This is a genomic window from Staphylococcus petrasii (assembly GCF_002902565.1).
In the GTDB taxonomy this organism is placed as follows: Bacteria; Bacillota; Bacilli; order Staphylococcales; family Staphylococcaceae; genus Staphylococcus; species Staphylococcus petrasii.
In genome coordinates this window covers 1-57,671 of the sequence record NZ_PPRC01000006.1, presented here as the reverse complement: position 1 = coordinate 57,671, position 57,671 = coordinate 1, and the positions used below count along the sequence as shown (strand labels likewise).

Sequence of the window (57,671 nt, the reverse complement as noted above, 5' to 3'; positions counted from 1 at the left end):
GAAGGCCCTAGAATCGCTACAGGATTAACCGTCGTAAATTCAATATCATGAGATGTATCTTTGACGAAACGCCACGCTGCTTTTTCCGCAAGTAATTTTGATTTTTCATATACAGACAAACCTTTTTCATCAGGATCTGTCCAATATTCTTCAGTAGTTACGCTTGATTTATCTTTGTTACTGAAACCAACCGCGCCAAAGTTCGCAGTCATCACGACGCGCTTTACGTCAGACTTTTCAGCTGCTCTTAAAATACGTTGAATACCTTCAATCGCTTGCTTATTAATAGATTCCTCATCTTTAGCACTGACGCTGCCCATAATCACTGGAGAAGCCACACTCATTACATACGTACAATCTTCCATTGCATTTTCCCAATTATCTTCTCTTGATAAGTCCGCTACCACAAACGATAAATGTTCAGTATCCACGCCTTGTGCTTTAATTGTTTCTATTACGCTCGGCTTCTTATCTAAAGAACGCACCGTCGTACGCACTTTATACCCTTGCCTTAATAATTCCGACACAATACGTGAGCCTAAGAACCCTGAACCGCCTGTCACTAGAACCTTCTCTTTCATGAAACTTCCTCCCCAATTCTCTCTTAATAAATTTAGATTATAGCAGGTTTTAAATTTTTGTCCTTTTATAAGTTCCGAGGTTAATAAATTTCATGCTAAGGTTGTAGATTTTATTTTTTGAAAAGGCACTTCCAAATAGCTGACGATTCCAAAATACTAATAAATTGTATGCATATAAGACGTCTTACCCTCTTAATTCGACAACGCAATTTTAATATGTTCTAAATGATGTCTTTCATGCCAAGATAACTTCGCCAATAACTCAGCTACTGACACATCACTACCATCAGATAATGTAATTTTGCGTGATAAGTCTTCTTCTGTGACCTGATTTCCCATTTCAACAATACGTTTATTTAAACCTTCTAAAATATGAAGAGAGATATCAATAGGTAAGAATGAATCAGGTAATTCAACCCATTTATTTTGATTAAACATGAAGGCTGTAACACCTTGTTCAGTTAAAGCCATTTTCAAACGTTCATATAAATTAATTTGTGAATCTGCAATATGATGGACAAGTTGTCTTACCGTCCAACTGCCTTCACGATACTGTTTCTTTAATTGTTCATCGCTTAAATGATCGACTGTTTCTTTTAAATGATTAATATAAACCTCAATTTCACTCATCCATTGTTTCACATCTACTAAAGTTGGATCTTTAGGCGCTTCAAATTGACCAATAGGAAATCTCACATCCATACTTTAACCCCCTTAAATTTAATACTTACATTTACCCTTTTCACCTTAATTTAAAAGTGGCTCACACCGTTGAGGATGTAAGCCACTTCGTAAAAATATATGTTATTGTCCTATGCTAAAAGTAATGGGCTTGAAAAAATAACAAAAAAAACAATTGTTAAAATCAAAGTTGCCCCATTTAATAGTCTGTTGCCACTCATCATACCTACGATACTAGAAATTACTGATAACAGTAATACGAAGAATCCCGGTAAATACCAAAACATACTCGTAAACATAATTGAGATGGCTAAAAGGAATGATAATATACATAAAATAATAGAAACTAAATTAATACTGTTTAACCTCATCCACTTTTTCCCTTTCTGTTTCATAAGTTTAAACAATATTATATACTATTTTGTTTTAAATTGTACTTAATTCTAGAAATTATTTAACGTTAAGTACAAGCTAGGTTTGTCGCCTGGTTTTAGTGGAATCTCATACCACCATCAACGATAATTGTTTGACCAGTAATGTAGTCAGAATCGCTACCTGCTAAGAAGCTTACTACATTCGCAACGTCTTCTGGTTTAGATAAACGTTTTAATGTAATTTGATCAGTGAACTGTTTCCAGCCCCACTCTTCAGGTTGGTTATTTTCTTTAGCTAATTTAATCGCAATACCTTCCATCATTGGAGTTTCAACGATACCTGGCGCATAGGCGTTAACTGTAATACCTTTTTCTGCTAAGTCACGTGCAGCTACTTGAGTTAAACCACGCACAGCGAATTTAGTACTACTGTATAAAGATAAACCTTTGTTACCTTCAACCCCTGCTTGAGAAGTAGCGTTAATGATTTTACCGCCATGACCTAATTTTTCAAATTGTTCTAAAGCAGCTTGGATACCCCAGAAGACACCACCAATGTTAACGCCAATAACTTGGCTAAATTGTTCAGGTGTTACTGTGTCGATAGGTGTCATTGGTCCTAAACCAGCATTATTAACTAATACATTAAACTCACCGAAATGTTCTACAACGCCACGTAATACATTAAAGACATTTTCACGGTCTGAAACATCTGCTTTAAATGCTACCGCTTCTTGTCCTTCTGCTTTTAATGAAGCTGCTGCTTTTTTAGCGCCTTCTTCATTAAAGTCTACAAGTGCAACGCTAAAGCCATCTTTAAATAAGCGTTCAGCAATTTTAAATCCGATACCTTGGGCTGCGCCTGTAACTACTGCAACTTTTTTCGCATTACTCATAAAAAACACCTCTTAAAATATTATTCATTTATTATATTATCACTTTTATATATTAATAATTTGAACGCTTTATGAATAATAGTTGGTGCTTTTATAAGGTTGATTTGATTAAGATTTTAAATAATTAATAAATTCTAAAACAGTAGGTTCATTGTTTCTTTCCTTATTAATCATAGCTGCAAAATAAATAGAATAATCGAAAGGTTGTCCTAAAGGTAACGCCTCTATTAACTCATTATTTAAGAATGGATCATTTTCAAGCATTAAACTAGAAACAATACCAATGCCTAAACCTTCAGCAATCATGCGCATCATTACAATAGGATTATTTGTACGGAACACGACCTTTAATTCTCCATTTTCTTTTTCAAATTCTTTTAAATGATGATGATAAAAACTTCGATCATATAATACGAATGGATAATGTTTAATATCTTCCAATTTAATTGTTTCTTTAAATGTCAGTTTGGATTTAGCAGGAACAATTAATTTAAAATTGGAAGTAAGATTAAGAGGATGTTCCACAATATGATGATACGTTTCGCCAAATTCTTTTTTTCCTATTAAACCAATATCAATTTCATTATCTTCAACCATTTTTAAGATATCTTCTCTATCCGCTTCTAAAACTTCCACTTCAACGTTAGGATGATGTTGTTTAAAACGAGATAGAACTTTAGGCAACCGTTTATGAAAAAGAGTAGGAATAGTAGCAATTTTGATTTTACCTTCAATATTTGTATTTAAACTCTTTATTTCTGACCATAGATTATCTTTCGCTTCTTCTATTTCAAGTATCTTAGGAATTAATCGTTTCCCCACTTCTGTAGGTACTGTCCCTTTTCTAGAACGATAAAATAACTTATAACCTAATTCTTTCTCTAAATTTGCGATAGACTGGCTCATCGCAGACTGACTTATATGCATCAGTTCACTAGCTCGAATAATGGATTCTTCTTCATAAACTGTTTTTACATAACTTAATTGTTCAAAGTTCATCTCATACCTCTTTATATCAGTTTTACTTATAGTTAATTCAATAATTCTAATTATACATTAGTATTAGTTATTACTATAATAGAGTTTGTATATTTAGTGAACAATTTTAAAATGTATCAGCTATTTTTCAAAAAATATCAATATTAAGGAGGGAAACAATGGGTCAACGTCTATGGACTAAAGACTTTATATTCGTAACGATAGTTAATTTATTCATGTATTTAATACACTACATGTTAATTGTTACAATTACAGAATTTACAATTGATCAATATAACGCTTCAGAAAGTGTTGGCGGCTTAGCTGCAGGTGTATTTATTATAGGTATGTTAGGCGGAAGACTTGGATCGGGTCGTATTATAGATAACCTACAACCTAAAAATGTTTTACTCGGAGGCGTCATCGCATCAGTTATCGCGATTGCTTTATATTTCGCTATTACTAACATTTGGGTTCTAATGTTAGTTCGTTTAATCCATGGTATCGCGTTTGGATTCTCTTCAACTGCGACAGGTACCATTTCATCTCGTATTATTCCAGAGGAACGTAAAGGTGAAGGTATTGGTTACTACGGTTTAAGTGTAACGCTTGCTTCAGCTTTTGGACCATTCCTTGGTTTAGTATTAAATAACAATTTAGGTTTCTCATCAATCTTTGCGATTGGTTTAGTAAGTATTATTATTTCTTTAATCTTTTCTCTATTCATTAAAAAATTACCAATGAATGCTGTTTCTGAAGAAGAAGAAACAGTTAAACCTAAAGGTATTAACGCATTCTTACAAAAAGAAGCATTACCAATTTCAATGGTTGTTGTGTTAGTTGGTGTTGCGTACGCCAGTGTACTTTCATTCTTATCTATTTATGCAGACTTACTTCACTTAGTCACTGCATCAAGTTTCTTCTTTGTTGTATTCGCGATTGCAACATTCGTTACTCGACCATTTACAGGTAAGATTTATGATAATTTTGGGGAAAATAAGGTAATGTACCCAGTATTAGTAAGTTTCGCTATTGGACTAGTTATCTTAGGTATGACTCATACACCATTTGCATTATTAGTTTCAGCAGCATTTATCGGCTTTGGTTACGGAACAATTATTCCGACAGCACAAGCTATCGCTATTCAACAATCACCAGCAAGCAAAATGGGCTTAGCTACTTCAACATTCTATATCTTTGTTGACTTTGGTGCTGGTATGGGACCATTCATTCTTGGATTATTCATTCCATATATTGGTTACCGCAACTTATATTTATCAATGGCAGCATTACTTGTTATCGCAATTATTGTTTACTTCTTTGTACACGGTAAAAATCATAAACAACCATTTAAAAAAGCTGCAAAAGAAGTTAAATAAATTAATATTAAGCAAAGAGCAAGACCGTATCTTTAAAGAATGCGGTCTTGCTCTTTTTATTGATATATCAACGTTTATTAGACACCCTTCCCACTAACTTCAGACAAACGTCAGTCTTACCTTTTAATCTTTTTTAATAACCAATTACTAATGCAATTGACATTGCAACGGCACAAATAATCACCCATAAAAGGATCAATTTCCAAACAAATTTAATCCATTCTGTGTATGAAATACGACCTACAGCTAATGCTCCCATAAGAATAGCTGAGGTTGGAAATAGTATATTACTAATCGAATCACCATACTGAAATGCAAGGACTGTAAGCTGTCGATTAATATGCAATAAATCAGATATAGGAACCATCAATGGCATAGTTGTTAACGCTTGGCCAGAGCCAGATGGTATAAAAAAGTTTAGTAAAAATTGTAAGATGAACATAGCAATAATGACTAAAGAAGCTGGTACGTTTGATAATAATGTTGTCATACCATGAACGATTGTATCGATAATTTTTCCATTTTCCAAAATAACTACAATACCTTTAGCAAAGCCTACAATCATTGCTCCAAATAATATATTCTGCATACCTTCAATTAGAGCATCAAATGTTCCATTCAAACCTAAACCACTTACCAAGCCAGCAATAATACCAGAAAGCAAGAAGTTAGCGCTCATCTGATTAAAAGTCCAATCAAACATAAAGATACCAAATACATTGAATAAAATAGTCGCTACAATAATTAATAAACTAAAGGCTTGGCGTTTACTAAAATGTTGATATTCAACTTTTTGGTTTGTATGACCTTCTTCTTTTTCTAGATGATAAACAATACTTTTCGTTTTATCTTTTTTAACTTTACGTGCGTATAACATTACTGTTGAAATAGCTGCTGTCAAAATAAACAAGTAAATAATAGTACGCAGTCCCCAACCCGAGAACATTGGCAATTCTGCTACAGTTTGTGCTACCCCAACAGTAAATGGATTTAACATACCCCCACTAAAACCACTTGCCGCACCTAAAATTACCATTGCAGCCCCCGTCAACGCATCATATCCTAATGTACGTGCAATAATAATACCGATAGGCACAAATATAATCGTTTCTTCAGCTAAACCTATAGTAAATCCTAAAATTGAAAATACTGTCATTGTTAAAGGTATCATTAAAAAATTAGCTTTACCTAGCGTTCGCATTGCCTTATTAACGCCATTTTCAAACGCGCCTGTTTTATGAATAATACCGAACGCCCCACCTACTAAAAAGATATAAAATACAATTTCTCCACCACTGATTAAGCCTTCAGGAATGGATCTGAATATTTCTAAAAAGTTCAAATGCGGAGAATCAACAGTATGATATGTTCCAGAAACGACTAAAGTCTGTCCACCTTTCTTTTCTCTTGTATATTCACCTGCTGGAATAATATACGTTAATAACCATGCGAGACCTACCACAAACATCAATAACGCATAAGTATGAGGTGTTTTAAATCTAAATTTGATTGATTTCCTTTCTCCCATCCTTATCAGCACCTTTATTTTAAAATTGATTGAATTTTACAAAAATTATTATTTTTATCATACCCTATTTAGAATTAATAATTAAGATTTTATTTAAAAGAAACCATTTATTTTTACATGATAAAACAAAAAGCGATAACACTTCATCTTGATAGTGTTACCGCCTTTATCTTTAGAACTATTATTTTGAGTAAACCTTAATTATGTTGTTTTAAATAAGTCGTAAGAAGTTCTGTGTAATAATCGATAAATTTAAGATATTTTTCTTTATCTACGTGTTCGTTTACTTGATGAGGCACATTACCTGGGCCAAACATTAAGAATGGGAAGTTTTCATCTTTATCACGTAATAAATTAGAAGCATCAGTAACGCCAACTGTTGGTGATGCCACAATATCTTCGCCAAAGATATTTTTAGCAACTTGTTGACCGACTTTAATTAAATCATTATCGCCTGTTGTTAGTACAGGATTTAAGTCTAAATACATATCTTCTTCAAGTTGTCCGCCCTGTTTATTAATTTCTTCAATATATTTTTTAAATAGCTCTTTTACTTTATTATTGTCATATTCTGGTACAGTTCTGATATTGAAATCTGCCGTAGCAACGTCTGGAACTGAATTAACTTGGTTACCACCGTGAAAGATTGTATTACTAATCACTAAACCTGAGATCACGCGTTTTACTTCTTCTTCATCAAGTTCATCGTTATTTTGAAGTTGCGTTTGAAGGCGATCTATTAGATGAGAGAAATCTAATTTTTCATATTTTAATTCTTTCGAAATACGTTCATATTCTTCGTCTATATTTTGAATAAATTGAATTAAAGGTTTAATCGCATTTTGTCCAATTACTGGCACTGAACTATGCGCAGCTCTACCTTTGGACGTAATTTTGAAATCCATTGAACCTTTGTGCGCATAAACGATATTTTGTTCAGAAGGTTCTGCAATAATTAAAGCATCTACGTCATCCATATAGCCTTTTTCATATAATTGAGCTGAACCTAATTGTTCCATTTCTTCGCCCGCAGTTGCCATGAATTTGATTGTGCCTTTAGGTAAAGCGCCACTTTCTTTAATTTCTATCATCGCAATCGCTAAGCCTATTAAACCTGCTTTCATATCTGATGTGCCACGTCCATACAATAAGCCATCTTTTTCTGTCATCTCAAACGGAGGATAATCCCAATCATTATGGTCTCCTTCAGACACCACATCCATGTGTCCTGAAACGCCTACTACTGGACTGCCTTCTCCGATAGAAGCGACTAAGTTTACGCGTTTGTCTTCTATTTCATCAATTTCTGCATTAATGCCATGATCTTCGAATAATTTCTTCAAGTAACGTGCAACTTCAATTTCATTGTCATTTACTGTATTTATTTCGACGATATCGGCTAACATTTGAATTTTTTCTTTTTCTGAAAATGTGCTCATGATTTCATTACTCCTTTTAAAATAAATACAATTTTAATTATAAATAAACTGTATCATGTAAAATGAGCTAAAGAAAATTATCTAATTTAAAAGAGAATTAATGTAATGTATAAACCTAATAAAGTCATAAATAGAACAGGAATGGTAATAACGATACCTGTTTTAAAATAAATTCCCCAGGAAATTTTAACGTCTTTTTGAGCTAGTACATGAAGCCATAGAAGCGTTGCTAAAGAACCAATTGGCGTTATTTTAGGTCCTAAATCTGAACCAATCACATTCGCATACACCATACCTTCTTTGAGTAAGCCTGCAACTTGAGATTGATGAATAGCAATCGCATCTATTAAAACGGTTGGTAGGTTATTCATAATCGATGACAAGATTGCAGAAATAAAACCTACGCCCATAATACTTGTGAATAATCCATGTTCTGCTATATTTGAAAAAATCTGTCCTAATACCGTCGTAATTCCTACATTTTTCAAACCGAAGACGACCAAATACATACCTAATGAAAAAATTACGATATTCCATGGCGCGCCCTTGATAACTTTTCCAATAGAAACGGCATGAGACTTACGTGCCAAGATTAAGAAAATAATCGCGATACCTCCAGCAATGAATGACACAGGGATGTGAAGAAATTCGCTACTTAAATAACCTACTAGAAGTATTGCTAAGACGACCCATGAGATTCTAAAAAGCTTTTGGTCTTTAATTGCCGTGTTTGGACTTTGAATAGACTGCGTATCCACCCGCTTCGGAATAGATGTTCTAAAATAAAGCCACAACACAACGATACTTGCGACTAAAGAAAATAAGTTTGGAATAATCATTCGACTGAAATATTTAATAAATTCAATATTGAAATAATCTGCAGATACAATGTTCACTAAGTTACTTACTGTAAAAGGTAAAGACGTCGTATCAGCGATAAATCCACTGGCAATAATAAATGGAAAAATAACTTTCTTATTGAAACCAAGATGACGCACCATCGCGAGTACAATTGGCGTTAAAATCAATGCCGCCCCATCATTCGCAAAGAAAGCCGCAACAACGGCGCCAAGTAGCATAATATATACAAACATCCTAACGCCATTTCCTTTAGATGCTCGCACCATATGTAAAGCAGCCCATTCGAAGAAGCCGATTTCATCGAGTATCAGCGAAATTAAAATAATTGCTACGAACGTTAACGTGGCGTTCCATACAATGCCAGTCACTTCTACAATATCTGACCAACCTACAACACCAGTAATAAGTGCCAATATTGCCCCTATAACAGCAGTAATGGCAATATCTAAACCCTTTGGCTGCCAAATTACAAAAATTAACGTGATGACAAAAATCGCAATAGCTAGAAATGTCATCATAAGCATGCACCTAGCAACAGGGCATTTTTATAATTAATTAAATTGAATGTTGATGATAATTGTTTATCTGTCATATCCATCAAGTCCTCCTATATCACAACTAAGCATATCATGAGCAAGAGTTTTAAATCTATCAGGCTTTGTGCTCTTAGACTTCAATAATCAAAAAAAAGACCTCCAACATATACAATGTTCGAAGTCTTATTATCGAAACTTTTACAAATTACTTACCAAATGACTTAATGACCTTTTTTCTTTTGCTTTGTTTTTTGCACTTTAAGCTGTCGTTTATGAGCTTTCGTCTTTTCTTTCTGTAATTTGTTTTTCTTTTTGCTCTCTAATTTTTTAATTTCTTGCTCTTTTTTAATTGCTTGTTGCGCATAAGTAGAAGACTTAGTTTGCTTTTGTTCCTTAGCCACTTGTCTCTGTAACCGTTTAGGATTAACTTTTTTCGGTTTCTTTTTAATAACCGATACTTTAGTTTGATTCATCAGTTCATCTAAGCAATTATGAATAAAATTAAAAATATCCTTACTATTCGGTTCAGTTCCAAAGGTGAATTTTACAAATTTAACTTTATCTTCTTCCCTATATTCAACCAAGCCTATAAAAAATTGACCATCATGAAATATTGATAATTCCAATGAGTGTCCCTCCTCTTAATGTATAACTTGAAATGAGGGACGACCTGAGGAGGAAGGTTACTGACAAATTTTTACATTTGCATTGGGACTACCAACCCAATTGTGTTTTTACATTTCTCTTTAAGCATAACTAATTCATTCAATGAAACCAATGTCTCATTTTAATTTATATATTTTTTGTTAATTACATCTTATTATGAAATAATTATATAAGTGAATTAAATAATTAAGGAGTTAATTATGAATATTTATCAGACTTATGCGCTTTTAGTATTAGGCATCATCATTTTAGGAATAATTGTTAACATTGTGATTTCAATTTCTGAGAAAAGAAAGCTAATCTCCAAAATTCAATATTTGTGGCAGAATAAACGTCCTTTAGAAACATTTGTGCGTCCAAATTCTCGCTTTGATTATCAATTTAAACTCAGACGCGATACATATCCTGAACGTACTTTCATAGATGATAAAACGTGGTCAGACTTAAATCTTGAAGAAATATTTCATCGTAGTAACTTTAACTTCACCGCAATTGGCGAAATGAAGTGGTACGCCACTTTACGCCACATGTTCCAAACAAATAATAAACAACTATTAGATCAATTCAATAATGATACGCAGTTTCGTAATAGCGTCTCATATCGCTTAGCTCTAATTGGTAAAGTCGTCTATCCAATCTTCCCAGATCAACTTAAGCCGATTAAACGCAATAATTTATTTATGATATGCCCATTCCTACCTATTTTAGGATTATTAATAATGTTATTTTCTCCATCAACCGGCGTCCTAATAACAATCTTTGCAGTTTTACTCAATATAGTGCTTTCAGGCACCTTAAAACGAACTTATGACCAAGACCTAAAGTCCTTATTCTATACAGCTAACGTGCTTAAACAAGGATATTATCTTGACCAAATAGAAGGCACACCTGAAGTTAAAACCAACTTCAATCACTTTAAAGGCGCTCGTTTATTTAGTGGCCTACTCGGCACAGTTGGTGACCAAGACATCGGTGGCGCTTTCGTCATGATGCTGAAGCTGGCATTCATGGTGGATTACTTCCTCTTCCATATCATCCAACACACTTATTTTAGATATCAAGACGAAGTGCTAGCCTGCTATGACTACGTAAGCACCCTAGACAATCATTATTCGCTAGCCATGTACCGACGCACCCTAGACACCTACTGTGAGCCGGCTGCCTTTTCAGAAAAAAAGAAGATAGAATTTACCAATTTAGTTCATCCTTTATTGGAAAATGCAGTCCCAAACGATCTCAACATCGACCACAATATTCTATTAACTGGTTCAAACGCATCAGGGAAATCAACATTTATGAAATCTGTAGCAATTAACCTTATACTCGCCCAATCTATCGAAACTGCAACAGCTGACAAGTTTAGCTATCAACCCGGTTTAGTCTATACTTCCATGGCAAATGCCGATGACGTGCTATCAGGCGACAGCTACTTTATGGCCGAGCTTAAATCAATTCGACGCTTATTTGATATTGAAACGGATATGCCGGTTTATTGCTTTATCGACGAAATCTTTAAAGGCACAAATACAACGGAACGTATTGCAGCCTCAGAATCTGTACTTAGCTATTTGGATAAAGAACTCGATTATAGAGTCATCGCAGCGACTCATGATATTGAGCTATCAGAGTTATTACAACCTGACTATCATAATTATCATTTCAATGAATCTATTGAAAATAATGAAATCTACTTTGACTATAAGATTAAAGAAGGTAAAGCTAATACGCGTAATGCGATTGAATTATTACGTATCACGCATTTTCCAAATAAGATATATAAAAACGCGAAACAACAAGTTGAAAAACTGTAGTTTCACGTCTCAAATTTCAAATTGTTTCATGTAAAACATTTTCTAGGAATTAAGTAGATATATTATAAAAGTTTATAACAATGCCCCTATAAGCTAATTTTCACAAATAACTTATAGGGGCACTTTTTAAATGCTTAAACTTCTTCGTGGTGAGGTTTTAAGTTTTTAAATTTAGGGCTTTCACCGTATTTATTTTTCTCAAATTTACTATTGAAACAAGTAATTACAAGTTGATAAATACCTAAAATAAATGAAATTAAACTAAATACTAATACAAAACCTAAACCCCAACCGTTGTCAAGATCAGGATCGATAATATCAATAAATAATTGAATTATAAATCCTATAATATTTAAAACTAAAAGGAGCACTGGTATAAACATAGTACGATTCGTATCATGAAAGCGTCTCGCTGTTAAAGCAAGTTGTGGAGTAACAATAACTAAAGAATAAATAAGTAAGTAAAATCCTGCACAAAGTAACAAAATTACCCCAATAATCATGAACTCTTTTATACTTGTTATAAATGCTAGTATAAAGGAAACAAGACCTACATAATAAACAATTAAAGCAGGAATATAAAAAATTAAGTGCCATAATTGCATAAACCAATACTCACTGCGTCTTGAACGGCCTTTAAAATTAAAGTAATTCTTCCAAAATAGCTTAAAGGCTTGACCGAACGTCACTTTAGGATTCATTTTATCTCTCCTTTAATCCTTTTCCTTCATCATATCATATGCAGAATTCATTAAAAGTAATAGTAAAAAATAAAAAATTATATATTATTTTGACATTCATTTTATAAGTTTTTAAAGAAAAACATGAAGATAAAATAATGGCTCAGAAAGACAATTAATCTTGTTTCTGAGCCTCAATATCTATTATTTTATTTTTCCTGTTTTATCACTTTGCCATTAGGATCAAGTTTAGATATCTTTCCTTTTTTCATAACGTAAGTACCTAAGATTTCGCCATCTTTATTGCGATAATTGACTTTCCAATCACCTTTATTGCCTATTGGTTTAACATCATCCCATATGTAATTCGTTTTACTTACGGGAATATCTTCAAAATCAGAAATAAGTTGATACGCTTGAGTACGGAAATGCGTATTTACCACCCCAGATTTTTCTAAGTTTTTGTCAGAAAGTGGATTGCCGTTATCTTCTTCATCCTTTGGTGGAGTATTTGAGATATTCATTTTACTTATTAACTCAGGCAAAGCTTTATTTCCTTTATTTTTAAGATAAACATCTTTTAAATCTACCTCTTCACCTTTAGCTAGCAACTCATTATAATCTTCCACATCTTTTTTCATGCGTCCTATAAAGATTTTATCTTTGTTAACCCCAATTAACGCTTTAAAATTCCCCTTATCTGGATAGACCGTATAGAAATGCATATCTTCAGGTGCATTGTTGATTGGATCTTTAACTTTAACCAACGTAAAATCAACTAATTTAAGAATCTTTTTACCTGTTGATAATCGATATTCATAAATACCAGTTAAAATTTCATTTTTAGTTAGTGTATATTGCTCAGCATCCTCAACACAAAATGCTAAAGCTAATTTTGCCTTTTCAGACAATTTAGCTGTATTAATCGTAGTTGTTTTGGCGTCACTTTTTTTAGATTGAGTATCCTTTTGTTCTGCATGAGATTTATCTTTATCTTCTTTAAAAGAATCACTTGTACTACAAGCCGTTAATAATACTAAAAGCGCACCACTTAAAAATAAAAATTTCTTCATCCATTACTCCTTTAATGTTCACATTATTGAATAAACATATTATACTTTATTTATACAATAATTTTAACTTAAGTTAAATATAAATTTTGCTTTACCTACGCTTATTTGTATTAATAACGTCAGTATCTTTTATAAAAATAACTAGAAAGGGATGTTAAAGTGAAAAAGTTTTTCACAGCATTAGTATCTAGCGCGTTAATATTAACGGCTTGTTCTAATCATTCAAATAGCAAAGCTATGTCGGAAAATGACACTAAACAACAAAGCGATAAATCTAACGGGAATCAAAATGGACAAAAAAATCATAAAAGAGTTACAAAAAATGGATGTACATACATTGATAATATCTTAATTGTTAATAAAGAAATCAGTCTTCCTTCTAGTTTTAATCCAGGAGAAAAACCAGAATCTCAACAAGCATTACAAAAAATGTTTAACCAAGCACGTAAGGAAGGAATCAATTTATATAAAATTAGCGGTTTTAGAAATTACCAAACTCAAGTACAACTTTATAATCAATATGTTGCACGAGATGGTAAAAAAGCGGCTGATAAATATAGCGCACGCCCAGGTCATTCTGAACACCAAACTGGTTTAACATACGATGTCGGCGCTGTAGGTTCAAATAAAAATTTATACGAAAGCTTTGGAAATACTAAAGAAGGTAAATGGATAGCGAAAAACGCTCATAAATTCGGTTTTATTGTAAGATATCCTAAAGGAAAAGAAAAAATTACAGGTTATCAATATGAACCTTGGCATTTACGTTATTTAGGTAAAGACACAGCTACTAAAGTGTATAAATCAGGTAAATCTTTAGAAGAATATTTAGGGTTAAAATAGAAAATTATTTGTTGAATATAAAATGGCGCGTTATCACTATAATTGAAATAATTATAGTGGTAACGCGCTTTTACGTATCTACGTTTATTTACAACAACATTCATAACTTATATATTGATTTTATTGATTGATATTTTTTTCGATATAGTCCCAAACTCTCTTGCTTACTTTATTATATTGTTCAATTGAGACAGGTTGATCACTATATTCATAAACTGGGTCCCCTTGACGATAAACATAATTATTATAGTATTTAACCAATAAGTTATAAGTTTCACTATCGATTTTTCCATTTTCTGGACGTAAAGGACCATCTGGCGCTGGAGGACCCCCATCTTGTTCAATGACCCCACCTGTATATCTGTTAAGTACCACATGACTTTTTACAGAACCATTAATGCCATATAATGGAGTTTCTATAAATATTTGATTGTCATCACTTTTATCTTCCCTGTATTTAAGATCACTCTTTTTAAAAAATGAACCGTCTCCATTTTCCAACGTTTCGTAAGCAATTTGTTTAGCTTCTTCAATTGAAATAGGGTTTGATGTCTGATTATTATTTTGAGACGCTTCATTTTGAGAGCCATTATTTGTCTGTTGTTGAGTATTTTTATGATCATTACCATTACTCTTTTTCTTATCAAAATTAATATTAATATCACATGCTCCTAAAAATAATGACAATGATAACGGTACGACTAAAAACTTTTTAAAACGCAAAATAACCATCCTTAAAACATAAAATTCCAAATACAAATAGTTGTCTAAAACCTTTATATTTATTATTTCACTTTTTATATTAAGAATAAAGGCATTTTAAAACATTAAAAAAATTCGAAGGAAAGTCCCTTATGCTTCCCCTCGAATTTCAAACACTTATTTTTAAGACTGCCGTCTCACTTATTTATTTAATAATTGTGCCTTCTTTTTCATGAATCATTTGAATAATTTCGTTCTTTTCATTCATAACAGCTACTTTTGGCGCATGATCAATTAATTCACGTTCATCTAATTGAACGTATGTCATGATGATTACAACATCATCTACTTCGACCAATCGAGAAGCTGCACCATTCAAACAAATCTTACCACTACCTCGTTCGCCTGCAATTACATACGTTTCAAAACGTGCACCATTGTTGTTGTTAACGATAGCTACCTTTTCATTAGGCAAAATATCAACCGCATCTAAAATATCTGCATCAATTGTAATACTCCCAACATAATTTAAATTAGATTCTGTGACACGTGCTCTGTGTATCTTACTGTTCATCATTGTTCTAATCATAACTTACTTTCCACTTCCTAAAATTATATTATCTATTAAACGTGCTTTCGAAAATTTAACAGCTAAAGAAATAAAGATTTGTCCTTCAATGTCAGTGACAACTTCTAATTCTGGATAACTATAAATCGCAACTTCGTCAATATGACCGTTTGTATTTTCAGTTAAATACGTTTTAATGGCACCAACAATTTTATTACTGCGACGTTCGCCTTCTTCATATAAAGACTTAGCCAATTTTAAACTTTTGCTTAAATGAACAGCTTCTTGACGTTCACTTTCTGTTAAATACACATTTCGTGAACTTCGTGCTAAGCCATCGTCTTCACGTACAATATCGATTCCAATGATTTCAATTGGATGATTAAAATCTTCTACCATTTTTTCAATAATAGCGAGTTGTTGCGCATCTTTTTTTCCAAAATAAGCTTTATCCGGACTTACAATATTAAATAATTTGTTTACAACCGTCACTACACCATCGAAATGACCCGGACGTTGTGCGCCTTCTAAGACTTCCGCTAGACGTCCCACCTTCAACGTCACACTTAATTCGTTTGGATACATTTCTTCAACTTCTGGATGGAAAACGTAATCAACATTAATTTCTTTAACTAACGCCACATCTTGCTCAATTTGACGTGGATACGCATCGAAATCTTCATTAGGACCAAATTGTAACGGATTCACAAATACGCTAATGACAGTAACATCATTTTCTTCTACAGAACGACGCATCATGCTTAAATGTCCTTCATGCAACGCGCCCATCGTTGGTATAAATCCAATTGATTTGCCAGAGCGTTTCAAGTCTCGCGTGATTTGTTGCATCTCTTTCACAGTCTTAATTACTTGTGTCATCACTATTTACCTCATCCAATATTTTCTTCTTATACGTATGTTCTTCTGCTGGGAAAAGGCCAGCTTTTACTTCTTCGTCATATTGCTTAATACCTTCAACACCTACTGAAAAATCAGCAAACTGTTTCACAAATTTAGCATAACGATCAACACCATAATTTAACATATCGTGATACACCAATACTTGACCATCTGTGTCTTTACCAGCACCAATGCCAATAACTGGAATGTCTAACTGTTGACTAATAAGCCCAGCTAAATCACTAGGAATCGCTTCAAGTACTAATGCTACAGCGCCAGCTTCTTGAACCGCTTGTGCTTCTTGGATCAATTGTTCCGCAGCGTCTTTCGTTCCACCTTGTAAACGATAACCCATTACGCCAACACTTTGAGGCATTAATCCTAAATGTGCCACGATAGGAATACCGATTTGAGTTGATTTTTTAATGAAACTTACTAAATGAGCACCTTCAGCTTTTAACGCATTCGCATTTGTTTCTTGATATAACGTAATCGCATTTTTCAAATCATGCTCATCACTTACGCCCACCGCTCCAATCGGTAAATCCACGACTACAAACGTATCGTCTGCGCCACGTCGTACTGCTTTACCATGGTGAATCATATCGTTTAATGTGACTTGAGTTGTGGTTTCATACCCTAGCACCGTCATGCCAAGTGAGTCTCCAACTAATATCATATCTACACATGCTTCTTGTGCTTGTTTCGCACTAGGATAGTCATAAGCGGTAATCATCGAAATTTTCGTTTTATTTTGCTTCATTTCTACTAATTTCGCTAAATTTTTCATTTATTCAAAATCTCCTATAGTATGAGTTCATTTATAATAAAATTTATTATATAGCCTTATGCGTAATAATACTCTAAATTACTCTCAAAATTTAAAATTTCGCCATAAAAAGTTTCTTCAAAATAGCTAATACACTATTTCAACTAATTATTAAATAACATAGTGTTTATTATTTCAACACAAAAATTCATTTTCAATAAAAGTGTAAATTCAACATTCACATAATTACAGTACTTCGTTTATTAAAATAACCACATTTTCCAACAATAAAAATTGTATAATAATAAATATCTTTTTTAGGAAAGGAACGTTACCCATGAACATTGCGATTATCGGCGCTGGCGCAGTAGGAACAATCATTGCACATGAACTCAAACAAACCTTGCCAAACGTCACTCTTATTGGACGTACATCTAAACAAATGACCATTCATCCAGCTAACCAAACCATCCAAGTCCAAGATATTAAAGAAACAAATACGACTTTCGACACCATCATCATTGCCGTGAAGACCCATCAACTTGAGGCCTTGATTCCGCAACTTCATCATCTTGCGCATAAAGAAACAGTTTTTATTTTGGCTCAAAATGGCTATGGTCTACTCTCACAGCTTCCTTTCAAACACACCTATCAAGCCGTGGTCTATATCAGCGGACAAAAGACAGGAGACGAAGTCACACATTTCCGAGACTATCGCCTACACTTACAACAAGACGCACACACTACAGAATTAAAGAAAGTCCTAGATAATACAAAAATAGAGATTGTTTTAGAAGAGAATATTGAAGAAAAAATATGGTATAAATTACTCGTTAATCTAGGGATTAATTCAATAACTGCACTAGGCAGGAATACCGCCCAAATATTAAAAATTAACGAAATAAATACTCTATGTAGAAAGTTGTTAACAGAAGGAGCACAAGTGGCGAAAGCAGAAGGTGTTCATTTTTCAAATACTATTGTCGAAGATATTATGAACATTTATGCAGGCTATCCTGATCACATGGGAACAAGTATGTATTATGACGTTATCGCAAACCAACCGCTTGAAGTAGAAGCGATTCAAGGATTTATCTATCGCCAAGCAAGAAAACATCAACTTAGCACGCCACATCTTGATACAATTTATGCACTTTTACTTTCACATCAATCTCTTACACAACAGTAATAAAAATAGAGGATAATTTATGCTTAATCATTCATTATCCTCTATTTCTATTTTTTCACCAAACTTCCATTAATTGCCACAATTTTTTAATTTTGGAATTATACACATACCAAAAATAATATGGTACGATATAAATAATTTTTAAAGTAAGTTTACTTTCGATAAAAAGGGGACAAAATTCTTGGATAAATCGAGTCGTATACTTAACCTACTTACATTACTTCTTAATGGTCGTATCGTTACACAAGATGATATACGTAATTTCACAGATGTCAGTAAAAAATCTATTCAACGTGATATTAATACAATTAATACTTTTTTCTATGAAAGTGTTTATTGGAATCATACTAATACACGTGTGGTCTATAATCACAAACATAATGGTTATGAGCTCAAACAAGACACTAGCTCTAAACATAGTTTAGGTATTTTAAGCTTATTAATTAAACTTCAAAGTTTAACGCCAATATTACATTATGATATTTATAAATTTCTTTCGAGCTCTATCTCTTCACTTAAACTTGCGGATAAACACGTACTAATGACAATGTTAAATCAATTCAAAGTTCGACAAGAACTATTACCAGGCAAATTATTAATAGCACTTCAAAAAGCCATTGTTAATAAAAACTTAGTCCGTATTGAAGTGAAGGACCGAAAGTTTGTTATTAAACCATTATCTATTTTATACATGCATTTCGATTATTGGTTTACTTATGAAGAAAAACATACGATTTACACTATATCTGTACGCGATATCCAATCGATTAAAGTACTCGAATCAAAATTTATCAAAGATTGTGCATCAAACCCTGTTTTATTTGAGATAGACGAACAAATTTGGAACCAATTCCAACAACAATTTTCAATCAAAGAAGTAGTGGAACGCTACGATAAAAAATTATTAGTCTGGGTCAATTGCACAAGATACGACGCCTATTACATCGCTTACCAATTAGCACCATTAGCCAAAATGCTAGAACCACAATCATATATCGATAGTTTCATCCAACGATTAGATGAAATCAAACAAACCTATGAACATTAAAGAGAGGGAGTGAGACATTTTATTATTGTCCCACTCCCTCTGCTCTATTTATTCAAATTTATTCCGGATCTCCATTTTCATCATATTTCATTACATCTCCATCAGCTGTAACAATATATGAACCCGCTAAATCACCATTTTTATCAACAAATGAGAAGCCCCAATCCCCATTAGATTTTTGTTCAGGCTCCTTATAAGTATAAGTAGAGGTATCTAACTTATGTCCTTCATAATCCTCAACCTTATCAATCACATTCGCACGCGTTACCTTTTCACCACTAGACTCGCTACTAGATTGATCAGTATCTTCGTCTTCAGCCTCATTAGTCTGTGGTGCCTGGCTAAATGAAATCTGTTTCGCTATCTCTTTATAATCAGAATTATTGCCATATTTCTCATACAAATCGTGAATATCTAATTCATTACCAGCTTGAGAATTTACAAATGATTGATAATCACCAGGACTTTGAGTACCAGCAATTAAAATCTTATCATTCCCAATTCCCACAAGCGTCGAGAAATTACCCTTAGCTGGTCGACCATTATAAAACTTCATATCACTAGGCGCACCTTCAATACCAGCGCCCAAATGTTCCATATAATAAGTATCAATATGATGTTGACGATTACCGTCAAAACTTTTTGTCGTATAAGAATGATTTCTCAATTCATCCGCCGTAATCGCATAATCCGAAATTGCTCCATCCTCTAACGCCAAAGCCAATTTCTCCGCTTGAGATAAATTCTGTACCTCATTATCAGTATTATTATTCTTTGATTCTTGCTTAGAATTCTCATTCGATTTTGAATTATTATCCGTTTTTTTAGACTCCTCAGATTTCGAATTATCGCTGCCCTTACTATCTGACTGCGACGTCTTATTACTATCCTCCGTCGACTTACCAGGACCATTAACCGTCAAACTACAACCCGCCAACAACAACGTCCCCGTCAACGCACCAACCATCAAATAATTCTTTTTCATCATCCCATCCCTCTCTCTTTTTTTGAAAATGCAGAACCAAATACCCCTTTTTTAATCATACTTCCATTATAACTTTTACCACCGACACAAACCGTCGCTACGCAAAATTTTCACATAAAAGGCACACCCACCAGAGCACTCACCATTTCGTGATTACTCCAGCAAGCGTGCCCTATCAGTTATAAAATCATATTATTTAATGTGCTGACGTACAAAATTCCCAGCATAACCTTTAAATGATTCCCCACCAGACATTTCTTGTTTCGCATAAGCATCTGATGAACCGCCCATTAAGTTATAACCATACGTTCTTAAGCCATACATTGTATTAAAACTACTATTTAACATTGGAGAACCTGAAGCCCCCGATCTAAAGATATCTTTCGTTTGAATTTCAGTACCATTAGATGAAAATTGTGTCACACGTAATTTATTAAAATATGGTTTAGTGTTATCGCCATATTGCCAAGGATAGCCTAATGAATAAAGTGGTGTATTGAATTTCAATTTATTAATTTCTGCATCTGTCGCGATACGAACTGGTTTAACATATTTCGCCATATTTTCTTTTGTATGTACAATAGCAATGTCATATTGAGGTACTTTAATAACTTCACTCGCTTGGAACGAATAAGGTATACGGTTTCCATCACGATTCATTTGAAATTTAATATATTTAGGTGCGGCCGCTCTACCAAAACGATCATCAATAACATGTGCATTTGTAATAAATGTATGTGCACCAATGACTGTACCAGTACCCATTGAGTCTTGACCTTTATATTCTGGCTTTTCTACTTTCCAACCATTCCAGTTTGAAACACGTCCAACTGCTTTTAAATTATTTTGTGCAGCGTTTGGATAATATTGAATAGAAATATTATTATTGCTAATTTTCTTAGCTTTTAAATATGCTTGATAACCGCTTGATTGTATTCCGTCATAATAATAGTTTGTTTCAATTGCTTTTGCTTCATCGTGATGTCCAGTGTAGCCTAATACTGTTGCGCCAATAATAGCGCTAGCAATTAATGATTTACCGAATTTAGATTTCCACATAATCTGTCCCCTAATCCCTTTCTTTTTTAAAATGAACATTTCAACTCAATTTCATAATAATTATTTAAAAATTTTCACTATTATTATATTACATATCTGGGACACAATGCGTCTTTTTATTAAAAATTTAAAAATTATTTGAATTTACTCGATATTTACATTTAATTCATATTTATTTACAAAAACTATTTTATATAGTATGATACTTAAGTATTGTCATGGAGGGGTACTCAAGCCTGGCTTAAGAGGCCAACCATTTATGGTTGGTAGGAGCTTTTAGCTCGCGTTGGTTCAAATCCTTCCCCCTCCGCTACCAAAGACTTGTAAGAAACACATTCTTACAAGTCTTTTTTATTATGTATAAAAAATAAAATCACCTCCTATTGAGAAGATCTTAAATCTTATCAAAGGAGGTGAAATTTTCATGTTTACCTATTGTGCAAGCAACCAAATGTTCACTTATAGTTATCATTAGTTGTTGCTCGCGTTTTGATTTTGAACTACATCGTCTGTCTCACTGGAGTCTTCTGTTGCAGATAAGGTGACTTTTTTAGCATGATTTGTTTTGTTAACTTCATGATGCAACTCACTGTTTAAGCCTAATAAATTATTAGCTTGTGTTTCATCGCTATTATAATCTTCTAAGCTATTTACAATTTCAGTTGCTAAATATTCACATGCATCTTCGCTTTCAACATTTACTTTTTCATTAATAATACTTTCCATTACTTCAATTAATTCTGATTTTTCGATTTGAATATCAATCATTTTGTAAAACTCCCCTAATTTCCTATTGACATAGTGGGTTTTCTATGCCTCCAAGTTATTTACCCAATTTCAATAAAGATATTCCAATTAATAATGTGTGAGTGATGCTTTACCCTATCCAAATGACATTTAAGACTTTATTTAATAAAGTTCTTAATGTAGAAAGTATACCTTAAATTTAAACAAGAAAATATTAAAAATCTTAATCTAACGATATTGTAATAACTAACAATATTTATAAATTATTAAATTTAATCATCGGACGGGTCAGGAATAAATACATTTGCTTCACTATCATCTGGATAATAATATCCATTGGGAATGGTTTGAATCTCGATTAAACTACCCCATGGGCTCTTAACATACACTGTCTTATTGCCTTCTGTGTCTTCATATTTTGTATTATCATGTGGTTCAGAGATAGGCTGTCCGCCCGCTTCTTTCACTTGTGATAACACATTATCGAACTCTTCTGCTTCTACATAGAATGAAATGTGCGTAAACCCAATATCTTGTAATGATTGTGGTTTACCTTGTTGCGCATCTTTAAACTCAAACATTTCAATATTAGGGCCATTACCAAAAACCATCATACGTTTATGAATGATACTAGCCCCTTTATCTAAACCAAGAATATGTTCTACATGCGCTCCACCACGAGGTTCATCTGTCTTCTTTTGACTATCATAAGCGATCTTGCCATTTAAACCTTTTTTGAAAAAGTCTGTAGCAACTTCCATATCTGGTACTGTTAAACCGATATGGTTGATTCCTCGATTGGCATTCATCAACTATCATCTCCAGTTATTGAAAATTGTCTTACATAGAATTTCATTTTTATCTTTTAAAATGCCTTTTCAATTTATCAAGTATTCTCGCCATCATGAACGCGGTCTATTATTTTTTGAATGCGTTCTTTTTTGTCGTTTTCATTTTCAACAAAAAAGACTGAAGGTTCATCTTTAATAGCGACCCAAGGCACGATAGCATCAAAATCTAAGTCGCGTATCATTTCTAAACTCTTAATAGAGGCTTCTCTATCACTTGAGCTTAAAACGACTGTACGCCATTCTCCGTTATCTACACAGATAAAGTCGCCAGTAAATAAATAACGATGTTCGCCGTTATCCCACAAATACATTGTGGTGCCTGGTGTATGACCTGGCGTAGGAATAACTTCAATGTCATCATCTAACATTTCGCGTTGCGTAAACTGACCAGCTATATCTACTGTTTCACTCATCGCTTTGGCATCTTTTTCATGAATCCAAAACGGTAAATCGATATCTGTTTTACCTCCGAGCGATTCATATTCATGATTAATAAGGACACGTGTTGCACCGCCTAAAGCTTCGATGTCATCTTGAGCTTTTTCAATGCCTGGAGAATGATAAATGATAACATTACCTTGCGAACGTTCCAAAACAAAAGATTTGAGCAAATATCTTTTATCAAATGGAAGCACGGTTGTCTCTGTTTCATACAAACCTGGTGCAATAAGACGCAACGATTGGAAATGGAATTGTTTAGAATCATTCGTCATTCTTTTTCCTCCTTATAAATTAAAATAAAATAAATATTTTGCGCAATTCCTCTATAGTTATACCCAATTTTTATAAAATAAAAAATTTAAGGTCATACTTATGGAAAAAATCCATCAATAGTATGACCTCTAATAAAGAAATTATTTATAATCTACAACTCTATCTACCGGCATTCTAAATGACGTATGTGCTTCTTTAGCTTTTTTACCAATAGCGATAATCATCACAGGTACATAACGTTCTAAATCATATCCAAAGGCTTTACCAATTTCTTCATGATCAAATCCGCCAATTGGATTTGTGTCATAACCATGTTGTTTCGCTACTAACATTAATTGCATAGCTGCAAGACTGCTATCTACTTTGACGATATCGCTCATTGATTGACGCGTACGGCTTTTATAATTTTCAAGTACGATTGGAAGCATTTGTTCTTTCACTTCTTGAGGCATGTGCCCATTTTTTACTGCTTGTTCATAAATATATTCGCCTTCTTCATAACATTGTAAGTCACCAAAGATGACAATCATGGCAGAAGACGTATCATTTTGATTTGTATTAAATTGAATTAACGGACGTAATTTCGCTTTCGCTTCGTCACTTTCTACCACAACAAAGCGCCAAGGTTGCATATTTACTGAAGATGGCGCTTTCGTTGCTTTAGCTATCATTTCATTCATTTCTTCATGCGGAATTTTATATTCTGGGTCAAATCCTTTAACAGATTTTCTGCCTTCTAATATTTCATTAAAATCATTCATTTATTTACCTACTCTCATTTATTTTTTCGTAATCTAGATTATTACTGAATTTGAAAAGGAAGAGAAGAAATATGCTTACAAAAAATTAATACTTATTTTCACAATAAAAGTTTTAAATTTTTATTAATAAATGTATAATATAGTCACTATTTATACTAATAATTGATTAATAATTATTAAATAGGGTATCATTAATTTTGGTAAAATAAATAATTTGCTATTTAGAAAAATTATTTATGATATAACAAAGGGTATACAACACACAGTCACTATATTCAGTCATATATGTACCCACGAAAGGGAAGAACATTATGGCAGATAAACTGCAAAGAGAATTAAGCAATAGGCATATACAACTTATTGCGATTGGTGGCGCAATAGGAACAGGGTTATTTTTAGGAGCCGGAGCTTCAATTCATTTAGCAGGTCCATCAATATTGTTAACCTACGTCATCGTAGGATTTATTTTATTTATGTTTATGCGAGCAATGGGGGAAATCTTACTTTCTAATCTAGGATTTAAATCATTTGGTGATATTGCTCATCATCACATCAATCCTATGGCTGGATTCATGGTAGGTTGGACTTATTGGTTAACTTGGATTATTTCAGGGATGGCTGAAGTAACAGCCGTAGCTAAATATGTAAGCTATTGGTATCCACAGATGCCAAACTGGATTACTGCTGCATTTACAATTTTAGTATTAGTTGCTTTAAACTTATTTAGTGCTAAATTATTTGGCGAACTTGAATTTTGGTTATCACTTATTAAGGTTATTACTATTTTTGCTTTAATCGGTGTAGGGATCGTCATGGTTATCTTCGCTATGAAGACGCAATACGGTCCAGCAAAAGTTTCAAATATTTGGGAACATGGAGGCTTTTTCCCTAACGGAGTATCAGGTTTCCTTATGTCATTCCAAATGGCTATCTTCTCATTTATTGGTATTGAATTAATAGGTATTACTGCTGGAGAAACGCAAAATCCTCATAAAACAATTCCACAAGCAATTAATAACGTACCTTTCCGAATTTTAATATTCTATATTGGTTCATTAGCTGTGATTATGGCAGTAGTACCATGGCATAAATTAAATCCTGAGGAAAGTCCTTATGTTAAACTATTTGGTTTAATCGGTATCCCATTTGCCGCTGGTATTATTAACTTCGTAGTATTAACAGCTGCAGCTTCATCATGTAATAGTGGTATCTTTGCTAACAGCCGTACTTTATTTGGCTTAGCTGGTAGAAAACAAGGTCCTGCATTTTTACATAAAACAAATAAAAATGGCGTACCTTTTTATGCGATCTTACTTACATGTGGATTATTAAGTATCGCAGTTGTGTTAAATGCTATCTTTAAAGATGCGACGAAAGTATTCGTTCAAATCACCACTTTCTCAACCGTATTAAATATTATGATATGGACATGTATCATGATTGCTTATTTAGGATTTGTTAAAAGAAACCCTGAATTGCATGAAGAAAGTAAATTTAAAATGCCAGGTGGTAAATACACAGCTTATGGTATTTTAGTATTCTTCGCATTTATCTTTGTCGTATTACTAATTAATAGCAGTACACGTTATGCTGTACTATTCGCACCAGTGTGGGCGATTATCTTAGTAATTATGTACCAAAAATATAAAAAAGAATCTGAAAAAGCGAAGATTGAAATGGATGACGAAGATCGCGAACTTCAAAATTCAGAAGCTGAATAAATTATAACTTTTTATTAAATATATAGCCTTTCTCTTTAATTAAACTGAATTAATTAGAGAGAAAGGCTTTTTTTAGTTTCTTTTATTTATTTTTCTGTTAAACGGCCATCTTCCATATGAAAGACTTTGTCGCAAAATTGAGTTAGACGTTCGTCATGCGTGACGATAATACATGTTTTATTGCGTTGCTTAGATTGTTCTTTTAAAATTTCCATCACTGCCATAGCATTCTCTGTATCAAGGGATGCTGTAGGTTCATCGGCTAAAATAATTGAAGGTTGCGTGTAAATCGCCTTTGCAATAGCCACACGTTGTTTTTGCCCTCCAGATACTTCAGAAGGTAATTTATATTCCAGTTCTTTTAACCCTAAATCTGATAACAATTTATTATATTCTTCAGTATTTAAAACGTCTTTTTTATAGTTTTTCAATAAGTGAAACTGTTGTTTAATCGTTAAAAACGGCACTAAGTTTGTCGATTGTAAGATAAAACCAATTTCCTGCATTCTTAACTTGGCCAATTGCTTCTGACTTAACTTAGAAATTTTGTTGTCATTAATATAAATTTCACCAGACGTTGGCGTTTGTAATGCACCTGCCATTGTTAGAAAGGTACTTTTCCCAGAACCTGAAGGGCCAACAATCGCTATAAGTTCCCCTTTATCAAAAGATAGTGTAGTAGATTTAACCGCTTCAATAATACGATTTCCATCTTTGAATTCTTTTGTAACTTGATCAAATTTTAACATTGTGGCACCTCCTTAACCGATTGCCTTGAGTGGATCTATTTTGCGAATAGATAATACTGAGAATAAACTACCAATCAGTGACGTCACAATTAAAACGATACCAAATATAATAAGCGTGCCAATATTAAACTGTACAGGCACTGCATCCGGTAAGACGAAACTTGTGAGCAAGGTAAGAATTAGACCTATCAAGGTTCCGATTAAGGCTAGAATAAATGTTTGAGCTAAGACCATTTTCATCAAGAAGCCATTAGTAAACCCTTGCGCTTTTAACACACCGAATAAATTCTTCTTCTGTAAAGTGATGACGTATAAAAAGACGCCAATAACTGTTGCAGAAATAACAAATAAGAACGTTATCATAAAGTTCATTGTTAAATTTTGAGGTTTATAACCTGGTAAATTTTCTATAAATTTATCTATTCCGACCACTTCGAGATTTTTATCAACTTTTTTATCTTTCCAATTACTATCTTTTACGACCACCGCATTGGTTTTATCAGTTGATAATGCTGGGTTTATCTTTTCAATCGTTTTATTATTTGCGAAAATGACGGGCGAGGCGTTATATTTAGCACTTTCTGAGATACCTACAATATGTAACTTTTCGTCAGATTGCGATAATTTTATAGTGTCTCCTACTTTGAATCCTTTGTCTTTTAACGTTTGGTCAATGACTACATCATTATCTTTATGGAATTTTTTACCATCAACAATTTTAGGCATTAGAAAAGAATCAGCTGTAACTCCAAATAGTAAAGCATTCTCCTTATTGTTTCCGTTTGATGCAATGACGCCTATTTGTTTTAATGGTGCTTCTTCTTTAAAGTCATCTTTTACCTTAGACGTCTTAAACACAGACTGTTGAACGGTTTGGTTAGCATCTTTATTTACTACAATAGCATCCGCTTTCCACTTCTTGATGCCTTCAGTATTCATATTAATTAAGCCATTTGCTAAGCCAGATAGTAAAAATAGTAAATAACTAATTAAAACGAGTATGCCGATAATTAACCCAAACTTTAGCTTATTACGTTTAATTTCATTCCATGCTAAAAACATTTAACCCCTCCTTTATTTAATTACTCAATATTATAGCAGTGATATGAAAATAATGAATGCGTTTATCCAAAGAAAAAAGACGGAACCGAATTCACTTTGAATTCGTCATTCCGTCCTATTCATCCCTACTATTTATTTCACACGTTGCCAAACTAACTTTTGGTTAGGTACATTGCCGTTTACGATACTAAGTGTATCGCCTTCTAATTTAAATTCACGAGGTTGTGTGTCACCTAACCAAGTTGGGTTCATACTTACTTCCATTGTATGATAAATCGTTGAATTCTCTTCATCTAATTCAAAGCGACCAGCGTATGCAACATAACCGTGTGCCGCTTCAGCCATTTCATCTTTTGTACCAGTGTGTAAGTCCCCAGAAGCATAAGCTTGACGACCTTGTTGCATTAATTGAGCTGACATATAGCCATCAGGATTATACATAATAAAACCTGTTGCATCTTCGCCTAGTGGATAGAAAATATTGCCATCTTTATCTTCATCTTGGTATCTCACTAATTTCCAAGTTCCAATTAATTGATCTTTAAGTTCTGCCATTCTAAATACATCCTTTCTTTATTTTTAATATATTTACTAATTAAGCGTTTGAACCGCCAGAAACACTAATTGTTTCACCAGTAATTGCTGTAGCGCCTTCTGATGCTAAGAAAATAACTGTAGCTGCAATTTCAGAAGATTCTAACAAACGATTCATTGGCATTTTGCCGGTGATATATTTCTCCATTGCTTCTTGTTTCGTTGAGTCATCTTGTTTAGCAAGATGTTCTAATTGATTTTCAATTAATGATGTACGCACTGGCCCAGGTAATACAGCATTGGCTGTTATACCATCTTTAACCGTTTCAAGTGCTACAGTTTTTGTAAAACCGATTTGCGCAAATTTAGAAGCTACATATGCAGATTTAAATGGATCTGCCATTTCGCCGTGTGCTGAAGAAATTGTAATAATGCGACCACTTTGTTGTTGTTTCATTGACGGTAATACATGTTTCGTCATTAAGAATGTCCCCGTTTGAATAACATTAATTACTTTATTCCATTGTTCTAACGGGAAATCTTCTACTTTATCAATATGTTGAACGCCTGCATTATTAACTAACACATCCACTGCACCATATTGTTCAGTTACATCTTTAATCGCGCTTGAAACTTCATCTTCATCCGTAATATCTACTTTATATGCCACACCATTGTTTAATGAATTAGATGCTTTATCTGCCGCTTCTTGATTCATGTCAAAGATGAAGACACGATCTTGTTCTTTATCAAATGCTTGTGCGATAGCATATCCTATACCTTGTGCTGAACCTGTCACGATTACATTTCTTGTCATCATTCATTACCCCTTTATCTTTTTATTGAGTTTCCCTGAAAATGAATCACAATTTAAAGTAGTATAATATTTGTAATTTCTATTATTATGTCCACTTCTATTGTCTAACCATTTTCGAAGAATGTAAAAGACGTTTTCAACTATTAAAGCTATAACTAAAAAGTTATAGCTCTAAATACACAATCTAGAAAGGAAGGGAAATCAATGTCCTATAAGCATGCCATCAGTTATTTAGAAGCGGTGCAGCGTTATGGTAATATCTCGCATGCAGCGAAACATTTATACATTTCTCAACCATACTTAAGTCGTTATATTAAAGAAATGGAGAATGACTTAGGCGTTACTTTAATTAATCGTGATAGTAATCCATTAGAACTGACTTATTCGGCCGAACGTTTCCTTGAATATTTACATGACATTGAAGAGATTGATACGCGAATGCGTGAAGAATTGCAGACGATTTCTAATTTGAAAAAGGGGCGTATCCGCATTGGAGTTAATCCAATTTTAGCGACTCATACGTTATATAATATTTTGCCGAAATTCATACAAAATTATCCGGGAGTAGAAATTGAACTTGTAGAGGAAGTTGCTCACAGAATCGAACAAATTGTAGCGGACCAACAAGTGGATATTGGTGTCACTATCTTGCCTTTATATAATGAAGATTTATCTTATGACATTTTATATACTGAAAATATCTATTTAGCGTTACCTCCAGGTCATGCATTACTTGATCAAGCTAATGCACATGCTGACGATGGCGCTTTTCCTTTTCACCTATTAAATAATGAAAAGTTTATCTTACTCAAACCTGAAATGACCCTACGCCGATTATCTAATCAAATCCTACAAGATTATAATATCGTGCCTAATATCATGCTAGAAACAATGAGTGTGGAAAACGCTCTACGCCTAGTCAATGAAGGCATCGCAATGACATTTGTTCCTAAAAGCGTTAAAGATATGACTGCGGATCATTTCAATGGCACCTTTGTTCAACTTAATCCTAATCAATATTACAACCAAGTTGTATTAGCATATAAAGAGAACGACAAAGCACGTTTATCTAAAGCAGCGAAGACGTTTATTCAAATGGCAAAGTCAGAAGGTAATTAAAACTCGCGTTCCTGTCCTACTTCCTAATGTAGCTAAAATAAAAAATGCCTAAGACAACCACTTCTTTGTCTCAGACATTCCCTACCATATTTATTATTCTTTTTCGCCAACTACTGTGAATCGTTCGTTAACGTGGGCTGCATTTTCAGCTTCATCTACAATGGCAATCGCATAATCTGCGTAGCTAATGTAACTGTCCCCTTGGCTATTTACTAATAATTGATCTTTACCTGATGTATAAGTGCCTGTGCGTTTGCCTTCAGGATCAAATTCAGCTGAAGGACTAACAAATGTCCAAATGATGCCTTCTGCCTCTTTAAGATCTTGAAGGTTGCGACCTTGTCCTGTGGCAGTTGGTTTGAACATATCTGGAAATTCTGGCGTTTCTAATACACGTGTTGTATGTGCGTCATCCACGTATAAACTACCAGCACCACCAACGATAATTGCTCTAGTGTCTACATCTTTTAATAATGCAATTAAAGCACGGCCAGCTTCTACATGCGCTTCTTCTTCACCTAGTGGTGCACCAAATGCATTAACCACTACATCAAGCTCTTTAATATCTTCTGCTGTTAAGTCAAAAATGTCTTTTTCGATAACTTTTACGTCAGAATTGTTTAATTTTGAAGCATTTCTAACAATCGCAGTGACTTCATGACCACGTTGAGTTGCTTCTTGTAATACTTTATTTCCTACTTTACCAGTTGCTCCAATAATACCAATTTTCATATTCATTTCCTCCACTTATTTATTTTTCAGAGAGATGATGTGTGATTTAATTTCTACTTGTAGCTTCCCATATGCCGCCTTACATGTAATCAAAATAGTTACATGTTGGGCGAAACGGACTTAAAATTATCCGTTTTCTTGTAAGATGCCTGATACAATGTCTTCCATAGTGACATTCTTCAACACCGTTTCCATAGCGTCTTGCGCACGCAATAAGACGATTTCTAATACGCTTTGGATGTTCGCACCTACGACGCAATTAATGTTTGTGTCTTCGTGCATTTGGAAGAGTTCTCCTTCATCCACTACTTCAACTGCTTTATAAACATCAAGTAACGTAATGTCGCTTAAAGGCTTTAATAATTGGATGCCGCCACTTCCTTGATGGGTTTCAATCAAATCTGCTTGTTTTAATTTACTGATCAATCTTCTAATGACGACTGAATTTGTATTAACACTGCCCGCGATATACGATGACGTCAATGTTTGATTACTTTCTATTTTGACTAGAGATAATATATGTACAGCTACAGTAAATCGACTACTGATTTTCAAATCACTCACCTCATGTAACTATTATAGTTACAAGTTGATAACTAAGTCAATTTCTAAGTTTTATTACTTGCTTCATTTTCGAAAAGTAAAAAATAAACTTCATCATCTAAATATAAAATCTAGACAATGAAGTCACAAAAATTAACTATATTAATCCTTCATAGTAAAACGATTTAGACTTACCCCATGGCGGTCAGTCTCAAATAGCTGTAATTCATACATATGATTATTCTCAGGAAGATGATGTTCAAACTCATCCCACATCCACATCGCAATATTCTCAGCTGTCGTGTTCATATTAGGCAATGTTTCATTTAAAATTTGGCCTTCTACTTTCGATTTAATGAAGTCATTATAAATGGCATCTACTTCATTAAAATCTAGACCCAAACCAAAGTCCCCAATAGGAGATAAGACATCTACATATAAACGATACGAATGATCAAAAAGGTCTTGATGTGCTGTTTCACTGAAATAAATGCGATTATCACACTTAAATTCATAACTTTGTTTGAGAATCGTCTGACCCTCTTTATATTTGAAATGCGTCGGTGGTTGAATATGACTTAAATCTTTGTTCACACTAATCACTCCCAGAACGTTTTAATCATTTTAGCATCTTGTCGACCTTGATCTTGCGCCACTTTGAAAATGTCTGGACGAATGGCAGGGTTAACTGTATTGCCACCAAGTTCTTGTAATTTATTAAATACCTCTTTACTTGGTGTGATTAATTTTACTTCAGAACCATTTTGTTCTAATTCTTTAATCGCATCATCAAGCGTATAAGGCGTTGCTACTGGAAGATTTGTCGCAAAGATTAATACTTTTTTTGCGCCTTTTGCTAGGTCGGCATTCTCCATTGAATGACAACCGCCATCGAAGTGTTTCTCTCCATCAATGGTAGTCGCTGGCCAAACACCTGGTAATGAGCCACTTGATGCCATGGCTCTATGGATATTGACATTTGATTCTGACGTTAATGCAACACGTTGTGCTTTGTTGGCATTTACTGCAGTAATCATCATGTTAGATGGCCATTCCGATACTTTAATTCTATTTTTTAAACGGTTAATATGCACACTTTCATTAAACTTATGATCTTCTAAAGCATAAATGCTATAGTTCTTAATCCACTCTTCTGGTGTTGAAGCATTCTTCTCAATTTCGTTATAACGCGCAAATATTTCAGACATATCATTAACAGGAGGTTCTTCATTAGATTTAGGCGCAATTTGTTGGTCATAAATCTCTTCCCAACTATGGTCAGATGTTAAGCTAGTACCAGCTTGAGCGCCGCCTGAAGTACCAATGACTAAATCTGCATGTCTCACGTCAATGCCCGCTTCAGATAGTGCTGAAAGATAACCTAATTCCCAACCTATAGCGAGCGATCCGCCACCGCCTAATACAATGGCATGTTCAAAATTGTCTTTTTGATTATTCATGTTTATTACTCCCTTATTTCTTCATTTTATAAATAACGATTATTATGAATATACGGCGTTTCTAAACGAAAGACAAATAAAAAAACGGGAGCGGGACAGAAATTTAAATAATTTCGTCCTCTCCCCAGCTTGCTTTGTTTGTAGACTTTCTTTTCGAAAGTCTCTGTGCTGGGGCCCCGCTCCCCGGCAAGGATAACTAGAATTGAAAAAAGCTTGCTTTAAGCGCATTTTCAAATCAGTCAGCTACTGCCAAAATGTTAAAAAAGTCCGTTACATTTAATAATGTCCCAGACTGTTTTTCATTTCTTAATCATCTATATATTCGTCAGATTTATCTATATATTTGTTAGCATGTTCAAGGCCAAATGATTCATCTTTAGCTCTTTCTTTTTTATACTCTTCGTCTGATAATTTTTCGATGTCTTTTACTGAATAACTTACTGCTTTTGCGAATTTTTTTACATCCTCTTCACTATCAGCTTCGACAAATACTGTTAAGATTTTATTATCAATGTCTTTATAATGTTGATATTTAAGTTTATAGATATTCATAAAAATTTCCTCCTTTAAGATATGCCCTATCGTTTTTAACCCGTTAAATCTTTCATAAATACACTTAACAGTAAATTTATCCCCTGTTTCATTCATTTTCAAACTTAAAATCCATCTATATATAGAATTTATTTATGAAAATACGTTATATCTTATACTTTTTCAGCGTCAAATCTATCTCAATTAATGATATGTCGAGGCTATTTTAATTGTTTTACCTTTAAACGAATTAAGTACATATTGATCGTGTGAAATAATGACGAGTTGCGTTTCTTTTAGTGTTTTGAGCATTTGAAGTATGGTTTCTTCATTAATCACATCTAAATTTGTGGTCGCTTCATCTAATATTAATATTTGTGGTTCTACAATTAGCGCTTTAGCAATCCAAACGCGTTGAAATTGACCCCCGCTCAACGTGTCAATGCGCTGATTTAAGATCTCTGATGGTAATGCACAACGCTCTAGCACTGCTTCAATTCTCTTGGCGTACGTTTCTTTTTGAAAATGATAATTCTTCAATGGCTCGGTTAAGATATAGCGCACCGTTTTACGTCCATTTAATGTATCACGTTGATATTGTGGTACATATTGGATTACTTTCATCCATTCTTTAGCTGTATAAACTTCACGAGGTCTATGATTGAGATACAATTGGCCACTATAATCTGTATCTAATCCCGCTAGAATCTTGGCTAACGTAGACTTACCACTTCCACTTTCTCCACTAATCAGTAAATGATGTTGTTTCATCTCAAAACTAATATTTTTGAAAATGATTTTCCCACCAAGATGTTTAGTCACATTATTAATTTCTAGCATAATCTTTTCTCCTATGTGCTATCTCAATTAACTTTTGCGTATAGAGTTCAGAAGGATTGTTCAGAATTGATTCCGCCTCGCCACTTTCGATGATACGTCCATTTTTCATAATACTCATATGAGTCGCATAGTTTCTAACTAAATTAATATCATGTGTGATAAAGATAATCGTCATACCATAACGCTGTTGCGCTTCAATCAAATACGACATCAACCGCTCAACGTTATCTGTATCCAATGCACTCGTCGATTCATCTAAAAATAAGACACCCGGGCGTCTTATTAATGACATTATGAAGGCAATTCGTTGCGCCATGCCACCACTCATTTCGAAAGGATAACGTTTAAGTAATTTTTCTTCTTCATTTAAACCAAGTAAGCGCATTTGCTCTATTACCCACTCAGTTTGCTGTTCCGAAGTCATTGTAGACTTTGTGGCTTCAAACAAATATTGAAATTGTTTGCCTATGGTAACGTTTTGAAACATATTACTGTAAACATCTTGGAAGACTGCATCCGTTTTACTTAAATCGATATCCACCGTGCCTTGATATCGCAAATTATCTCGTTTCATGCCAAGAATGGTTCTAGTCAACAATGATTTACCGCTTCCACTTTCGCCAATTATGCAATGAAAGTCTCCTTTGTTCACTTTTAAAGAAACCGAATCAATCAAGGTACGGTCGTTATCAAACACACTTAATTGTTCTACGTTTACTATCGGGTTATCTTTTTGTTGATGATTTGGAATAATAAAGCATAACCTCCTAACAGTAATCCAGGGAAGAAGAATAACCATGGCGCGCCATTGAAATAACTCTTACCATCAAATAAAATTGTTCCTAATTCTGGCGTTGGCGGTTTAATACCTAAACCAAGAAACGCAAGACCTGAAATACTAAGCATAATCTTGCCGAAATCTGCAGTGATTAAAGCAAAGATGTTACTACATAAATGCGGAATCACATGCGTGACTGTTGTTTTCACTTTCGAATTACCACTTAATACGGCATATTGAATAAAAGGTTGCTTCTGAATATCACGCGTCAAATTTCTAAAGTAACGCAAGTAGCGTCCCATCCATCCTAATGTGAGGGCAAGAATCATACCTATCATTGAATTGCTGACCAAGCTTAAGACAACTAATGCGATAATGAAGGAAGGTATCGCCAACAACATATCTGCCATAAACATCACGAGTTGATCTAGCCACTTTCTTTCTATACCTGCAATTAGACCAAGCACCAAGCCAATTCCAACACTTAATATAATGACAATTGCAGTTAAACTAAGCGTTACTAAACTTCCCACACATAACCTAGCAAGGAAATCTCTTCCTAATTGATCTGTACCTAATAAATGTTGCAAACCTGGAGATTCTAATGGCGCAAACTGTTGAGTATTACGCATGACGCTATAGATAATTAATGCTATTAAGATGACAACTGTCAGACATACTAGGCCATATGTTTTACTGTGTCTCTTCATGTCAAACCTCTCTTCTCATCATCAACTTTTTCATAAGCATCACGACGTAATCTAGGTTCATTTTTCAAAATAATTAAGTCTCCCACATAATTAATAAGCATGATAATAACAATAATAATGACTACAATTCCTTGAATAAGTGGATAATCTCGCTGATTAATCGCATTAATGAGTAACTTTCCTATACCTGACATACTGAAGATGACTTCTAGGATGACTGCTTTTCCAATTAAATGAATAACGCTATTCACAGAAATAGTCATAAGAGGGGCAAATATTTCTTTAATTTGCACGACAATACGCGCTTTTAACGGAAAGCCACGTAATAAAGCCAGTTGATAAGCATCATTAGCTAGTGTTCTTTCAATAAGATGGGCAGTCATTAATAAAATATGACAACCTTCTATCAAAACGATGGCAATGATCGGTAATATAAAGTGTTGCCAAGAATCACTGCCAACAAATGGTAGGAGTTGCCAACGAACGCCTAAATAATAGATGAGTAATATCGCTAACCAATATTCAGGCATAGACGTCATCACTTGCGCGACTCCACGAATAACAGAGCTATAACGAGTTTGTGGTCGTGTGCCAACGACATAGCCGATAACATATCCGACAGGCAACATGATACTGGCAGAGACAATCATCAACGTCAGCGTTGGAAGAATTGCCTCTATAATCATTGAAGTAACAAGCTCGTTGGTACTAAAGCTATAACCTAAATTTCCTGTAAATGCATGACCAATCCAGTCGATATATCTAAGAAATAGATTTCGACCTAAACCAAGTTTATGTTGGGCTAACTCAATATTTTCTTGCGTAATTGAGGTATAACCATGACGTTGCAGATAAAGAATTGCTGGATTGCCGGATGTCTTTTCAACTAAGACAAAGATAATAAATGAACTCACTATTAAATAGAGTAATAATTTAAACGTGCGTTTCAGCATGATTACTCTTTAACTTTCAATGCTTTATAATCTATTGGCGCATCCGTTAATCCTGAGAATTTAAATTCTTTTACTTTATCGCTAACTACAAATGTTTCATTCGGATAAGCGATGGGCACACCATAATATTGCTTATTAAAGTGCTTAAAGATATCATCAAAGGCGTGCTGCTGGTCTTCTTTCGATACATATGATGGATAATCATCTAATTGTTTGGTAAGCGCGTCATCATTAGCTAAGACACCAGATTTACCATCATTATTTTTAAATACTGAACTCATAAAGTTGTATGGCATTAACGCATCTGAATACGTTCTATAGAAAATGAGGTCATAGTCCTTTTTAGTCCACAATGTGTCATAATAAGATTGAGCATCTAACGTTTTAACGTTCACTTTAATTCCTGCTTGTTTCATATCACGTTGTACTTGTTCTGCTTTGTCTTTCCAATTTGGAAACTCTGCCGTTTGAATGACTAAATTGAATGATAATGGTTTACCATCTTTTTCAAAAATACCGTCTTTATTCTTGTTATAACCTTCAGTCTTCAACAGTTTCTCAGCACCGGCAATATCAAAGACATGAGGTTGCTGATTCTCTTTATTAACGTACTGCACATTATTCTGGAATAAACCTTCAACTGGTTTGCCCGCAATAGCTTTCGCATTGATACTCTTACTTATCGCTTCACGAATCGCTTTGTTACTCAATATTTTATTATTCGGATTAAAGGCCATGAAATGACTTACAGTACTTGGTCTATCCTCAACTTTTAATTTATTGTTCTTCTTATCTTGTTTAATTTGTTGATCCGATAACATGCCTAGTGAACCACCGGAAATGTCTACTGAGCCACTTTGCACAGCAGAGTTTCTAGAATCGCCATCTTCAATCGTTTGGAAAGCTAGATTGTATTTAACTGGATGGTTATTATCGAAGTATTTATTAGGTTTCATTGTCGTCTTTTCTTTGCCTGTGTGATCAACTACGAACGCCCCAGTACCAATCGCTTTCTTGAATTTACCTGTTACTTTCTCACCTTCTACAGAATGTGGACTCATAATGCGTAAAGGTCGCACTTGCGTTAATTCGTTCAACACTTGGTTCGACGGTGATTTCAATTTAAGTTGGACGACGTGATCACTTTTCACGACAACTTTATCTAATTTCTTCAACGTTTCCACTGTCGTTTCTTTATTCATTGCTTTGGCGCGCTCAATGGAGAATTTAACCGCTTTGGCATCTAACTTTGAGCCATCCGAGAATTTAACATTATCTTTTAAATGAAATTCATATACTTTGCCGGACTTATCCACACTCCATTTATCTGCTAAGCCTGCTTTAATGCCTTTATCTTTATCGTATTTTACTAATGCGTCATAAACCGCGCTATACACTGGCATTGTCGCGTCATAACCTTGTGCATCAAGCTTGTCTGCCTTTGCCTCAGTCGGTAATGATACCGTGATATCCTTGCCATCTTTATGGCTGTTACCACATCCCGCTAGTAAGAGCGTCGCGCTTGCAGCCACTGTCATTATTAGTCTCTTTTTCATTCCCCAGTACCTTCTTTCAATCTCGCTTTTATTAAAAATGACTCTTCATACAGCGTGCGTAAATAATCATTTGGCGTTAAATAAAAATCACTATAATGTGTTAAATCTATGACGTCTGGAATGGGTTCTTTCATGACTGCGACTTCAAATCCAGCCTCAACAAAGCTATCAACAATATGCTTTAACGAGTGATTTTGAGAAGGCGTCGCACCATATTTATTAATCGTGTCATCCATATATTGACGACTTGGATTATGTGTTAAATCTGCAAACGTTGCATAATAAACGCCACCAGGTTTTAATACTTCTTTTAAGTCTTGCGCATGCTTTGGCACATCTTCGATTAAATATAAGACTGACGTACTAACTGCCGTATCATATGTATACGCTGTATCTTGTGGTTTGTCCGTTAAAAAGTAGCTAAGCGGACGCTGTCCTTTTAAGGCGTCTGCCTTTTCCAAAGATAAACGAGCTAAATCAATACCTACGCCTGCTTTAAATTGAATCTTGTCGTATAAATGACGCAAAAATCCGCCTTGATTGCATCCCACATCTAAAATCGTCTTGCCCTCAATATCTGAACTATCTAGTAGTTGTATCGTTCTCTCCCATGCTTCTTGGTGATCGCGGGCCATATCATCGTCTGTTTCGTCTCCCTTTTGCCACCAAACCTCATAACTCTTAGTCATCAAATTCTCCTCACTATTATTAAATCGTAATAATTACGATTTATATAGTACTATAATATTTTTATTTGTACAATAGTGACTTTTTAAAAGCATAAAAAATAAGCCATGCTTAGCTCATACTAAATGAGTTAAACATAGCTTATAAATTAAGCAATTATTGAAGTTGTTTGTGACGTCCAAAACGCACTTTATAGACAATTAGGCCGATGATAAATCCGATAATTGCAGGAACAATCCATCCCATACCAATCGTGAAGAATGGTAAATATTTTTGCGCGAAACCAATTAACGCTTGCGCGAATGCTGTCTTCGCAAAGAATTCTGGACTCGCATTTACGCCATCAAAGAACGCCGCGAACATTGTGAAGAATGTCGTAAATTTATAAACAATCGTTGAATGGTTGAATAACGGACTTGCCAATGTTAATAAGATTAACGTAATTGCTAATGGATAGATAAACATCAATACTGGCGTTGAGTACATAATGATTTTTGTAAGTCCCACGTTAGCGAAGATACACGCTAGTACTGCCACACCTGTCGCTAACCATAGATAGTTCATTTTCGGGAAGAGTTCTGTAAATGTTTCTGAAAATGCGGTAATCAACCCAATCGCCGTTTTTAAACATGCCACGATGATGATTAATGACAAGATGATAATGCCATAGTCACCAAGGTAATGTTGCGCGATTTGAGCAAGTGCAATACCACCATTTTCACTGACTTTAAAATGCCCTAAACTCATCGTACCCATGACAGCTAATAATGTGTAAATAACGCCCATCGCAATAATACTAATGGCACCAGATTTAAACGTTTCTTTCGCGATACCGTTTGGATTTGTAATACCTAACTTCTTAATTGTCGTTACGATAATGATACCGAAAGCTAGTGACGCTAGAGCATCAAGCGTGTTATAACCGTCGATAAAACCTTTAAGTAACACGCTATTGCTATAATCCGCACTTACAGGCGCGTGACTAATGCCACCCATTGGACGAATAAACGCTAATAGTACTACAATTCCTAACAGAATTAAGAATACTGGATTTAAAAATTTACCTATGTAATCAAGTATTTTTGAAGGTTTTCTCGCAAAGAACCATGCAATAACAAAGAACAAAATACTAAAAATTGGTAATAAAATTTTACCCGTACTAGGCGAAACAAATGGTGAAAATGCAATTTCATAAGATGTTGTCGCAAGTCTTGGTAAGGCAAAGAATGGCCCTATTACAAGATACAATGCGATAGTAAATAAATAAGCGTACGTCCTACTTACTCTTGAAGAAATTTCAAAAACGCCATTCGTTTTAGAGATGCCAATCGCTACAATCCCTAAGAATGGTAACCCAATTGCTGTAATTAAGAAACCAAGATTGGCGAGTAACACGTTAGACCCTGCCGTTTGTCCTAGATGAATTGGGAAGATTAAGTTCCCAGCACCAAAGAATAAACCAAACAACATTGATCCAATAAAAATATTATCTTTAATTGAAAGTTTGTGTTTCGTCATAAGTCTCTTTCTCCTATTTCTAGTTTACTTGCTATTATACAAAATTTTCGGCTTCATTTGTTCGAAATATTCAATAAATTTAAAAAATTTTCTGATTTTAATATATTTTAACGTTTCCGTACATTGTTTATGACAACAATAAACCTGAGACACCTTACATTTGTCCCAGGCTTTTAAAATTAGATTATTTGATAAATTGTTGAACTTAAACTTGTCTAATTTGCCAGTGATATGGATCTTCAAGTTGGCTCCAATCACTACCGATTTCTTCACTGTTAACTAAACATTGATCTAATTCATGCTCAATCTTTTCTTGATTTAAATCTGTGCCTATAATCACGAATTGCGTATTTCTATCCCCATATTCAATGTCCCAACTATCTGCTACATCTGGGCGTTGTCGAAGGATATGTTCACGATGCTCCGCTGACATTGCTGCTACCCAATAGGTTACTGGATGTATATTACATGATGAACCTGCCTGTGAAAGCAAACATGCCACTTGATTATATTGGGCAAGCCATACTATACCTTTCGAACGTACGATATTATCAGGCATTTGCTCTAACCAATCGTTAAAACGTTTAGCGTGAAACGGTAGACGTCTTGAATATACGAAAGAACTAATACCATACTCTTCCGTTTCAGGTGTATGTGCAGCATGGCCTCCCTCAGTTAGTTCCTTTATCCAACCTGCAGAATTACTTGCCTTCTCAAAGTTAAAACGACCTGTATTTAATACTTCAGCAATATCCACTTCAGCATTTATCGTTTTGATTAGTTTTGCCTCTGGTTGTAACTTTCTTAGAATACTTTCTAATTTTGTCAATTCTGCTTCAGTTACTAAATCCATTTTATTAAGCACTAGTACATCACAGAACTCTACTTGGTCAATGAGTAAATCAGCAATTGAACGCTCATCCGTTTGATCCACCTCTTGATCACGATCAATAAGTAAATCTTCAGAATTGATGTCATTAATAAATCGATTCGCATCTACTACCGTTACCATCGTATCGAGTTGACAAATAGTAGTTAAATCGATACCTAGTTCTTCGTCAATATAAGAGAATGTTTGCGCTACAGGTACTGGTTCAGATATTCCTGTAGATTCAATCACAATATAGTCGATATTCCCTTTCTCTACAAGACGCTTTACTTCTTTTAGCAAATCATCTCTAAGCGTACAACAAATACAACCATTAGATAGTTCGACCAATTTTTCATCTGTTCGAGATAGTCCCCCGCCATCTGCAACTAAATCTTTATCGATATTTACTTCACTCATATCATTCACAATAACCGCAATGCGACGGCCTTCACGATTATTTAAAATGTGGTTAAGTAACGTCGTCTTGCCTGACCCGAGATAACCACTCAATACCGTTACAGGTATCTTGCCCATAAAATCATACCTTTCTTTTTATAAATCGTAATTATTACGTTTTATATTTTACATTTAAATATTTAATTGTCAATCTGACTCAAATTAATTAAATGTAGCCACAACCATGATTAAAGAGCGATTAAGACCATCATTTCCTGAATAATTACATATACTATCCATATTTTTATTTACTGTCTCAACTTGACACATTCTATTTTAGGTGTTTATTATAAAATAAATTAGGTTAACCTAAACTTTTATTTAGGAGGTAGTTGATTGTTAGAAATTAGCAACATGAATTTGCATTTAAATCACAAACATGTCCTTAAAGATATTACTTTAAAGATTCCAATTTCTGGGAAGATCATCGGTATTATGGGGCCCAATGGTGCCGGTAAATCATCTTTGTTGAAATGTCTAATCGGTGAATTCAACGCAACCGGCGAGATGTATTTATATGGCAAATTCATACATAAACAATTGCAATACGTTACATATATTCCTCAAAAAGCACAATTAGACTTAGACTTTCCAATCAATGTGGAGAAAGTCATATTATCTGGTTGTTATCAAACCATCGGCTGGTTCAAACGCGTCGACCACGCTTCAAAAATGAAGTTTCAAAAACTATTAAGGGATTTGGACTTAGCATCGTTACAATACAAACAAATTTCCGAACTTAGTGGCGGTCAGTTACAACGTGTACTTGTAGCAAGAGCATTGATGTCAGATAGTACGGTTTATTTATTAGACGAACCATTTGTAGGCATCGATTTTAACAGTGAGCAACTTATTATGGAGAAACTTCGCCAATTAAAAAATCAAGGCAAGCTCATTCTTATTGTGCATCATGATTTATCTAAAGCAGAACAATATTTCGATCGAATCCTGTTACTTAATCGTACTGTTAGGTTCTTCGGTGATAGTCATCAGGCGATGCAATCACAATATCTAAATCGAACATTTCTATTTAATGTGTCTTCTACTTTTGAAGAAAGGAGCGACCTACCAAATGACTGATTTCATTCAACATTTATTTGATTATCAGTTTTTAAACCGGGCTTTAATTACATCAATCGTTGTAGGTGTTGTATGTGGAACTGTAGGAAGTTTGATTATCTTGCGTGGATTATCGTTAATGGGAGATGCAATGAGTCATGCCGTTTTACCTGGGGTAGCTTTGTCCTTCTTATTCAATATTCCGATGTTCATCGGGGCGTTAGTAACTGGCATGATTGCAAGTTTATTAATTGGATACATTTCAAATAATAGTAAAACAAAGCCCGATGCAGCAATTGGCATTAGTTTCACTGCATTTCTCGCAACGGGTGTCATCATTATTAGTCTTATCAATAGCACGACAGATTTACATCATATTTTATTCGGGAACTTACTCGCAATCACGCGACAAACGTTTTGGACAACCATCATTATTGGCGTCATCGTGATGTTACTGATTGTCATACTTTATCGACCATTAATGATTTCAACCTTTGATACCACATTTAGCCGTGTGAGTGGATTGAATACAACGATGATTCATTATTTTGTAATGCTCTTACTCGCCTTAGTTACCGTCGCTAGTATTCAAACTGTAGGCATTATCTTAGTCGTTGCCTTACTTGTGACACCGGCGTCGACCGCCTTTTTAATCACAAAGAATTTATATTCGATGATGATTGTAGCAAGTTTGATAGGCGTAGTAAGTTCTATCATCGGCTTGTACTTTAGCTTTATTTACAATCTGCCTAGTGGTGCGACGATTGTGATTGCAACATTTAGTATTTATATCTTGACCCTTCTCTTTTCAAAAATAAAAACAAAATACAGAGGTGTACAAACAACATGAAAAAATTTATTCCATTACTTATTGCATTAATGCTCGTTCTAGCAGCTTGTAGTTCAAATTCTAATGAGCAACATAGTAAACATCATGACAAATTGAAGGTCGTGACTACTAACTCCATTATTTATGATATGGTCAAACAGGTAGCTGGCGACAAGGTAGACGTTCATAGCATCGTACCCGTGGGACAGGACCCCCATGAATATGAAGTGAAACCGAAAGATATTAAACAGCTTACTGATGCAGATGTCATCTTCTACAATGGTTTCAATTTAGAATCTGGTAACGGTTGGTTTGAAAAAGCCTTAAAACAAGCAGGTAAATCTACTAATGATAAGTCAGTCTTCGCGGTGTCTAAAGGTGTTAAACCCATCTATTTAAATGGGGAAACTGGTAATAAAGATAAGATTGATCCACATGCTTGGTTGAGTTTAGACAATGGGATTCAATATGTGAAGAACATTCAAGAACAACTAATTAAAGCAGATTCATCACATAAAGCAGACTATGAGGAACAAGGTAAGACTTATCTTGCCCAACTGGAAAAGTTAAACAAGGATAGTAAAGATAAATTTAATGATATTCCGAAACAAGAACGTGCCATGATTACAAGTGAAGGTGCTTTCAAATACTTTTCAAAAGCATTTGATATTAAACCTGGCTATATTTGGGAAATCAATACTGAAAAACAAGGCACACCTTCACAGATGAAACAAGCTATAAAATTTGTTAAAGACAATCACATTAAACATTTATTAGTTGAAACAAGTGTAGATAAAAAATCTATGAATAGCTTGTCTGAAGAAACTGGCAAAAGTATTTACGGAGAAGTATTTACAGATTCAATTGGAGAAAAAAGATCTAAAGGAGATTCTTATTATAAAATGATGAAACATAATATCGAGACGATTCACGGAAGCATGGAATAATATATTTATAAAATAGTGAAAAAAGGTTGAGACATAAAGCGTTTATGTCCCAACCTTTAATTTTGTATTCAGTGTTATGAGTTTAACGAAGTATTTCTACAAAGTCTTTATTTGCTGTTAAGAAGTAGCCGTTTTCTGTTACGAGACGAGGTGTTGAACTTTTAGTGTAGATAATATTCTTAATCTTCAATGTCTCTCCTACTTTAAGAGGCTCAACTACATTATCTTTAAATTGACGTGAATCGTATAATTTACATCCTTTGATGATTTTAACTTCGTTTGGCGTCTCAGTAATGTATTTTTCGCTATCTTTCGTTTTAATTAACGCGATAAAGTCTTTATTCGCCGTTACAAAGCTGCCGTCTTCAAGTACTAATCTTGGCGTACCATTTGACGTATGTTGAATTTCTTTCGAAGTAATACGACTTCCTGCTTCCAAGCTTGCCACCTTTTCCTTAAAAGCTAAATCTTGATAAACATTAATCGTTTTCAGCGTCATCATTGGCCCATTAATATTCACAAAGTATTTATCCTCTACAGCAGTTTCTGAATTCTTCTCAGCTTCTGGATGCATTAGTTCTAATTTAAAACTTTGACGTTTCATTGTGTAAACATCGTTGAAACTTGGGAATGAGGCATATACCAGTGAGTGATCCGCTTCGCCATATTCCACGCTAAGATTAATATTCACTTTATCCAAGCCTTTAAAATGGTCATGTGAAATATAGATTCTGCCATTCTCATATTCAAATTCTAATTCGCAACTATTCGCCATATTATTAATTTCTATCATGTTCACGGCACGAATTTTAACATCTTCAGGCTTCATCACGTGAATCACTTCATATTTATTTCCATTAATGAGATGCGTCCCCTCATAAATTGGATAACAATCGACAGGAATTGGATTAATTGCGTCATAGTGGCGAACGAAATCTCTATAAATGACATTATCTTGAATGATATAGCGCCACTTATTATGGACCACATCTTTCGTAAAATGAATAAAGTCCGTTTTATCTTCTTGATGATATAAAGTGTACATCGCTTTGAACACAGGATTAGTTACTAACGACGGCACGTCAATATTGTAGTCAGTTAATAGCTGTTCCAGCTCATCAAATATGTCATAAAACGCTTGTTTGTCTTGAGATTTGATAAATGTCTTTGTACGAAGGAAACGTGAAATGAAATCTATTTCAACGATTCGAGACATAATCATTTCTTTCAATGATGAATCCATTTCCATATTACATATTCTTCTTGTGATTTCTAAGTTTAACTGCGCTTTATCTAACATAGACGTTTGTTTCACTAATGACTCATTCTCATCATATCGGTTCACATGATACATTGGCGCTACTGACATCGTAATATCATTTACTTTTGAGTATAGTTCAACAAAAAATAATTTATCTTCGCCATATTTCATATGTTCAAACTTAATTTGATTGTCGATGACTAATTGACGTTTAAATACTTTGCCTGGCGGACCTACTGCTCTGAATAACTTCTTGATTTCTTGAGGTTTCAGATGTGATGCTTCCTTATAAGACGTGAATTTCCCATGATACGACACACTCTTAGCTGTGTGCTTAAAACATTGGCCTAAACCAAAGTCCGCGTCATCTTTGTTTACCTTTTCCATTAATTGAGGGAAACCATCAACGTCTAACCAATCATCTGCATCTAGTAACGTAATATACTTACCTGATGCTTCCTCAATACCGACGTTTCTAGGCTCAGAAGGACTCCCCGTATTGTGAGGCAATTGAATTAAATGGATAAACTCATAATCCTTCGCATATTCTTGAATAATATCCACCGATTGATCAGTAGAACAATCATCTACAAATATCGCCTCGATTTGGTCCTTATCCATCTTTAAATCAATTAATGACTCTATACATTGCCTTAAATACAATTCTTTATTGTACACAGATATAATAATTGAAACTAACTTCTCCATGAATGCGCTCCTTTGTGATTTACTTTATTGATGCTCAAACTTATTCCACTCTTCACGCTTTTTGAAAATTAAACCCATCAAGCGCTACTGTCATATCAATCAACATTCTTTAACGAAATATTTTATAGTTTTATTTTATCTATTATATTAAATGTAATTTACATTGTACATTTTCTAAAATATGCATCGATCTGATTATAAAGTTTCTTATCTTTACTTTAACTTTTTAACAATAATAAAAATACCGATAATTACTAAAGGGATTTGGAAGAAATTACCAATCAACATTACGACAATATAGAAAGGAATAATAAATAATAATGAGCCTAAAAATATAGCTACAAATAAAATTAAAAATGACATACCTTCAGAGTCATTATTTCGTAATCTATTACCTAACAAACCCCTAATTAAATCATTTACGAAAAAGACGCACTTCCATATACAATACATAAAAACTGCCAATAAAAATATTGAATAAGGTACGACAACTAACATTTGAAGAAACGCAATGATACCATCCATGTATTAATCTCCATGTTCTATTAATTACAATCAATTTTTCACTTTATGAAATTAAATTATTTTTCTTCACTATACCATTTATAGAAAAAATTAGCCTAAGTATCTCTCATCCTTGTCGCTATACTATTTAACTCATCTTTACAGAACTTTTGGAAATAAAAAACAATAGCTCCAAATAATTCGGTAAATATAAACAATATAATCGTCAGTAAATTTAATACTTGCAATATATGTTACAATATTAAAATGTTTTAAAATACACATTATATATTAAGGAGTTATTTTAAATGAATATCATTTTAGGGGTCGGCACATTAGTGATTGTGCTTATTGTTATGACGTTATTCTTAAAATTTGCGCCATATGGCCAAGAAGGATTACAAGCGTTATCAGGGGCTGCTTGTGCGACTTTCTTACCACAAGCATTCTTAAGTTATGCCATTGGAGGCATTTTCCATATAAAATTCTTACAAGAAATTGGGGATTTAGCAGGTAGTTTAGGCGGTATTGCAGTCGGAATACTAGCGTGTCTTAATTTAAAAGTATCACCTGTATTCGCTGTTATCGTAGGTCTTACACTAAAAGAGTTTAGTTTATTACCTGCATTCATTGCTGCTTATTTAACAGCTTTCGTTATTAAATTTATTCAGAAAAAAGTACCAGACGGTTTAGATTTAATCGTGGTTATTCTTGTTGCGCCAGCTTTAGTATACGGCTTAGCAACATTAATTAATCCAGGTGTTACCGCAGTCTTAAATTCAATCGCGAATGCCGTTAACTCTGTAGGAGATAGCAGTCCATACGCGTTAGCGATTATTTTAGGCTTAATCATTCCAGTAACAAGCATGACGCCATTAAGTTCAATGGTACTTGCAAGTATATTAGGCTTAACAGGAGTTCCAATGGCTATCGGTGCCATCACTTGTACAGGCGCATCATTTGCGAACTTCACATTATTTAATTTACTTAAAATTGGTAATAAGTCTAACCGCTTCGCTGTATTTATCGAACCACTTACACAAATTGATCTTATCGTTAAATACGCACCCGTCCTTTATGGGGCAAACGCGTTAATCGGTATGGTTACTGCATGTATCATCAATTTCAGTGGCTTGAAAATTGGCGTAACTGGTATGGCGACACCAATGGCCGGTGCGATTGTATTATTTGGTTTCAATAACCCAATCACTTCAATTATTACAATTGTGGCAGTCGCAATTACAGCTGTTGTTTTAGCCTTTATTATAGGTTTAATCATTAAAAAATTCGATTTACTACACTTACACATTCCAATGCCTTGGAATAAAAATAAAGACAATAAAGAACAACATTCACAAGCATAATTTGATATACAGGGAATTAAAAAGAACTTTTCGAGAATTAATTATTTTCTCGAAAGTTCTTTTTTTATCGATTAACTTACAGAGTTGTAATTTAAGGCTTTTATTCTTAAAAAGAGCACCATTATGTGTTTATATAGAGTTGAGGTGAAAAACATGGCAAATTACGAAGATAGATATGACGAACGAAGTGGTAATATACTTGGCGCATTAAGTTATTTAAGTGTATTCTTTGCGCCAGTTCTTTTCCCATTGATTGTATGGATTTTCGCATCACCACCTGGATCAACACATTCTAGAAACGCTTTATTTAATCACATTTGGACATGGGTACTCATTGCCTTAGGTTTCGTGGCATTAATATTTGTGCCAGCATTAATGGGTTCACAACATGGCATGGGTTGGTTTGTAGGTCTTGTACTTGCTGTCATTTTCTTTATTTGGGGAGGTATATTATTCATATTAAATATCTTTAGAGGTATTAAATTACTTATTGTATAACGATTTAAAAAACGAGCTAGACGATAGTGTCTAACTCGTTTTTTATTGCTTACTTTATTGGAAGTATTTGTAACTATTTATTCTTTGATTATTCCAAATAGCTTCTGCATTTGTTTCTAAGAAGTATTTAAAGTCTTGGTCTTTAATTTTCTTGAACGCTTTAGCAGTAACAAAAGGTCGATTAGCATCATTATGTGCATCACTACCGATAAGATGGAATAATCGATGTTTTACCATATATTTGGCAGCCTTTTTAGCACTTCTACCATGATTGCCTAAAATCGAACCGCCATTTAATTGCAAGATACATCCTAAATCGACAAACTTTTCAAGCAAGCTAAAATCAGTCTGTACAGATTTATATCGTTCAGGATGCGCGATAATAGGAACATAGCCCATGTCTACTAGCTTAACAAGAAGTTCAAATATAAATAATGGAATATCATTAAATGAAAATTCTACTAATATGTATTTTTGATTATCTAAAGATAGCGCAGTTTTTGTTTCAATTTTTTCAAAAGAAGCGGGTTCTAAATAAATCTCTTCCCCCAGCTTAATCGAAACAGGAAGATTTAGTTCTTCTAATCGCTGTTCTAGCAGTGCTTTCTTCTCATATAAATCATCTTTATTTGGCTCATAAGTGTCCATATAGAAATGTGGCGTCGCTATAATTCTAGTAATACCTTGCGCGTATGCCGTTTTAATCATACTAATTGTTTCTTCTATATCCTTTGCGCCATCATCTACGCCCCAAATTAAATGATTATGAATGTCGATCAAAATTATCACCACGCTTAATTAAATTTTTTAAAATAAGTAAAATAAACTCATGTTTCAACACTAAATTAGTTATTAAATATACTGTCACTCCCGCTACTAATAAAAGAATAGTTGATTGGACTGTCGGAGCGAGATAAGTGTTAAGAAATATTAATACCACGACCATTACGATAGAGGCAAATGCGGTTTTACTAAGATTTTTAATATCTAATTTAATACCTGTGCCAGAAATATCAATCACTCTCCATAATAAAATGAGAAGTTCAGAAGTAATTCTGGCTATCCCAGCACCAAAAATACCGAAAAATGGAATAAATACAATGCAACATAGGAAGTTAACAAAAGCACCTATAATTAACGACATATTGTACACTTTCATCTTATTTTGAATAATAAGATACTGTCTGCTTATCGTCATATTAAGTGGAATAATGAATAGTAATATCGCTAATACGTTCATTAGTGAGACAGTACTTTTAAACTGTTCACCAAAGAACCAAACATAAAATGTTGGCATAATCGCGATAATGCCTAACACCATTGGAACTGTTAAAATGGGTTGCATATTTATATTTAATTCCAGCATTTGTGCCACAGCGTTATCTTGCTTACGTGCTAGTTTCGTAATTCTCGGAATCATCACTAAATCTATTGTATTCACGAGTAAAATCGCTACAGATAAAATGTTAAATGTATTCGTAAAGATACCCACATCACTATAACTTCCAATTAGCCCTAGCACTACACAGGCAATACTCGTAAAGAAGTTCAATTGACCATTAGGTAATAAATAGACTAAGGATGAACGAAAAATATGCCATACATTCTTCCAATTGATTCGCTTTAAAGTAATGTATTTTCTCAAATAATAATAAAGTGGCACTTGGTTAAGCACAGTCACGATAGATAATGTAAAGACATATAATGGTAAATCTGAAGTATTTCTAATAAAAAATACAACGATGATTAAAACGATTAACGAAGCTATGATATTACTTAAACTTGGAATTTTAAATTTCTCAATTCCTGCATAAAACCATGAAATGTCGGCAGCTGCGCCAATAATATATATTCCTTGAAGTAAAAATATTAAGTAATACTCATGAATAAAGACACTAATCGTAATAACGTAAAGTAATAAAACCGTTAATGATAGGAGCAATTTGCTCATAAAAATATCGCTAAACTGTTTTGATAACTGCGTTTTTTCATGCGCGACTTCTGCAATCAAACGATTAAAGTATAATTGCACTCCGACACTCGCAAACATTAAAAAATATTGAACCATACTAAAAGAAAACGAAACGACCCCTACACCAGAAGGTCCAAATGCTCGTGAGATGATTGGAATAGTGATAATAGGCGTGATTGTTCTAATGACTTGATATAAACTCTGATAAATAATGTTTGTTTTAAGTGAGTCACTCTTCATGGGTATGTCTACCTTCTGTCTTATTTGATTGAACTAAATAAATCAGTATACCTATCACAAAGGCCACGTATCTTGAGTTATTAAAAGATACTGTCATAAAATAAACCATTAATATTAAAAGTACGGCAATCCATACAATGTTACGTCCATTTTCATTAAATTTAATTAAATTAAACAGTAAATAGATTAAGTAAAAAATGAACACAAGACCAAAGACGATGCCCCATTCTGCAAATATTTGTAAATATGTATTATGGGCAACGAGGCTAACACCATTTAAATAGGTTCCAACATGAACATAGTCGAATAAACCCAATCCAAATCCTAGCGTATATTTGATTAAACTAATGGCATTAAGCCACACAAGACTTCTGTCCGAACCACTTTCATTGATAGAAGCAGTCCCTTCTTTAAAGATAGAAGCCATTCTATTGAATGAGCCTCCTAAATCCACATCATAGGCATGCCAATTACCAAAATTAATCATATAAAACGCGCCTAATAATAGGATTGAAAAGACTGTGAGTACGCTAATAATACTGACAATATTTCTATTAAATAACTTAACGACACAGTAACCAATGATTAATAACAAAATGATAATTGAAGCGGTCTTTGAACCCGTCGTGAAAATAGATAATAAAATGATTAGTGACAGTACTAACCTATAAAAGAAACGATTCGTTAATTTAAATACCAAAATTAAACTAATAATTTGTGTCATCGCAAAGTAATTTGGGTCATTCATTAATCCTTTAGATCTTAGCTCGTCAAAGAATAAAAAACGCATCAATAATGGCGTTTTGAAAATGCTTGTAAACACACATAACATCCCAATTACAGCGCTACTTATAACATAAGATTTCAGGAAAATGGCCTTACTATTACTTAATTTTAAAATAATAGAACCAATTAAAAGATAAATTACCACAAACGCAAATTAATCGAGGTTGCTAAGATTTCTTTTAAATTAACAATGAGAACATCATCGAAGACGCCAAGAATAACCGTCATTAAAATCCTATAAATATATAAAACAAGAACGAATATTAAGATAAAGTTAACTTCTATTATTTTGCTATGATTGATTAAGATATAAGCGAATAAGATTAAAATAATAAAATCGGCAATTGAAATATTAATGCCACCAATAACAAAAGATTGTTGAATAAATATTGCTAAGCCTATTAATAATATATTTAAAAATGTGCTATTTTCTTGAGTACGCATCATAAACCATTTCCACTTCTTTTAACATTTTAGTTTCTGTAAAGTGCTCAAGATATTTCTCTCTAGAACGGTCACTTTGGTTAATATAATCATTATTCTCTAATTGTTGTTTTAAGGCTAAAGCAATAGTATGCGGTTCGTTATCTTCAAGAATGATTCCATTATTATCCACTAATTCACTTATCCCACCTACATCACTCGCTATCACTGGCAATCCATATGACATGGCTTCAATAATACTTATCGGTAAGCCTTCATGTTTACTCACTAAAACAAATGTGTCGTAATGAGGTAATTCTTTTTGCGCATTAATCACATTGCCTAAGAAACTCACCTCTTGCGTTACTTCTACAGAGTGAGCCAATTGTTTACACTCATTTAAATTAATGCCATCTCCAATAAAGGTAAAATGGAACGGTTTATCGGTCATCTTTTTCAATAAATTTAAAGCATTAATAATATTCATTTGTAATTTAGGATAAGCAAATCGAGCTATCATGACGAATTGATGAATATCGCCTTTTTTACGCGACAATGTCGTGTGCTTTAATGAATCTTTAATACCGTTATGAATAGTTATAAGCTTTTTGGGATTAAAGTTATATTTTATAGCTAATTGTTTATCAAACTCTGATACACAAATCACGCGATCCGTTACTTTGAACATCATTTTCTCAATAAATAAATATAAATATTTCTTAAGTGGCGCAATACCATCTGTAAATGACCAACTGTGCGCCGTAAAGATGACTAAAGCTCTCTTCACTTTAGATAGTTTATAAGCTAATCTTCCAATCGTGCCTGCTTTAGACGAATGTAAATGAATAACATCCGGACGAACCTTATTAATGAGTTTGGTGATTTTTTTAGTTGCTAAAATGTCTTGCTTCACATTGATAGGTCCGATTAAATTTTCAACAATTGTTACTTTAATGCGAGCATCTAATTGTTCTAACATCGGTCCTTTACACCCTACTACTACGCAGACGTCGTTATTTTGGCAAAAGTAATTTGCGAGTTGAATTAAATGTGTTTGTGCGCCACCATTATCAGCCTTCGTAATAAGATAAAGAATCTTCAAATTGATACAAGCCCTTTCTAATAATAGCCTTTAGTATTAGTATGTTTTACTTGGTTTAGCACCACACCGAAAACAGAAATTTTCAAATTATCTAATCGTGTCTTAGCTTCTATAACTAATTCTCTCGGCGTTTTTTTACTGTTCGCAACTAGGATAGTTTGATCTACTAATCTACCAATGATTAACGCATCTGTAACAGGTAAAATTGGTGGCGTATCAATAATCACATAATCGTATTCACCTTTAATATCTTCTAAGAAATCTTTAAAATTAGGCGAATCTAACAGTTCTGAAGGGTTAGGTGGTTTAGTTCCAGCAGGTATAATATCGAGATTTGACTCTTCACTATAATAAATGCCTTGTTCATAAGGAATTTGATGGCTAATAATATTTGATAAGCCATAATTATTAGGCACATTAAAGCGTTTATGTACTTGAGGTCTACGCATATCCGCATCAATCAGTAACACTTTATAGCGAGCATTTGCTAGTGACTCAGAAAGTGATTTACTTACAAACGTTTTACCTTCTCCTTGTCTTGAAGAGGTAATCATATACACCGTGCTATTTTCTTCAGTAACGTTGAAGGTTACATTTGTTCTAAGCGTTTTAATTTCCTCATTGATTAAATCTTGGGCTGTACTTATATATTTACTTGATTTATTACTCATTTTTTATCACCTAAGTCGCTAATCTTTCCAATTGTAGGAAGATGTAAATAATTTTCAACTTCTTTTTCAGATTTAATTTTGTTATTTAATAAATATTTAGTGAACATAATTAAAAGCGCAATCACTAATCCGAAGACAACACCAAATACCACGTTAAGTGAAATATTCGGAGATTTTGGTGACTTAACTTGACTATTTGTCGCTTTTGATAAAATTGATAAATTATCAACACCCATTACTCTTTCAATTTCATCTTTAGAAGCCTTAGCTACTTCATTCGCATAAGCTACCGCTTCTTTAGGATGTTCACTTAATACATTAATCTTGATGATTTGTGAATTCTCAACTGAATCTACAGAAAGACCTTGATAAAGGCTATTTTTATCCTTCGCATCTATCTCATCTAATGCTTTATTTTTAATTTCTTCAGAATTAATAATTTCTGAGTACGTTTTGATTAATTGAATATTTGTTTGAATCTCATTTGGATTTTTATATAAGTTGTCATCATTTGCACGTTTTTGATTAATAATTACATTCGAAGTCGCTTGATATTTCGGCGTAATAATAAATTGTGAAACTACAAAGCTAATAGCTCCAAAAATAACAACGCACAAAATAATTAACACTATATTTTCTTTTAAAATTTTTCCAAATTCACTTAAATTAAGATTTTTTCGCATTTTATCCACCTATCTTGAGCCTGATCCTGTGATGATGATGTTAATTGTTTTTAAACAGATATAAATTTCGGTAAAAATATTACCTTTGTAAATGTATTTCAAATCGTATTTCAATTTTTCTTCAGGAGATAAATCGTAGCCTCCTTTAACTTGTGCAAGACCAGTTAAACCAGGTGTTACTATGCATCGCTTCTCAAATCCTTGTATTTCTGAACTGAATAATTCAACAAATTCTGGTCGTTCAGGTCGCGGTCCTATAAAACTCATTTCTCCTTTTAAAACATTAAGCAGTTGAGGCAATTCATCTATTCTTGTTTTTCTAATAAACTTGCCGACTTTCGTTATTCTAGGGTCATCTTTCTCTGCCCATTGCGCCCCATTACATTCTGCATTGAGCTTCATTGATCGTAATTTGTAAATCGTAATTAACTTGCCATTTTTCCCGACTCTAATTTGCTTATAGATTGGGTTACCAAATGAGTCTATAACGATTAATACTGCGAATAAGACCATTATTGGAAAAGTAAAATATAACAGGACGATACTCATCAATACATCCAATAATCGCTTCAATGGGTAATACCATTTCTCCACTGCTTTATAAGTGTTTAATTTCTTTTGGTAATCATATCTAACGACTCCAAATTCCGGCTTAATAACGCCGCCTTGTAATTTAAGATCTTCAGTCTTAAAATGTTTCACGTTTATCACCTACGAAATAAAGCATAAATCGCATTGATATATCCCATTTAGTTTTCTCTCTTTAAGCTTTTCTAGGCTATCTTGTTGCGTTTAAGTCTTTAAATGTCCTTTACTTGTTGTTAGAAAAGCGTCAAAGTCTGCCACCTTAACGTTTGATTACTTAGAATATATCACTAAATCGAAAAAGATTGTACCCTTTCTATGAAAAATAAAATACTTTTTTATTTCATATTTTTAATATTTAAAAACATATAAAATTATCATAATTTATTAGCATAATAAAAAAACGTCTAGTTAAATGAGTATCTACACTCATTAACTAGACGTTTTAATTTGATTTTATTGTTTGAAAATAAATACATCGGGACTGTACAATTTCAATACTTTTCCAAATAAGAAGTGGAAAAATAGTGCAGAAATCAATGGCACTACTCCGTAAGCAATAATGACTATCAATAAACTAGTCATTGTACCTGTATTTAAGAGCGCCATAGATTTAATAGGTCCTACTAAACCGATTAATCCAAAACCTGCAGAGTCAGGTGAACCTTGGATATGTAATAATCCCCCAACAAGACCTGAAACTGCTGCCGTACACACAACCGGTAACATTATAATCGGATGTCGAATCAAATTAGGCATCATCACTTTAACGGCACCTAATAATACAGTAATCGGAATACCGATTTTGTTTACGCGCCAACTACCAATTGTTAACATAATCGCACTAGCAGCTACGCCAACTGCAGCTGATCCCGCGGCTAATCCTGAAATTCCAATTGCGATACCAATTCCTATAGCAGAAATTGGAGATACAATTAATATTGAAAAGATGATTGCAATCAAAATTGTCATAATAATAGGTTGCATATTAGTCAAACTATTGACTAATTCACCCAATCCAACAGTGATTAACTTAGTAAGCGGTAGTAATAAATAGCCTATCAGTCCTGCTAAACCGGCCCCAACAAGAGGGAGCGCAATCATATTTAAACTGCCGAAACGGTTTTTAATTAATAACATAATTCCAACTGCAATCGCAGCAGTAATCATTGTGTTGATTAAATCTCCAATTCCTACAATCATCCATTTATGATCTGAAACTACAGCTGCGCCAGAACCTACAAACGCGGCGGCACCAGCTGATGCTACTTGAATTGGTGTCATTCCAAATTGCACTGCAATGAGCGCACCAGTAAGAACTGGAATTGTATATTGAATGCCTTGAGTTACAAATGCAATCTTTAAGAAGAAGTCATTGTACTGGCTTAAATATTTACATAGTTCGCCTAGAATAGCATTGGGAATCATCCCCACCACTATAGCTAATGCTACTCCATTTAATACATTAAACAAGAATGATCTGGGTGTAATTGTTTGTGTCTCGCCCATAATTCATATACCTCATAATTTCTATTATTTTACATGATTGTATAGTATTGCACGGATAATTCAATCCTATTGTGTTTAATCCATAAAATTTTAATATGTAATAACCATTATTTTTTCACAAATTGTTCACATTTTAAAGCGTTTTCATCATTTTTTTGTAAAAAATTATTAATTTTTTGAAAATCAAAACTATTATCAGAAAAATCCTCATTATTTAATTTAATTTTTTCTTCCATATAGAATTATTTTAGAGGTGTATACATCACTTTGAAAT

60 protein-coding genes and 1 tRNA gene (1 of these 61 running past the window's edge) are annotated in these 57,671 nt (G+C 33.7%); 13 read left to right on the top strand and 48 right to left on the bottom strand.

The window, feature by feature from the left end; genetic code table 11:
• The 4 genes from CD127_RS01265 to CD127_RS01245 all read right to left on the bottom strand — a co-directional run.
• A protein-coding gene (locus CD127_RS01265) for an SDR family oxidoreductase (protein ID WP_103365463.1) crosses the window boundary here: on the bottom strand, nt 1–581 show its 5' portion. It extends 454 nt beyond the left edge of the window; only the first 581 of its 1,035 coding nucleotides appear in the window; it begins with the start codon at nt 579–581; its stop codon lies off the left edge, out of view.
• 192 nt (nt 582–773) lie between these two features.
• Nucleotides 774–1,283 carry a YfiT family bacillithiol transferase gene (locus CD127_RS01260; RefSeq protein ID WP_103365462.1) on the bottom strand — a complete coding sequence of 170 codons (510 nt, stop codon included), beginning with the start codon at nt 1,281–1,283 and terminating at the stop codon, nt 774–776.
• A 469-nt stretch (nt 1,284–1,752) separates the two neighbouring features.
• On the bottom strand, nt 1,753–2,532 hold the full coding sequence (locus CD127_RS01250; RefSeq protein ID WP_103365461.1) for a (S)-acetoin forming diacetyl reductase: 780 nt from the start codon (nt 2,530–2,532) through the stop codon (nt 1,753–1,755).
• Nucleotides 2,533–2,640: 108 nt separating this feature from the next.
• Entirely contained in the window at nt 2,641–3,531 is an 891-nt protein-coding gene (locus tag CD127_RS01245) for a LysR family transcriptional regulator (RefSeq protein ID WP_103297799.1), read from the bottom strand.
• Nucleotides 3,532–3,689: 158 nt separating this feature from the next.
• On the opposite strand from CD127_RS01245, the gene CD127_RS01240 reads away from it, so the two are divergent.
• Nucleotides 3,690–4,889, top strand: a complete 1,200-nt coding sequence (locus CD127_RS01240) for an MFS transporter (protein WP_103365460.1) — start codon at nt 3,690–3,692, stop codon at nt 4,887–4,889.
• Nucleotides 4,890–5,022: 133 nt separating this feature from the next.
• Here the strand turns inward: CD127_RS01240 and CD127_RS01235 are convergent, their stop codons facing one another.
• From CD127_RS01235 to CD127_RS01220, 4 genes are all read right to left on the bottom strand, one after another.
• Nucleotides 5,023–6,417 carry a YfcC family protein gene (locus tag CD127_RS01235; RefSeq protein ID WP_103365459.1) on the bottom strand — a complete coding sequence of 465 codons (1,395 nt, stop codon included), beginning with the start codon at nt 6,415–6,417 and terminating at the stop codon, nt 5,023–5,025.
• Between the two features lie 197 nt (nt 6,418–6,614).
• Nucleotides 6,615–7,856, bottom strand: coding sequence for an ArgE/DapE family deacylase (locus CD127_RS01230; RefSeq protein WP_103365458.1), 1,242 nt, complete (start codon nt 7,854–7,856; stop codon nt 6,615–6,617).
• 86 nt (nt 7,857–7,942) lie between these two features.
• Nucleotides 7,943–9,232, bottom strand: coding sequence for an arsenite efflux transporter membrane subunit ArsB (arsB, locus tag CD127_RS01225; RefSeq protein ID WP_103365482.1), 1,290 nt, complete (start codon nt 9,230–9,232; stop codon nt 7,943–7,945).
• 242 nt (nt 9,233–9,474) lie between these two features.
• A complete protein-coding gene (locus CD127_RS01220) occupies nt 9,475–9,879 on the bottom strand; it encodes a DUF2992 family protein (protein ID WP_103365457.1) in 405 nt (134 codons plus the stop codon).
• Between the two features lie 240 nt (nt 9,880–10,119).
• On the opposite strand from CD127_RS01220, the gene CD127_RS01215 reads away from it, so the two are divergent.
• Entirely contained in the window at nt 10,120–11,730 is a 1,611-nt protein-coding gene (locus tag CD127_RS01215; RefSeq protein ID WP_103365456.1) for a MutS-related protein, read from the top strand.
• Nucleotides 11,731–11,864: 134 nt separating this feature from the next.
• Here the strand turns inward: CD127_RS01215 and CD127_RS01210 are convergent, their stop codons facing one another.
• Together CD127_RS01210 and CD127_RS01205 are read right to left on the bottom strand one after the other, a co-directional pair.
• Nucleotides 11,865–12,431 carry a DUF805 domain-containing protein gene (locus CD127_RS01210; protein ID WP_103365455.1) on the bottom strand — a complete coding sequence of 189 codons (567 nt, stop codon included), beginning with the start codon at nt 12,429–12,431 and terminating at the stop codon, nt 11,865–11,867.
• 188 nt (nt 12,432–12,619) lie between these two features.
• Nucleotides 12,620–13,483: a hypothetical protein gene (locus CD127_RS01205; RefSeq protein ID WP_103365454.1), complete on the bottom strand. Its 864-nt coding sequence runs from the start codon at nt 13,481–13,483 to the stop codon at nt 12,620–12,622.
• Between the two features lie 159 nt (nt 13,484–13,642).
• Here CD127_RS01205 and CD127_RS01200 point away from each other — a divergent pair, with 159 nt between their 5' ends.
• The gene (locus CD127_RS01200) at nt 13,643–14,326 is read left to right on the top strand and encodes a M15 family metallopeptidase (RefSeq protein ID WP_103365453.1); all 684 of its coding nucleotides are present in this window, start codon (nt 13,643–13,645) and stop codon (nt 14,324–14,326) included.
• Between the two features lie 120 nt (nt 14,327–14,446).
• Here the strand turns inward: CD127_RS01200 and CD127_RS01195 are convergent, their stop codons facing one another.
• From CD127_RS01195 to panB, 4 genes are all read right to left on the bottom strand, one after another.
• Entirely contained in the window at nt 14,447–15,049 is a 603-nt protein-coding gene (locus CD127_RS01195; protein ID WP_103365452.1) for a hypothetical protein, read from the bottom strand.
• Between the two features lie 184 nt (nt 15,050–15,233).
• Nucleotides 15,234–15,617: an aspartate 1-decarboxylase gene (gene panD, locus CD127_RS01190; RefSeq protein WP_103298828.1), complete on the bottom strand. Its 384-nt coding sequence runs from the start codon at nt 15,615–15,617 to the stop codon at nt 15,234–15,236.
• Between the two features lie 3 nt (nt 15,618–15,620).
• Nucleotides 15,621–16,475: a pantoate--beta-alanine ligase gene (gene panC, locus CD127_RS01185; protein WP_103365451.1), complete on the bottom strand. Its 855-nt coding sequence runs from the start codon at nt 16,473–16,475 to the stop codon at nt 15,621–15,623.
• On the bottom strand, nt 16,459–17,286 hold the full coding sequence (gene panB / locus CD127_RS01180; RefSeq protein ID WP_103365450.1) for a 3-methyl-2-oxobutanoate hydroxymethyltransferase: 828 nt from the start codon (nt 17,284–17,286) through the stop codon (nt 16,459–16,461). The genes panC and panB overlap by 17 nt, the downstream gene beginning before the upstream one ends.
• A 316-nt stretch (nt 17,287–17,602) precedes the next feature.
• Here panB and CD127_RS01175 point away from each other — a divergent pair, with 316 nt between their 5' ends.
• Both CD127_RS01175 and CD127_RS01170 read left to right on the top strand, forming a co-directional pair.
• Nucleotides 17,603–18,454, top strand: coding sequence for an oxidoreductase (locus tag CD127_RS01175; RefSeq protein WP_103365449.1), 852 nt, complete (start codon nt 17,603–17,605; stop codon nt 18,452–18,454).
• Between the two features lie 181 nt (nt 18,455–18,635).
• The gene (locus CD127_RS01170; protein WP_103365448.1) at nt 18,636–19,502 is read left to right on the top strand and encodes a hypothetical protein; all 867 of its coding nucleotides are present in this window, start codon (nt 18,636–18,638) and stop codon (nt 19,500–19,502) included.
• A gap of 58 nt (nt 19,503–19,560) precedes the next feature.
• Here CD127_RS01170 and CD127_RS01165 read toward each other — a convergent pair whose 3' ends face one another.
• Nucleotides 19,561–20,487 (bottom strand): hypothetical protein, encoded by a 927-nt coding sequence (locus CD127_RS01165; RefSeq protein WP_103365447.1) that lies wholly within the window; start codon nt 20,485–20,487, stop codon nt 19,561–19,563.
• Between the two features lie 192 nt (nt 20,488–20,679).
• Nucleotides 20,680–21,546 (bottom strand): trypsin-like serine peptidase, encoded by an 867-nt coding sequence (locus tag CD127_RS01160; protein WP_103365446.1) that lies wholly within the window; start codon nt 21,544–21,546, stop codon nt 20,680–20,682.
• A gap of 220 nt (nt 21,547–21,766) precedes the next feature.
• On the opposite strand from CD127_RS01160, the gene CD127_RS01155 reads away from it, so the two are divergent.
• Nucleotides 21,767–21,856, top strand: a tRNA-OTHER gene (locus tag CD127_RS01155).
• A 161-nt stretch (nt 21,857–22,017) separates the two neighbouring features.
• Here the strand turns inward: CD127_RS01155 and CD127_RS01150 are convergent.
• The 4 genes from CD127_RS01150 to CD127_RS01135 all read right to left on the bottom strand — a co-directional run bounded on the left by CD127_RS01150 (nt 22,018) and on the right by CD127_RS01135 (nt 24,619).
• Nucleotides 22,018–22,314, bottom strand: a complete 297-nt coding sequence (locus CD127_RS01150; protein ID WP_103298834.1) for a hypothetical protein — start codon at nt 22,312–22,314, stop codon at nt 22,018–22,020.
• Between the two features lie 251 nt (nt 22,315–22,565).
• Nucleotides 22,566–23,102, bottom strand: a complete 537-nt coding sequence (locus CD127_RS01145) for a VOC family protein (protein WP_103365445.1) — start codon at nt 23,100–23,102, stop codon at nt 22,566–22,568.
• A 77-nt stretch (nt 23,103–23,179) separates the two neighbouring features.
• Nucleotides 23,180–23,857, bottom strand: a complete 678-nt coding sequence (locus tag CD127_RS01140; protein ID WP_103365444.1) for an MBL fold metallo-hydrolase — start codon at nt 23,855–23,857, stop codon at nt 23,180–23,182.
• A gap of 141 nt (nt 23,858–23,998) precedes the next feature.
• Nucleotides 23,999–24,619 (bottom strand): nitroreductase family protein, encoded by a 621-nt coding sequence (locus CD127_RS01135; protein WP_103365443.1) that lies wholly within the window; start codon nt 24,617–24,619, stop codon nt 23,999–24,001.
• 311 nt (nt 24,620–24,930) lie between these two features.
• Here CD127_RS01135 and CD127_RS01130 point away from each other — a divergent pair, with 311 nt between their 5' ends.
• A complete protein-coding gene (locus CD127_RS01130; protein ID WP_103365442.1) occupies nt 24,931–26,340 on the top strand; it encodes an amino acid permease in 1,410 nt (469 codons plus the stop codon).
• Nucleotides 26,341–26,426: 86 nt separating this feature from the next.
• Here CD127_RS01130 and CD127_RS01125 read toward each other — a convergent pair whose 3' ends face one another.
• From CD127_RS01125 to CD127_RS01110, 4 genes are all read right to left on the bottom strand, one after another.
• Entirely contained in the window at nt 26,427–27,089 is a 663-nt protein-coding gene (locus CD127_RS01125) for an ABC transporter ATP-binding protein (protein ID WP_103365441.1), read from the bottom strand.
• A 12-nt stretch (nt 27,090–27,101) separates the two neighbouring features.
• The gene (locus CD127_RS01120; protein ID WP_103365440.1) at nt 27,102–28,151 is read right to left on the bottom strand and encodes an ABC transporter permease; all 1,050 of its coding nucleotides are present in this window, start codon (nt 28,149–28,151) and stop codon (nt 27,102–27,104) included.
• A gap of 132 nt (nt 28,152–28,283) precedes the next feature.
• Nucleotides 28,284–28,706: a lipocalin-like domain-containing protein gene (locus tag CD127_RS01115; protein WP_103365439.1), complete on the bottom strand. Its 423-nt coding sequence runs from the start codon at nt 28,704–28,706 to the stop codon at nt 28,284–28,286.
• A 40-nt stretch (nt 28,707–28,746) separates the two neighbouring features.
• Complete coding sequence (locus tag CD127_RS01110) at nt 28,747–29,502, bottom strand: SDR family NAD(P)-dependent oxidoreductase (RefSeq protein ID WP_103365438.1); 756 nt, start codon at nt 29,500–29,502, stop codon at nt 28,747–28,749.
• Between the two features lie 204 nt (nt 29,503–29,706).
• Here CD127_RS01110 and CD127_RS01105 point away from each other — a divergent pair, with 204 nt between their 5' ends.
• On the top strand, nt 29,707–30,621 hold the full coding sequence (locus CD127_RS01105) for a LysR family transcriptional regulator (protein ID WP_103365437.1): 915 nt from the start codon (nt 29,707–29,709) through the stop codon (nt 30,619–30,621).
• A 93-nt stretch (nt 30,622–30,714) separates the two neighbouring features.
• Here the strand turns inward: CD127_RS01105 and CD127_RS01100 are convergent, their stop codons facing one another.
• From CD127_RS01100 to CD127_RS01035, 13 genes are all read right to left on the bottom strand, one after another.
• Entirely contained in the window at nt 30,715–31,353 is a 639-nt protein-coding gene (locus CD127_RS01100) for an NAD(P)-dependent oxidoreductase (protein ID WP_103365436.1), read from the bottom strand.
• A gap of 126 nt (nt 31,354–31,479) precedes the next feature.
• A complete protein-coding gene (locus CD127_RS01095; RefSeq protein WP_103365435.1) occupies nt 31,480–31,908 on the bottom strand; it encodes an Rrf2 family transcriptional regulator in 429 nt (142 codons plus the stop codon).
• 150 nt (nt 31,909–32,058) lie between these two features.
• Nucleotides 32,059–32,490, bottom strand: coding sequence for a 6-pyruvoyl trahydropterin synthase family protein (locus tag CD127_RS01090; protein WP_103297149.1), 432 nt, complete (start codon nt 32,488–32,490; stop codon nt 32,059–32,061).
• Between the two features lie 5 nt (nt 32,491–32,495).
• Nucleotides 32,496–33,356 (bottom strand): patatin-like phospholipase family protein, encoded by an 861-nt coding sequence (locus tag CD127_RS01085; RefSeq protein WP_103365434.1) that lies wholly within the window; start codon nt 33,354–33,356, stop codon nt 32,496–32,498.
• Nucleotides 33,357–33,662: 306 nt separating this feature from the next.
• A complete protein-coding gene (locus CD127_RS01075; protein WP_103365432.1) occupies nt 33,663–33,908 on the bottom strand; it encodes a DNA-dependent RNA polymerase auxiliary subunit epsilon family protein in 246 nt (81 codons plus the stop codon).
• Nucleotides 33,909–34,091: 183 nt separating this feature from the next.
• A complete protein-coding gene (locus CD127_RS01070; protein ID WP_103365431.1) occupies nt 34,092–34,727 on the bottom strand; it encodes an ABC transporter ATP-binding protein in 636 nt (211 codons plus the stop codon).
• Nucleotides 34,714–35,478, bottom strand: coding sequence for an ATP-binding cassette domain-containing protein (locus CD127_RS01065; protein ID WP_103365481.1), 765 nt, complete (start codon nt 35,476–35,478; stop codon nt 34,714–34,716). The genes CD127_RS01070 and CD127_RS01065 overlap by 14 nt, the downstream gene beginning before the upstream one ends.
• Nucleotides 35,445–36,215: an ABC transporter permease gene (locus tag CD127_RS01060; protein ID WP_103365430.1), complete on the bottom strand. Its 771-nt coding sequence runs from the start codon at nt 36,213–36,215 to the stop codon at nt 35,445–35,447. Before CD127_RS01060 ends, CD127_RS01065 begins: the two co-directional genes overlap by 34 nt.
• Nucleotides 36,212–37,168: an ABC transporter permease gene (locus CD127_RS01055; protein ID WP_103365429.1), complete on the bottom strand. Its 957-nt coding sequence runs from the start codon at nt 37,166–37,168 to the stop codon at nt 36,212–36,214. The genes CD127_RS01060 and CD127_RS01055 overlap by 4 nt, the downstream gene beginning before the upstream one ends.
• A 2-nt stretch (nt 37,169–37,170) precedes the next feature.
• Nucleotides 37,171–38,724: an ABC transporter substrate-binding protein gene (locus CD127_RS01050; protein WP_103365428.1), complete on the bottom strand. Its 1,554-nt coding sequence runs from the start codon at nt 38,722–38,724 to the stop codon at nt 37,171–37,173.
• The gene (locus CD127_RS01045) at nt 38,721–39,413 is read right to left on the bottom strand and encodes a class I SAM-dependent methyltransferase (protein WP_103365427.1); all 693 of its coding nucleotides are present in this window, start codon (nt 39,411–39,413) and stop codon (nt 38,721–38,723) included. Before CD127_RS01045 ends, CD127_RS01050 begins: the two co-directional genes overlap by 4 nt.
• Nucleotides 39,414–39,567: 154 nt before the next feature.
• Nucleotides 39,568–40,929: a branched-chain amino acid transport system II carrier protein gene (brnQ, locus tag CD127_RS01040; RefSeq protein WP_103365426.1), complete on the bottom strand. Its 1,362-nt coding sequence runs from the start codon at nt 40,927–40,929 to the stop codon at nt 39,568–39,570.
• Nucleotides 40,930–41,134: 205 nt separating this feature from the next.
• Nucleotides 41,135–42,334 (bottom strand): GTP-binding protein, encoded by a 1,200-nt coding sequence (locus CD127_RS01035; RefSeq protein WP_103365425.1) that lies wholly within the window; start codon nt 42,332–42,334, stop codon nt 41,135–41,137.
• A gap of 258 nt (nt 42,335–42,592) precedes the next feature.
• Here CD127_RS01035 and CD127_RS01030 point away from each other — a divergent pair, with 258 nt between their 5' ends.
• The 3 genes from CD127_RS01030 to mntC are packed head-to-tail and all read left to right on the top strand — an operon-like array spanning nt 42,593 to nt 45,091.
• Entirely contained in the window at nt 42,593–43,336 is a 744-nt protein-coding gene (locus CD127_RS01030) for a metal ABC transporter ATP-binding protein (RefSeq protein WP_103365424.1), read from the top strand.
• Nucleotides 43,329–44,165 (top strand): metal ABC transporter permease, encoded by an 837-nt coding sequence (locus CD127_RS01025; RefSeq protein ID WP_103365423.1) that lies wholly within the window; start codon nt 43,329–43,331, stop codon nt 44,163–44,165. The genes CD127_RS01030 and CD127_RS01025 overlap by 8 nt, the downstream gene beginning before the upstream one ends.
• Entirely contained in the window at nt 44,162–45,091 is a 930-nt protein-coding gene (gene mntC, locus CD127_RS01020) for a manganese ABC transporter substrate-binding lipoprotein MntC (protein WP_103365422.1), read from the top strand. Before CD127_RS01025 ends, mntC begins: the two co-directional genes overlap by 4 nt.
• 82 nt (nt 45,092–45,173) lie before the next feature.
• Here the strand turns inward: mntC and CD127_RS01015 are convergent, their stop codons facing one another.
• Nucleotides 45,174–47,060 carry a DUF5776 domain-containing protein gene (locus tag CD127_RS01015; protein ID WP_103365421.1) on the bottom strand — a complete coding sequence of 629 codons (1,887 nt, stop codon included), beginning with the start codon at nt 47,058–47,060 and terminating at the stop codon, nt 45,174–45,176.
• Nucleotides 47,061–47,273: 213 nt separating this feature from the next.
• Complete coding sequence (locus CD127_RS01010; RefSeq protein ID WP_103365420.1) at nt 47,274–47,585, bottom strand: hypothetical protein; 312 nt, start codon at nt 47,583–47,585, stop codon at nt 47,274–47,276.
• Between the two features lie 287 nt (nt 47,586–47,872).
• Here CD127_RS01010 and CD127_RS01005 point away from each other — a divergent pair, with 287 nt between their 5' ends.
• A complete protein-coding gene (locus tag CD127_RS01005; RefSeq protein ID WP_103297166.1) occupies nt 47,873–48,928 on the top strand; it encodes a PTS sugar transporter subunit IIC in 1,056 nt (351 codons plus the stop codon).
• 153 nt (nt 48,929–49,081) lie between these two features.
• Entirely contained in the window at nt 49,082–49,426 is a 345-nt protein-coding gene (locus CD127_RS01000) for a hypothetical protein (protein WP_103365419.1), read from the top strand.
• A gap of 54 nt (nt 49,427–49,480) precedes the next feature.
• Here CD127_RS01000 and CD127_RS00995 read toward each other — a convergent pair whose 3' ends face one another.
• The 9 genes from CD127_RS00995 to CD127_RS00960 all read right to left on the bottom strand — a co-directional run bounded on the left by CD127_RS00995 (nt 49,481) and on the right by CD127_RS00960 (nt 57,397).
• Nucleotides 49,481–50,206: a tyrosine-protein phosphatase gene (locus CD127_RS00995; RefSeq protein WP_103365418.1), complete on the bottom strand. Its 726-nt coding sequence runs from the start codon at nt 50,204–50,206 to the stop codon at nt 49,481–49,483.
• On the bottom strand, nt 50,190–51,638 hold the full coding sequence (locus CD127_RS00990) for an oligosaccharide flippase family protein (RefSeq protein WP_103365417.1): 1,449 nt from the start codon (nt 51,636–51,638) through the stop codon (nt 50,190–50,192). The genes CD127_RS00995 and CD127_RS00990 overlap by 17 nt, the downstream gene beginning before the upstream one ends.
• Nucleotides 51,628–52,461, bottom strand: a complete 834-nt coding sequence (locus CD127_RS00985) for an O-antigen ligase family protein (RefSeq protein WP_235851295.1) — start codon at nt 52,459–52,461, stop codon at nt 51,628–51,630. Before CD127_RS00985 ends, CD127_RS00990 begins: the two co-directional genes overlap by 11 nt.
• Before the next feature lie 101 nt (nt 52,462–52,562).
• Nucleotides 52,563–52,871: a hypothetical protein gene (locus CD127_RS12815; RefSeq protein WP_235851294.1), complete on the bottom strand. Its 309-nt coding sequence runs from the start codon at nt 52,869–52,871 to the stop codon at nt 52,563–52,565.
• On the bottom strand, nt 52,849–53,949 hold the full coding sequence (locus CD127_RS00980; protein ID WP_103365416.1) for a glycosyltransferase family 4 protein: 1,101 nt from the start codon (nt 53,947–53,949) through the stop codon (nt 52,849–52,851). The genes CD127_RS12815 and CD127_RS00980 overlap by 23 nt, the downstream gene beginning before the upstream one ends.
• A gap of 17 nt (nt 53,950–53,966) precedes the next feature.
• Entirely contained in the window at nt 53,967–54,620 is a 654-nt protein-coding gene (locus CD127_RS00975) for a CpsD/CapB family tyrosine-protein kinase (protein WP_103297171.1), read from the bottom strand.
• Nucleotides 54,617–55,303, bottom strand: coding sequence for a YveK family protein (locus CD127_RS00970; protein ID WP_103297172.1), 687 nt, complete (start codon nt 55,301–55,303; stop codon nt 54,617–54,619). Before CD127_RS00970 ends, CD127_RS00975 begins: the two co-directional genes overlap by 4 nt.
• Nucleotides 55,304–55,312: 9 nt before the next feature.
• Entirely contained in the window at nt 55,313–56,005 is a 693-nt protein-coding gene (locus CD127_RS00965; protein ID WP_380493252.1) for a sugar transferase, read from the bottom strand.
• A gap of 339 nt (nt 56,006–56,344) precedes the next feature.
• Nucleotides 56,345–57,397, bottom strand: coding sequence for a PTS sugar transporter subunit IIC (locus tag CD127_RS00960; protein WP_103297173.1), 1,053 nt, complete (start codon nt 57,395–57,397; stop codon nt 56,345–56,347).
• Nucleotides 57,398–57,671 lie beyond the last annotated feature (274 nt).

Bases quoted from the DNA above. Each gene is read 5' to 3' on its own strand.
- CD127_RS01260 (WP_103365462.1), bottom strand. From the start codon at position 1,283: ATGGATGTGAGATTTCCTATTGGTCAATTTGAAGCGCCTAAAGATCCA.
- CD127_RS01250 (WP_103365461.1), bottom strand. From the start codon at position 2,532: ATGAGTAATGCGAAAAAAGTTGCAGTAGTTACAGGCGCAGCCCAAGGT.
- CD127_RS01245 (WP_103297799.1), bottom strand. From the start codon at position 3,531: ATGAACTTTGAACAATTAAGTTATGTAAAAACAGTTTATGAAGAAGAA.
- CD127_RS01240 (WP_103365460.1), top strand. From the start codon at position 3,690: ATGGGTCAACGTCTATGGACTAAAGACTTTATATTCGTAACGATAGTT.
- CD127_RS01235 (WP_103365459.1), bottom strand. From the start codon at position 6,417: ATGGGAGAAAGGAAATCAATCAAATTTAGATTTAAAACACCTCATACT.
- CD127_RS01230 (WP_103365458.1), bottom strand. From the start codon at position 7,856: ATGAGCACATTTTCAGAAAAAGAAAAAATTCAAATGTTAGCCGATATC.
- arsB (WP_103365482.1), bottom strand. From the start codon at position 9,232: ATGACATTTCTAGCTATTGCGATTTTTGTCATCACGTTAATTTTTGTA.
- CD127_RS01215 (WP_103365456.1), top strand. From the start codon at position 10,120: ATGAATATTTATCAGACTTATGCGCTTTTAGTATTAGGCATCATCATT.
- CD127_RS01210 (WP_103365455.1), bottom strand. From the start codon at position 12,431: ATGAATCCTAAAGTGACGTTCGGTCAAGCCTTTAAGCTATTTTGGAAG.
- CD127_RS01205 (WP_103365454.1), bottom strand. From the start codon at position 13,483: ATGAAGAAATTTTTATTTTTAAGTGGTGCGCTTTTAGTATTATTAACG.
- panD (WP_103298828.1), bottom strand. From the start codon at position 15,617: ATGATTAGAACAATGATGAACAGTAAGATACACAGAGCACGTGTCACA.
- panC (WP_103365451.1), bottom strand. From the start codon at position 16,475: ATGACACAAGTAATTAAGACTGTGAAAGAGATGCAACAAATCACGCGA.
- panB (WP_103365450.1), bottom strand. From the start codon at position 17,286: ATGAAAAATTTAGCGAAATTAGTAGAAATGAAGCAAAATAAAACGAAA.
- CD127_RS01175 (WP_103365449.1), top strand. From the start codon at position 17,603: ATGAACATTGCGATTATCGGCGCTGGCGCAGTAGGAACAATCATTGCA.
- CD127_RS01165 (WP_103365447.1), bottom strand. From the start codon at position 20,487: ATGAAAAAGAATTATTTGATGGTTGGTGCGTTGACGGGGACGTTGTTG.
- CD127_RS01160 (WP_103365446.1), bottom strand. From the start codon at position 21,546: ATGTGGAAATCTAAATTCGGTAAATCATTAATTGCTAGCGCTATTATT.
- CD127_RS01150 (WP_103298834.1), bottom strand. From the start codon at position 22,314: ATGATTGATATTCAAATCGAAAAATCAGAATTAATTGAAGTAATGGAA.
- CD127_RS01145 (WP_103365445.1), bottom strand. From the start codon at position 23,102: ATGAATGCCAATCGAGGAATCAACCATATCGGTTTAACAGTACCAGAT.
- CD127_RS01140 (WP_103365444.1), bottom strand. From the start codon at position 23,857: ATGACGAATGATTCTAAACAATTCCATTTCCAATCGTTGCGTCTTATT.
- CD127_RS01135 (WP_103365443.1), bottom strand. From the start codon at position 24,619: ATGAATGATTTTAATGAAATATTAGAAGGCAGAAAATCTGTTAAAGGA.
- CD127_RS01130 (WP_103365442.1), top strand. From the start codon at position 24,931: ATGGCAGATAAACTGCAAAGAGAATTAAGCAATAGGCATATACAACTT.
- CD127_RS01125 (WP_103365441.1), bottom strand. From the start codon at position 27,089: ATGTTAAAATTTGATCAAGTTACAAAAGAATTCAAAGATGGAAATCGT.
- CD127_RS01120 (WP_103365440.1), bottom strand. From the start codon at position 28,151: ATGTTTTTAGCATGGAATGAAATTAAACGTAATAAGCTAAAGTTTGGG.
- CD127_RS01115 (WP_103365439.1), bottom strand. From the start codon at position 28,706: ATGGCAGAACTTAAAGATCAATTAATTGGAACTTGGAAATTAGTGAGA.
- CD127_RS01110 (WP_103365438.1), bottom strand. From the start codon at position 29,502: ATGACAAGAAATGTAATCGTGACAGGTTCAGCACAAGGTATAGGATAT.
- CD127_RS01105 (WP_103365437.1), top strand. From the start codon at position 29,707: ATGTCCTATAAGCATGCCATCAGTTATTTAGAAGCGGTGCAGCGTTAT.
- CD127_RS01100 (WP_103365436.1), bottom strand. From the start codon at position 31,353: ATGAAAATTGGTATTATTGGAGCAACTGGTAAAGTAGGAAATAAAGTA.
- CD127_RS01085 (WP_103365434.1), bottom strand. From the start codon at position 33,356: ATGAATAATCAAAAAGACAATTTTGAACATGCCATTGTATTAGGCGGT.
- CD127_RS01075 (WP_103365432.1), bottom strand. From the start codon at position 33,908: ATGAATATCTATAAACTTAAATATCAACATTATAAAGACATTGATAAT.
- CD127_RS01070 (WP_103365431.1), bottom strand. From the start codon at position 34,727: ATGCTAGAAATTAATAATGTGACTAAACATCTTGGTGGGAAAATCATT.
- CD127_RS01060 (WP_103365430.1), bottom strand. From the start codon at position 36,215: ATGAAGAGACACAGTAAAACATATGGCCTAGTATGTCTGACAGTTGTC.
- CD127_RS01055 (WP_103365429.1), bottom strand. From the start codon at position 37,168: ATGCTGAAACGCACGTTTAAATTATTACTCTATTTAATAGTGAGTTCA.
- CD127_RS01050 (WP_103365428.1), bottom strand. From the start codon at position 38,724: ATGAAAAAGAGACTAATAATGACAGTGGCTGCAAGCGCGACGCTCTTA.
- CD127_RS01045 (WP_103365427.1), bottom strand. From the start codon at position 39,413: ATGACTAAGAGTTATGAGGTTTGGTGGCAAAAGGGAGACGAAACAGAC.
- brnQ (WP_103365426.1), bottom strand. From the start codon at position 40,929: ATGACGAAACACAAACTTTCAATTAAAGATAATATTTTTATTGGATCA.
- CD127_RS01035 (WP_103365425.1), bottom strand. From the start codon at position 42,334: ATGGGCAAGATACCTGTAACGGTATTGAGTGGTTATCTCGGGTCAGGC.
- CD127_RS01025 (WP_103365423.1), top strand. From the start codon at position 43,329: ATGACTGATTTCATTCAACATTTATTTGATTATCAGTTTTTAAACCGG.
- mntC (WP_103365422.1), top strand. From the start codon at position 44,162: ATGAAAAAATTTATTCCATTACTTATTGCATTAATGCTCGTTCTAGCA.
- CD127_RS01015 (WP_103365421.1), bottom strand. From the start codon at position 47,060: ATGGAGAAGTTAGTTTCAATTATTATATCTGTGTACAATAAAGAATTG.
- CD127_RS01010 (WP_103365420.1), bottom strand. From the start codon at position 47,585: ATGGATGGTATCATTGCGTTTCTTCAAATGTTAGTTGTCGTACCTTAT.
- CD127_RS01005 (WP_103297166.1), top strand. From the start codon at position 47,873: ATGAATATCATTTTAGGGGTCGGCACATTAGTGATTGTGCTTATTGTT.
- CD127_RS01000 (WP_103365419.1), top strand. From the start codon at position 49,082: ATGGCAAATTACGAAGATAGATATGACGAACGAAGTGGTAATATACTT.
- CD127_RS00990 (WP_103365417.1), bottom strand. From the start codon at position 51,638: ATGAAGAGTGACTCACTTAAAACAAACATTATTTATCAGAGTTTATAT.
- CD127_RS12815 (WP_235851294.1), bottom strand. From the start codon at position 52,871: ATGATGCGTACTCAAGAAAATAGCACATTTTTAAATATATTATTAATA.
- CD127_RS00975 (WP_103297171.1), bottom strand. From the start codon at position 54,620: ATGAGTAATAAATCAAGTAAATATATAAGTACAGCCCAAGATTTAATC.
- CD127_RS00970 (WP_103297172.1), bottom strand. From the start codon at position 55,303: ATGCGAAAAAATCTTAATTTAAGTGAATTTGGAAAAATTTTAAAAGAA.
- CD127_RS00960 (WP_103297173.1), bottom strand. From the start codon at position 57,397: ATGGGCGAGACACAAACAATTACACCCAGATCATTCTTGTTTAATGTA.